Origin of the sequence: Aquirufa ecclesiirivi, from assembly GCF_011250515.1 — a bacterium.
In the GTDB taxonomy this organism is placed as follows: domain Bacteria; phylum Bacteroidota; class Bacteroidia; order Cytophagales; family Spirosomataceae; genus Aquirufa; species Aquirufa ecclesiirivi.
In genome coordinates, this window is record NZ_JAANOP010000004.1 from 115344 (window position 1) to 173014 (window position 57671).

General features: G+C 38.1%; 51 protein-coding genes (2 of these 51 cut by a window edge). 27 read left to right on the forward strand and 24 right to left on the reverse strand.

The window, feature by feature from the left end; genetic code table 11:
- The 6 genes in view from nuoF to G9H65_RS07235 are tightly spaced (at most 40 nt apart) and all read left to right on the forward strand, a layout consistent with a single transcriptional unit that may run on beyond the window.
- Positions 1–82 carry the end of an NADH-quinone oxidoreductase subunit NuoF gene (gene nuoF, locus G9H65_RS07210; protein ID WP_109322268.1) on the forward strand. Its footprint begins 1259 nt before the window's first position, so 82 of the gene's 1341 nt are visible here — the last part of the coding sequence; its start codon lies off the left edge, out of view; the stop codon is at positions 80–82.
- 2 nt (positions 83–84) lie between these two features.
- Positions 85–1245 (forward strand): glycosyltransferase, encoded by a 1161-nt coding sequence (locus G9H65_RS07215; protein WP_166374671.1) that lies wholly within the window; start codon positions 85–87, stop codon positions 1243–1245.
- 40 nt (positions 1246–1285) lie between these two features.
- Positions 1286–2317, forward strand: a complete 1032-nt coding sequence (locus G9H65_RS07220; RefSeq protein WP_166374672.1) for a 2Fe-2S iron-sulfur cluster-binding protein — start codon at positions 1286–1288, stop codon at positions 2315–2317.
- Between the two features lie 5 nt (positions 2318–2322).
- Positions 2323–3447 carry an NADH-quinone oxidoreductase subunit NuoH gene (nuoH, locus tag G9H65_RS07225; protein WP_205753270.1) on the forward strand — a complete coding sequence of 375 codons (1125 nt, stop codon included), beginning with the start codon at positions 2323–2325 and terminating at the stop codon, positions 3445–3447.
- 4 nt (positions 3448–3451) lie between these two features.
- Positions 3452–3970, forward strand: coding sequence for a NuoI/complex I 23 kDa subunit family protein (locus G9H65_RS07230; protein ID WP_166374673.1), 519 nt, complete (start codon positions 3452–3454; stop codon positions 3968–3970).
- Between the two features lie 8 nt (positions 3971–3978).
- Positions 3979–4494 (forward strand): NADH-quinone oxidoreductase subunit J family protein, encoded by a 516-nt coding sequence (locus tag G9H65_RS07235; protein WP_166232608.1) that lies wholly within the window; start codon positions 3979–3981, stop codon positions 4492–4494.
- Positions 4495–4562: 68 nt separating this feature from the next.
- Here the strand turns inward: G9H65_RS07235 and G9H65_RS07240 are convergent, their stop codons facing one another.
- Positions 4563–5237, reverse strand: a complete 675-nt coding sequence (locus G9H65_RS07240; protein ID WP_166374674.1) for a hypothetical protein — start codon at positions 5235–5237, stop codon at positions 4563–4565.
- A 231-nt stretch (positions 5238–5468) separates the two neighbouring features.
- Between G9H65_RS07240 and G9H65_RS07245 the strand changes: the two genes are divergently transcribed.
- The gene (locus tag G9H65_RS07245; RefSeq protein WP_166374675.1) at positions 5469–6530 is read left to right on the forward strand and encodes a sensor histidine kinase; all 1062 of its coding nucleotides are present in this window, start codon (positions 5469–5471) and stop codon (positions 6528–6530) included.
- 4 nt (positions 6531–6534) lie between these two features.
- Positions 6535–7278, forward strand: coding sequence for a LytR/AlgR family response regulator transcription factor (locus G9H65_RS07250; RefSeq protein ID WP_166374676.1), 744 nt, complete (start codon positions 6535–6537; stop codon positions 7276–7278).
- Here G9H65_RS07250 and G9H65_RS07255 read toward each other — a convergent pair whose 3' ends face one another.
- From G9H65_RS07255 to G9H65_RS07290, 8 genes are all read right to left on the reverse strand, one after another.
- Positions 7279–9288, reverse strand: coding sequence for a TonB-dependent receptor (locus G9H65_RS07255; RefSeq protein WP_166374677.1), 2010 nt, complete (start codon positions 9286–9288; stop codon positions 7279–7281).
- A complete protein-coding gene (locus tag G9H65_RS07260) occupies positions 9288–10052 on the reverse strand; it encodes a hypothetical protein (protein WP_166374678.1) in 765 nt (254 codons plus the stop codon). The genes G9H65_RS07255 and G9H65_RS07260 overlap by 1 nt, the downstream gene beginning before the upstream one ends.
- Positions 10053–10074: 22 nt before the next feature.
- The gene (locus tag G9H65_RS07265; RefSeq protein ID WP_166374679.1) at positions 10075–10839 is read right to left on the reverse strand and encodes a glycosyltransferase family 2 protein; all 765 of its coding nucleotides are present in this window, start codon (positions 10837–10839) and stop codon (positions 10075–10077) included.
- A gap of 2 nt (positions 10840–10841) precedes the next feature.
- Complete coding sequence (locus G9H65_RS07270; RefSeq protein ID WP_166374680.1) at positions 10842–12113, reverse strand: glycosyltransferase; 1272 nt, start codon at positions 12111–12113, stop codon at positions 10842–10844.
- A complete protein-coding gene (gene wecB / locus G9H65_RS07275; protein ID WP_166374681.1) occupies positions 12110–13213 on the reverse strand; it encodes a non-hydrolyzing UDP-N-acetylglucosamine 2-epimerase in 1104 nt (367 codons plus the stop codon). Before wecB ends, G9H65_RS07270 begins: the two co-directional genes overlap by 4 nt.
- A gap of 32 nt (positions 13214–13245) precedes the next feature.
- On the reverse strand, positions 13246–14469 hold the full coding sequence (locus tag G9H65_RS07280; RefSeq protein ID WP_166374682.1) for a glycosyltransferase family 4 protein: 1224 nt from the start codon (positions 14467–14469) through the stop codon (positions 13246–13248).
- Positions 14466–15962, reverse strand: coding sequence for a polysaccharide biosynthesis C-terminal domain-containing protein (locus G9H65_RS07285; protein ID WP_166374683.1), 1497 nt, complete (start codon positions 15960–15962; stop codon positions 14466–14468). The genes G9H65_RS07280 and G9H65_RS07285 overlap by 4 nt, the downstream gene beginning before the upstream one ends.
- A 61-nt stretch (positions 15963–16023) precedes the next feature.
- The gene (locus tag G9H65_RS07290; RefSeq protein ID WP_166374684.1) at positions 16024–17127 is read right to left on the reverse strand and encodes a glycosyltransferase; all 1104 of its coding nucleotides are present in this window, start codon (positions 17125–17127) and stop codon (positions 16024–16026) included.
- A 108-nt stretch (positions 17128–17235) separates the two neighbouring features.
- Here G9H65_RS07290 and G9H65_RS07295 point away from each other — a divergent pair, with 108 nt between their 5' ends.
- A complete protein-coding gene (locus G9H65_RS07295; RefSeq protein ID WP_166374685.1) occupies positions 17236–18165 on the forward strand; it encodes an NAD-dependent epimerase/dehydratase family protein in 930 nt (309 codons plus the stop codon).
- A 1184-nt stretch (positions 18166–19349) separates the two neighbouring features.
- On the opposite strand, the gene G9H65_RS07300 is transcribed toward G9H65_RS07295, so the two are convergent.
- Complete coding sequence (locus G9H65_RS07300; RefSeq protein WP_166374686.1) at positions 19350–20057, reverse strand: class I SAM-dependent methyltransferase; 708 nt, start codon at positions 20055–20057, stop codon at positions 19350–19352.
- Between the two features lie 2 nt (positions 20058–20059).
- Entirely contained in the window at positions 20060–21172 is a 1113-nt protein-coding gene (locus G9H65_RS07305; RefSeq protein ID WP_166374687.1) for a hypothetical protein, read from the reverse strand.
- 93 nt (positions 21173–21265) lie between these two features.
- Between G9H65_RS07305 and G9H65_RS07310 the strand changes: the two genes are divergently transcribed.
- The 6 genes from G9H65_RS07310 to G9H65_RS07335 are packed head-to-tail and all read left to right on the forward strand — an operon-like array spanning position 21266 to position 27742.
- Positions 21266–22507, forward strand: a complete 1242-nt coding sequence (locus G9H65_RS07310; protein WP_166374688.1) for a M16 family metallopeptidase — start codon at positions 21266–21268, stop codon at positions 22505–22507.
- Positions 22508–22509: 2 nt separating this feature from the next.
- Positions 22510–22989, forward strand: a complete 480-nt coding sequence (gene ispF, locus G9H65_RS07315; protein ID WP_166374689.1) for a 2-C-methyl-D-erythritol 2,4-cyclodiphosphate synthase — start codon at positions 22510–22512, stop codon at positions 22987–22989.
- 3 nt (positions 22990–22992) lie between these two features.
- Positions 22993–25242: a RelA/SpoT family protein gene (locus tag G9H65_RS07320; RefSeq protein ID WP_166374690.1), complete on the forward strand. Its 2250-nt coding sequence runs from the start codon at positions 22993–22995 to the stop codon at positions 25240–25242.
- 49 nt (positions 25243–25291) lie between these two features.
- Entirely contained in the window at positions 25292–25777 is a 486-nt protein-coding gene (locus tag G9H65_RS07325) for a Fur family transcriptional regulator (RefSeq protein WP_109322291.1), read from the forward strand.
- A 21-nt stretch (positions 25778–25798) separates the two neighbouring features.
- Positions 25799–27079: an adenylosuccinate synthase gene (locus G9H65_RS07330; protein ID WP_166374691.1), complete on the forward strand. Its 1281-nt coding sequence runs from the start codon at positions 25799–25801 to the stop codon at positions 27077–27079.
- A gap of 6 nt (positions 27080–27085) precedes the next feature.
- Positions 27086–27742, forward strand: coding sequence for a hypothetical protein (locus tag G9H65_RS07335; protein WP_166374692.1), 657 nt, complete (start codon positions 27086–27088; stop codon positions 27740–27742).
- A gap of 298 nt (positions 27743–28040) precedes the next feature.
- Here the strand turns inward: G9H65_RS07335 and G9H65_RS07340 are convergent, their stop codons facing one another.
- A complete protein-coding gene (locus G9H65_RS07340) occupies positions 28041–29261 on the reverse strand; it encodes an ATP-binding protein (RefSeq protein WP_166374693.1) in 1221 nt (406 codons plus the stop codon).
- A 281-nt stretch (positions 29262–29542) separates the two neighbouring features.
- Positions 29543–30544 carry a tRNA (adenosine(37)-N6)-threonylcarbamoyltransferase complex transferase subunit TsaD gene (gene tsaD / locus G9H65_RS07345; protein ID WP_166374694.1) on the reverse strand — a complete coding sequence of 334 codons (1002 nt, stop codon included), beginning with the start codon at positions 30542–30544 and terminating at the stop codon, positions 29543–29545.
- Between the two features lie 69 nt (positions 30545–30613).
- Here tsaD and G9H65_RS07350 point away from each other — a divergent pair, with 69 nt between their 5' ends.
- The gene (locus G9H65_RS07350) at positions 30614–35077 is read left to right on the forward strand and encodes a translocation/assembly module TamB domain-containing protein (protein ID WP_166374695.1); all 4464 of its coding nucleotides are present in this window, start codon (positions 30614–30616) and stop codon (positions 35075–35077) included.
- 416 nt (positions 35078–35493) lie between these two features.
- Here G9H65_RS07350 and G9H65_RS07355 read toward each other — a convergent pair whose 3' ends face one another.
- The gene (locus G9H65_RS07355) at positions 35494–36081 is read right to left on the reverse strand and encodes a hypothetical protein (protein ID WP_235927476.1); all 588 of its coding nucleotides are present in this window, start codon (positions 36079–36081) and stop codon (positions 35494–35496) included.
- Positions 36082–37006: 925 nt separating this feature from the next.
- Between G9H65_RS07355 and G9H65_RS07360 the strand changes: the two genes are divergently transcribed.
- Entirely contained in the window at positions 37007–37534 is a 528-nt protein-coding gene (locus G9H65_RS07360) for a CPBP family intramembrane glutamic endopeptidase (RefSeq protein ID WP_166374696.1), read from the forward strand.
- Positions 37535–37851: 317 nt separating this feature from the next.
- Here G9H65_RS07360 and G9H65_RS07365 read toward each other — a convergent pair whose 3' ends face one another.
- Positions 37852–38793, reverse strand: coding sequence for a PhzF family phenazine biosynthesis protein (locus G9H65_RS07365; protein ID WP_166374697.1), 942 nt, complete (start codon positions 38791–38793; stop codon positions 37852–37854).
- A 111-nt stretch (positions 38794–38904) separates the two neighbouring features.
- On the opposite strand from G9H65_RS07365, the gene nadB reads away from it, so the two are divergent.
- The gene (gene nadB / locus G9H65_RS07370) at positions 38905–40488 is read left to right on the forward strand and encodes an L-aspartate oxidase (protein WP_166374807.1); all 1584 of its coding nucleotides are present in this window, start codon (positions 38905–38907) and stop codon (positions 40486–40488) included.
- Here nadB and udk read toward each other — a convergent pair.
- Together udk and G9H65_RS07380 are read right to left on the reverse strand one after the other, a co-directional pair.
- Complete coding sequence (udk, locus tag G9H65_RS07375; protein WP_166374698.1) at positions 40474–41103, reverse strand: uridine kinase; 630 nt, start codon at positions 41101–41103, stop codon at positions 40474–40476. The genes nadB and udk overlap by 15 nt on opposite strands.
- 67 nt (positions 41104–41170) lie before the next feature.
- Positions 41171–41707, reverse strand: coding sequence for a class I SAM-dependent methyltransferase (locus tag G9H65_RS07380; RefSeq protein WP_166374699.1), 537 nt, complete (start codon positions 41705–41707; stop codon positions 41171–41173).
- A 720-nt stretch (positions 41708–42427) separates the two neighbouring features.
- On the opposite strand from G9H65_RS07380, the gene G9H65_RS07385 reads away from it, so the two are divergent.
- From G9H65_RS07385 to G9H65_RS07420, 9 genes are all read left to right on the forward strand, one after another.
- Complete coding sequence (locus tag G9H65_RS07385) at positions 42428–42931, forward strand: gamma carbonic anhydrase family protein (protein WP_166374700.1); 504 nt, start codon at positions 42428–42430, stop codon at positions 42929–42931.
- The gene (locus G9H65_RS07390) at positions 42928–43404 is read left to right on the forward strand and encodes a SixA phosphatase family protein (protein WP_166374701.1); all 477 of its coding nucleotides are present in this window, start codon (positions 42928–42930) and stop codon (positions 43402–43404) included. The genes G9H65_RS07385 and G9H65_RS07390 overlap by 4 nt, the downstream gene beginning before the upstream one ends.
- Positions 43404–43535 carry a hypothetical protein gene (locus G9H65_RS13460; RefSeq protein ID WP_262887529.1) on the forward strand — a complete coding sequence of 44 codons (132 nt, stop codon included), beginning with the start codon at positions 43404–43406 and terminating at the stop codon, positions 43533–43535. The genes G9H65_RS07390 and G9H65_RS13460 overlap by 1 nt, the downstream gene beginning before the upstream one ends.
- A 586-nt stretch (positions 43536–44121) precedes the next feature.
- Entirely contained in the window at positions 44122–44262 is a 141-nt protein-coding gene (locus G9H65_RS07395) for a hypothetical protein (protein WP_166374702.1), read from the forward strand.
- A 65-nt stretch (positions 44263–44327) separates the two neighbouring features.
- Positions 44328–45539 (forward strand): hypothetical protein, encoded by a 1212-nt coding sequence (locus G9H65_RS07400; RefSeq protein WP_166374703.1) that lies wholly within the window; start codon positions 44328–44330, stop codon positions 45537–45539.
- 34 nt (positions 45540–45573) lie between these two features.
- Entirely contained in the window at positions 45574–46203 is a 630-nt protein-coding gene (locus tag G9H65_RS07405; protein WP_166374704.1) for a hypothetical protein, read from the forward strand.
- Positions 46204–46231: 28 nt separating this feature from the next.
- A complete protein-coding gene (locus G9H65_RS07410; RefSeq protein ID WP_166374705.1) occupies positions 46232–46702 on the forward strand; it encodes a TlpA family protein disulfide reductase in 471 nt (156 codons plus the stop codon).
- Between the two features lie 51 nt (positions 46703–46753).
- The gene (locus G9H65_RS07415) at positions 46754–48868 is read left to right on the forward strand and encodes a peptidase domain-containing ABC transporter (protein WP_166374706.1); all 2115 of its coding nucleotides are present in this window, start codon (positions 46754–46756) and stop codon (positions 48866–48868) included.
- 180 nt (positions 48869–49048) lie between these two features.
- Complete coding sequence (locus G9H65_RS07420) at positions 49049–49990, forward strand: SPFH domain-containing protein (RefSeq protein ID WP_166374707.1); 942 nt, start codon at positions 49049–49051, stop codon at positions 49988–49990.
- 17 nt (positions 49991–50007) lie between these two features.
- Here G9H65_RS07420 and G9H65_RS07425 read toward each other — a convergent pair whose 3' ends face one another.
- The 7 genes from G9H65_RS07425 to G9H65_RS07455 all read right to left on the reverse strand — a co-directional run.
- Positions 50008–50526 (reverse strand): YfiT family bacillithiol transferase, encoded by a 519-nt coding sequence (locus G9H65_RS07425; RefSeq protein WP_166374708.1) that lies wholly within the window; start codon positions 50524–50526, stop codon positions 50008–50010.
- A gap of 4 nt (positions 50527–50530) precedes the next feature.
- Positions 50531–52249, reverse strand: a complete 1719-nt coding sequence (locus G9H65_RS07430; protein WP_166374709.1) for a D-alanine--D-alanine ligase family protein — start codon at positions 52247–52249, stop codon at positions 50531–50533.
- Positions 52250–52254: 5 nt separating this feature from the next.
- Entirely contained in the window at positions 52255–52509 is a 255-nt protein-coding gene (locus G9H65_RS07435; protein WP_166374710.1) for a NifU family protein, read from the reverse strand.
- A 3-nt stretch (positions 52510–52512) separates the two neighbouring features.
- Positions 52513–53595, reverse strand: a complete 1083-nt coding sequence (locus tag G9H65_RS07440; protein WP_166374711.1) for an Mrp/NBP35 family ATP-binding protein — start codon at positions 53593–53595, stop codon at positions 52513–52515.
- Positions 53596–53658: 63 nt separating this feature from the next.
- Positions 53659–54630 carry a GSCFA domain-containing protein gene (locus G9H65_RS07445; protein WP_166374712.1) on the reverse strand — a complete coding sequence of 324 codons (972 nt, stop codon included), beginning with the start codon at positions 54628–54630 and terminating at the stop codon, positions 53659–53661.
- Positions 54631–54636: 6 nt separating this feature from the next.
- Complete coding sequence (locus G9H65_RS07450; protein WP_166374713.1) at positions 54637–56409, reverse strand: DUF885 domain-containing protein; 1773 nt, start codon at positions 56407–56409, stop codon at positions 54637–54639.
- A 30-nt stretch (positions 56410–56439) separates the two neighbouring features.
- Positions 56440–57671 carry the 3' portion of a DUF885 domain-containing protein gene (locus G9H65_RS07455; RefSeq protein ID WP_166374714.1) on the reverse strand. It continues 526 nt past the right edge of the window, so 1232 of the gene's 1758 nt are visible here — the last part of the coding sequence; its start codon lies off the right edge, out of view — the gene reads right to left on this strand; its stop codon occupies positions 56440–56442.

Consider the following 57671-nt stretch of genomic DNA (forward strand, 5'->3'; position numbering starts at 1 on the left):
TGAATGGCATATTGAACATCCTGAATTAGCGACTCAACCTGGTGCTGTTTATATGCGTCCTGGTGCTAGCTGGTCTAATTAAGGATGGGAGCCAAAATTCTTTTTGTTGGGCATGATGCCAACCGTGCTGGAGCACAATTGGTTTTATTGCATTGGCTTAAGGAAAACGCGGCGAACGGGAATAAAGGCTATTTGTTATTAGAAAAAGGAGGGGATTTACTCGCTAGCTACCGTAAATATGCGGAAGTTTGGATTTGGAGAAGAGAATATAGCAAGGCTAGAAATATATTGAAGAAAATACCTTTTCTCAAAAGAGAGGAAAGTTCACCAGATCGAGAACCCAATAAAGCCGAAGTTAAAAAAATGCTGAGCGAGTTTCGCCAGCAAAAGTTTGATTTAATTTTAGGAAATACGGTGGCATCTTTATCCTTGATGCAACAGCTGACTTCCCTAAAAATAGCTTTTGGCGCTTATGTGCATGAATTGAAATTTTCTTGTGAGACCTATGCCTCGGAAAAAGATATGCAATTTTTGGCTCAGAAAGTGAAGCATGTATATGCTGTTTCAGAGCAAGTGAGGCTATTATTGAAGGAGAAATACGAAATTTCTAACGAAAAATTGGCCCTCTTGCCACCGGTTGCTGAATTGGCCAAAGCTAAATCGAGCACTTCCGAGCAAGTTCGGGAACAATTGAATATTCCAGCCTCGAGCCCTATGGTTTTAGGTTGTGGATTGGCCGAATGGAGAAAAGGAACCGATGTGTTTATTCGAGTTGCCAGGCAAGTAATTCGATTGAAGCCTGAAGTTCATTTCGTCTGGTTAGGGATGGGAGATAACCTGTATTCAGCAGAGCTGATAGAAGAAAAAGAAAAATGGGATGTGGGTGCACAAGTGCATTTGATTCCAGCTAAAGCAGATACTAGAGCTTATTTTGAAGCCATGGATTTGTTTTTTCTATCTTCTCGCGAAGATCCTTTTCCATTGGTGATGTTAGAAGCTGGCCACCAAGCGAAACCTGTGCTAGGTTTTCAAGAGAGTGGGGGCATAGCCGATTTCACACAGGGTTTAGAAGGCTTGTTAGTGGATTATATGGATGAAGGCCAAATGGCGGATTTAATCATACATTGGCTGAATGCTTCTGAAACCGATCGCTTAGCGACTGGTGAAAAATTGAAAATTAGATCGACTCAATATACTGTAAAGGCGTTTATGGAACGTTGGGCTGAACTAGAAAAAGATCTTTAATTGAACATGGATCAAGGGCCTAAACCCTTAAAAATAGAAAATGAAAGTAACAATTGATAACATCACTTTAGAGGTAGAACCAGGTACTACCATCATGCAGGCAGCAAGGATGATTGGTCCGGAAATTGCTCCGCCTGCTATGTGTTACTATGAGCCATTGAAAGGAACTGGTGGTAAATGCCGCGGTTGCTTGGTTAAAGTGACGGCTGGTTCTGAAAAAGACCCTCGTCCTATGCCTAAATTAGTTCCTTCATGCATTACTACGGTTCAAGAGGGCATGATTGTGGAGAATACCATCAATGAGCAGGTATTGGAGACTAGAAAGGGGATTGTGGAGTTTTTATTGTTAAATCACCCATTGGATTGTCCTGTTTGTGATCAAGCAGGAGAATGCCATTTACAAGATTTCTCTTTTGAACATGGCGTTTCTTCTACCCGAACTGTCGAAGATAGAAATACCTTTGAACCCGTTGATTTAGGTCCTTACATCAAACTAAACATGAATCGTTGCATTCTATGTTACCGTTGTGTGTATGCTGCAGACCAATTAACCGAAGGCCGTGTTCATGGTGTGATGAATCGTGGAGACCATGCAGAGATTAGTACTTACATTGAAAAGGCCATTGATAATGATTTCTCAGGTAATGTGATTGATGTTTGTCCAGTTGGAGCTTTAACGGATAGAACCTACCGTTTTAAGAGTCGTGTATGGTTTTCTAAACCGGAAGATGCGCATTGCGATTGCGATAAATGTTCTGGAAATGTGACTTTGTGGTATCGTGGAGATGAAGTAATCCGAGTTACAGGACGTAAAAATGAGTGGGGTGAAGTGAAGGAATTCATTTGCAATACTTGTCGTTTTGAGCGTAAAAAAACCTCGGATTGGGTGATTGAAGGTCCTACTAAAATAGCCCGTCATTCGGTTATTTCTGCCAATAAATATGGAGCTAATTTGATTAATCCATCCTTCCCGATCAAGCAAGCGGCTTTGGCGTACAAGCCCATTGATGATGATCGTGATCGTAGTTTTTTACCTGCTAGAAAGAGTCTTCCCAGTTCAGAAAAGAAATAATAATTATGGAATTAATTAATACCGTTTTTATAGCAAAAGCCATCATCGTTGGAGTCGTATTTGCGATTACCTTGGGCGTGGCTGCTTATTCAACCTATTTTGAACGAAAGATTGCCGCGTTCATGCAGGATCGTATTGGTCCAGACCGTGCAGGTCCTTTTGGTATTTTACAGCCTTTGGCAGATGCCGTAAAGATGTTCATGAAAGAGGATTTTATTCCGGCAAATTCCAACAAATGGTTGTTCATTGCTGGACCTTGTTTGTCTATGTTAACGGCTTTGATGACCTCTGCAGTTGTGCCTTTTGGTGATACGGTCACCATAGGAGGTGCAACATTTGATCTACAAGGAATTGATGTGAACATCGGTATTTTGTGGGTATTCGGAATTGTTTCTTTAGGTGTTTATGGTATCATGATTGGAGGCTGGGCTTCTAACAATAAATTTGCGCTCTTAGGAGCAATTCGTGCAGCTTCCCAAAACATCTCTTATGAATTGGCGATGGGTATGGCCATCATCACCATTTTGATGATTACAGGATCTTTATCTACCAAAGAGATTGTAGAAGTTCAACAAAATGGTCATTGGAATATATTCTATCAGCCTTTAGGATTCCTAATATTTATTATTTGTGCCTTTGCCGAGTGTAATCGTACGCCATTTGATTTACCAGAATGTGAGACAGAATTAATTGGGGGCTATCATACGGAGTATTCATCTATGAAATTAGGTTTTTACCTGTTTGCGGAATACATCAATATGTTTATTTCAGGAGCAGTGATGGCAACTTTGTACTTCGGAGGATATGATTATCCTGGGGTGGATTTTGTTACTCAGCAGTTTGGAAGTAATGTAGCTAGCTTTGTAGGTGTAGGAGCCTTGATAGGAAAGTCTTTAGGCTTTGTATTTGTCTTTATGTGGGTTCGTTGGACCATTCCAAGATTCCGTTATGATCAATTGATGAATTTAGGTTGGACAGGCTTAATACCATTGGCCATGTACAATGTGGTTGTCACAGGTTTTGGAATTTTGGTAGGTAAACCCTTCATGGTGTCCATAGCTGGATTAGTACTATTAATCGCAGCATTGTTCGTGTATGATCAATTATTAGTTAAGAAAAAAATAGCTTAGGTATATGAAATTAAGCAATAAAACCAAGGTGTTGGAGCAAGGGGAAATGACCCTAGCAGAGCGCATGTACTTACCTGCCATTGTAGGTGGTATGGCCACTACCTTAAAACACTTCTTTTCGAAGCCTGTAACCATTCGCTATCCGGAACAAAAACGCTATTTAGGTCCAGTGTATCGTGGTCAGCATATCTTAAAGCGTGATGAAGCAGGAGCGGAGCGTTGTACTGCTTGCGGTCTTTGTGCCGTGGCTTGTCCAGCCGAAGCTATTTCAATGGTTGCTGAAGAAAGAAAAGCAGGAGAGGAGACGTTATACCGTGAAGAGAAATACGCTAAGGTATATGAGATCAATATGCTGCGTTGTATTTTTTGTGGATTATGCGAAGAGGCTTGCCCTAAAGAGGCTATTTTCTTGCGTCATGACACCATGGTACCTGTATTCCACCAACGTGATGAAGTGATTTGGGGTAAAGATAAATTAGTTGAAAAAATGGATCATCGCTATTTGCGCGATGGTTGGAAATAAATTGATGTATGGAGATTTCTAATATTTGGTACTTTTTATCGGCCTTGACTTTATTAAGTGCGCTGATGGTGATTATTTCTAAAAATCCCATTCACAGTGTCTTGTATTTAGTATTTACGTTTTTCTGTATTTCAGCACATTATGTTTTGCTGAACGCTCAATTTTTGATGGCAGTTAACATCATCGTTTATGCGGGAGCCATCATGGTATTGTTCTTGTTTGTGATCATGATGTTTGATTTAAAGAAAAACATTCCTGAATCCAAGAGTTCATTGACCAAATTGGCAGGTTCTGTTGTGGCAGGTACTTTATTGGTGATTCTAATTGCGATTATTCGTAAAAATACAATTCCTGGACCTGCTTTGGAGAAGTTTAACTCACAAACAGGTATGGTTGAAAACCTAGGCCAAGTTCTTTATGGAGAGTTTTTACTTCCCTTTGAATTGGTTTCGATCTTGTTCTTTGTTGCGATGGTAGGTGCAGTGCTATTAGGAAAAAGAGAAGCAGGAGAAAGGAATTTCTAAGGTCACTAGATCACAAAGAAAAAGGCGAACTGCAAGGTTCGCCTTTTTTAGTAAATAGAGAGCAGATATTATTTTTTATGGTTAATCTTATGATTAAAGAATCCTACTTTTAAACCTACTTGGCCTGAAAGTCCTGATAGTTCAGGTAACTCATCTTTTCCAATGGCTAATCGATAATTGGCGCCAGCAAACAAGCGAATGTATTTATGCACATTTAGCTCAGCATTGATACCCGGTTGTAAGCCAAAAGCATTACGTCCATTTCTCCAATAAAAATTGTCATATCTTCCACCTGGGCCTGGCATACTGGCCAACATCATTTCATCTTGATAACGAATAACTCCAATCATCAAAGGAAAACTTAGGTGGACTAATTTGTTGGCATTAGGGGTGTATGCCAAAGATAAAGCAGAGAATTGTTGTCTTAAATCATTGGAATAAATTTCATTTCTGTGTCGCATACTTCCTAAAAAACCTGCGCCAATTTCCCATTTATTATTGAGATGCAAGGCTAAAATACCTCCTTGCTGAGGGCCCAATTGTCCAAATTGAACTAGGGGTGAAAAGGATAAACCAAAACTTTTGATTTTGGGAGAGACTCCTCCTTTAAGTAAAGTTTTGGTTTCGGAAGCATCTTTGCTCTCTTTTCTATCTTGGGAAGATAGCGTTGTTTGAGCTAAAGCAGCATTTGATAGGAACACGGATAAACAGAAGATGATGAGGCGGATTGAATAAAGTTTCATATAATGGTGGTTTGACTTGATGTTTCGAAGGTAAACAGCTTTTCTTAAGTTAATTTGTTTATTCGATTAGCCTAGTTGAAAGGAGGATGTATACCCTTATTTTGTCGATAAGCCTTCGTAATTTCTCTTGAAGTCGAATTTTGGCTATTCGTCGATGCATTTTGCTAACTAGAAGAGTGGATTTCTAATTTGGTGCAGATTGGCTAGCTTTGTGTACAATATATTACATATATGTGGAAGGCTTTATTACAACCTAAATCTCAACGAACTTTTAAAATACTCTTCAACCTTATTTTATGGGGATTGTGGATAGGTTTACCCTTATTAAGTCCTGTGCATCAGTCGCACTCCAACGAGCATCCTCATCCACATCAAAACCCTGAGTTTACTGAGCATATATGGGTGGAAATTTGCACCGTAGTTCCTTTATTTTATACCATCACCTTAGTTTTGATACCCATTGTCTTTAGACAAGGGGGCGTGATCTCCTACATTGTTTCTGTCATTTTATTGGTGATTTCCTTTTGGTTTATCCAGTATTTCGTGATGGCCTATGTATTGCCTTTTGATGACAGTGCCTTGGAATGGCCTACCATCAAAGGCTTTTTTCCCTTGATCATGATTACGGGAATAGCCTCTACTTATGGATTATTGTTGGAGTTTATTACCATTGAAGCGCGCAATGAGGAATCGAAAAACGAGCAAATGAAGTCGGAATTATCCTTCCTTCGTTCTCAGATTTCTCCCCATTTTATCTTCAATGTCTTAAATAGTATCGTGTATTTAATACGTACCAAAGCCGATAAACAAGCAGAGGATGTAACCATTCGCTTATCGAATTTAATGCGCTATATGTTGTATGATTCAGATCAATCCATGATTCCATTAAACAAGGAATTGGAATACTTAAAGAATTACATTGACTTACAAAAAATGCGTTTTGATGACGATGTGAAAATAGAATTTGAAGTCAAGGGTAAAGTGAATAATTGCATCATTGAACCCATGTTATTGATTCCTTTTGTGGAAAATGCTTTTAAACATGGCGTTGGATTTGTCATTAACCCTGTTATAAAAATAAGCTTTGGGATTGAAGATGGTATATTGGAATTTAAAGTCGAAAATAAGAAAGGTGACCATGATCCCAGGGTAAAAGATGAAAGCTCAGGTATTGGATTAAAAAATGTTCGTCGACGATTGGAGCTACTCTATAAAGGTAGACACGTATTGGTTATCGAAGATGTAGAAAAAGATTTTAAAGTAGGATTACGCATGAAACTGCATAAATTTTAGGCATATGGAAAAGCTACAGTGTATTGTTGTTGATGATGAAAACATGGGAAGAAAGTTATTGGAAGAGAATGTTAGACAATTGCCTTTTTTGGAATTGGTGGCATCTTGCAAGAATGCTTTTGAAGCCATGGAAGTGTTACAAACACAAACGGTTGATTTAATCTTTCTGGATATTCAAATGCCGGGTATGTTGGGTACCCAATTTTTGCAGACCTTGAAAGAAAAACCATTGACCATATTGGTTACGGCCTATGATCATTATGCTGTGGAAAGCTATGAATTGGATGTGGTGGATTATTTGATGAAACCGGTTAGTATTGAGCGATTTAGCTTAGCGGCACATAAAGCTTTGGACTTATTTCAAAACAAGAAAAATAAATTGGAGGCTAGCCCAAAAGCGGCTAATTCTGAACTACCTCAGGAAGATTTCTTTTTTGTGAATGTGGAGTATGCTTTGGTTCGAATATCCATTCCCCAAATCACTCATATCGAGGGTTTAAAGGATTATGTCAAAATTTATTTGGAAGGAGAGAGAAGACCAATCTTGACGAAACTGACCATGAAATCCATGGAAGCCAAAGTAATGAATCATTCTTTCATGCGCGTTCATAAGTCTTTTATTGTGAACATGCGGAAAATTGAATCCATCAAGCAACAAAGAATCAAAATTGGTACATTTGAAATACCTGTCAGTGATTCACATGCGAGTGATTTAATGGAAAAATTGAATTTTACTCGCCCGTCTTAATTAAAAGAAGTTCAAAGTAAGCCCACCTGAAAAATTTCTTCCTGGTGAAGCATTATAATATCGGGCACCCACCGCATTGAGGTCGGGACCCGCACTGTATTTTTCGTTTCCGATATTATCCGCGGCAAGCCATAATTCCCAGGAGTATTTAGTCTTATTTTTGCGGTAGGAGATCTTGCTATTCCAAACCCGACTCGAAGGAAGGATGTCCGTATTGGCATCGTTCAGGTACAAGTAATCGGTCATTAGGAACTGTTGGTTCCAGTTTAAACCGGGTAATATTTTCCAAACTAAGAGCAAGGATTGCTGGAAAGGGCTGGTGCCAGTCAAGAAATTACCATTAAAGCTCCTTCCTGCATTGCTATAATCCGTAAATCTAAAATTTTGCCAGGTAGTTGCGGATAGTACTTGAAGGAAAGGAGTAGCTGTCCATTGTAGGCTTAATTCCATTCCTTGTTGGGTCGTTTTTCCTACATTGTCATAAAAATCTGCCCCATCAGCTGCTCTTCTCAAGACGATAGTTTCATCTAAATTGAATTGGTATAGGCTAAGATCCCAAGTCAAATTTGCGGCAGGACTCCATCCTCGATAACTAAGTTCATAATTCCAACCTTTTTCTGCTCTCAATGAACGATTGATGACATTGGTTGATGGTCTAATTTCAGCGATGCTTGGAGGTGAAAATCCATGGGCCACTTTGGCTACTAGATTTTGATTTGCTCCTATTCTTCTTACGATAGCCAGTCTGGGAGAAAAAATACCTTCACTGGATTGAAACTCGGTCCACAGTTTATTGTAACTGCCTGCCAAAGTAAAGGCCCAATTTTTCAGGCCGTCATATTCCAATTGAGTAAAAATACCACCTTGTTGCACACGCGTATTTTGTTCAAATTGTAAGGTGTCTTTTACCCCTTTTCGGTTGCCATACGTGCGGCTATCAAATTGTCCCACTTGAAATTCATATCCTAAATCCCAGGTAAACTGCCCTTTTCCTGCAGCTTGTTTGTAATGGATAACACCTCGGTTATTTAGGTTAGGTTCTTCACGGAATTCATAGTTTCGAATGGTCGGATTTTCTATGCTGTTCACTTGTACCGCATGTATGGCATCCCAGGCCCAGTTGGCATTCCAAGCATTGGAAACATGTGCTCCAACAAAATAACTTTTCAACTTAAATGTGGCCATTTGTTCGATAGCCCCTCGGTTGATTCCTGCGGCAGGTCTGGCCTGAATGGGATTTTCTTGGTATTGTTTTAAGGTCAAACCACCAGGAGTTTGATAGGCCAAATCCCCATAATAGGCGATTAAATTAATGGCTCCGGTTGTCCCAAAACTTTTGTTCCATTCATAGGAGAACCATTGCTTTTTCATGGCCGACTGATCACGGTATCCTTGTTGTTGCCAAAATGAGGTATAAAAACGGTGAGAGCTGCTAGGTTTTCCCAGTCGGATGTCCCACGATTGCTTGTATCCACCTAAGGAATGGAAAAGTTCTTGATGCTGAACAGATGGGGCACGGTATGCCTGGCTTGAAAGTAGCAACACACCACCTGTTCCAGCTCCATACAGGCCACCACTTGGACCTTTGGAGACCACTAATTGTTGAAATTGCTCAGGATCCAATAAGGAAAAATAGGAATTGTTTCCCGCATCGGTAAATGACATTTGGTTCCAATATATTTTCACGTTTCTTACACCAAATGGAGCACGAAGTGAGCTACCGCGGATGGCTAAACGATAACTACCCGGGGAGCGTTCTTCCATCCGAATACCTGCCTGCGAATTTAATGCAGGCAAGAAGCTTAGGGCATTTCCTACCTGTAGTTTACTAGAATCTAGTAAAACTATGGCATCTGGAGAACGTAGAGGATTACGTTTCTTTTCAAATGCTTGTACTTCTACATTCGCTAATGTTTTATTCGAAAATTCGTCCTTAGTTTGTGCCCAAGCTAAAGTAGGGATAAGTAGAAAAATACAAATCCTGATGATAGAAGTAAAGCGTATTTTCATTAAAAATAGTAGGTAAGGTAGGCAGATAGAAAATGTACACTCGAAGCAGGAATCGATTTAGAATTTGGATTCGAGGATGAGCCTAAATTAAGTAATTCATACATGAATGTTGCCCCGATTTGTTGGCGTTTATATTCAATTTTCCCTTTAAAAGATAAATCATTGGCTGTACTTAGTGTTTGAAAAGGAACACCCACATAGCGTCCAAATAGAGTTACTTCCCGAATGATGGGTTCAAAAACCTGAGTAGAAACAGTAAAATCGTTTTTTCCGGGAATTTTTAATCCGAAACCTGCTGTGATACCATGCAAGCTGTATTTTTCTTCTTCTATGTATTTATAAGTGGGCGTTGAAATTCTTCTAGCTAAAGATTTACTGTAAATGCTGAGCAAAGGAAAAAGAAATGGTTCTGATTTTTTGGCCTTATGTTGCCATTTAATACCCAATTCAGCCTCTCCACCACGGTAAGCCGATTCCAAATTATTTAAATTGGTAGGCGCATTTTGAGGTTCAATGAAAATGTAATTGGCTAAGTTAACAGGAGAATGATGGATATTGCCATAAGTTTTTAGCCTCACAAAAAACAGTTTTTTGGAATTGGGCTTTTGAAACGTAATCTGTGTGGAGAAATCGATGGTTTGTTGATTTTCATACCACATAACGTGGCTACTACCTACACTGGTTTCTAATTTGAACTTTTGTCCCCAGCTGATGGGCCCAGATAAAAGCAAACATAGTATAAGTAAGTAGTTTAGTTTTTTCATATTCTTATAAAATTATAAAAGATTACCAGTATTTACCTTTTTTTTGCCAAGTAAAAAGTAGGCCTCGTATGATGATAATCAGATGGTTGATACAAGTGGTGAAAAATCCAAAGTGCTTGCTTAATATTTGAAAACGTTCTTTCCAGGTTGTTTTCAGATTTTTTACGGAGGCGCCACCCATTAAATACCGACAAATGGGATATTGTGTCTTTTGGATGCTTTGAGCCAATTTCAAACAATTAATCTCCCAATCAATATCGGAACTCATCCGATAATCTAAAGAAAATGGTGGAGCTATTTCCCTTTTGGCAATGAAAGATTGATGGCAAACCAACATGCCTTTGTCAAAGTCTTTCCAAGTCAAATGCTGAGGAAGTGGATGGGGGCTAACTTCTGAACGTAAACCAATGGCCTTTCCAGCGGGATTGATAAATATGGCATCTCCGTACAATACATCAGGGTCTTTTTGTAAGTCGATCAAGATTTGTCGGAGTGTATCTGGATCCGCAAAAGTATCACCAGCATTTAAAAAATAGAGGTACTTACCACTAGCCAGTTGCATTCCCTTGTTCATGGCATCGTAAATACCTTTATCTGGTTCAGATACAACATGTGCTATCTGCGAGGCGTAATGATGGACCAACTCCAACGTGCGGTCACGCGAGCCACCATCCAAGATGATAACTTCAAAGTCCAATTCCCCTTGAGAAAAAATACTGCGTAAGGTATTTTCAATGTAATCTTCAGCTTGATAAGTGACGGTGATGATACTTAGAAGTTTCGACATACTTAAAGGCTGGTTTGATAGAAATGAAGGTGTTTTTGGGCAATGATGGAGGCCTCATATTGAGAGATCACTTTTTTTCTTGCCTCTAAACCTAGATCAAAGGAATGAGGAAGTATGTAAGTAATTCCTTGGCAAAGGTCTGCTGCATCAAGTTTCTGAGCCACGTATCCATTTGTCTGATGGTCAATCATTTCGGGGATTCCACCGACTTGGAAACCTAAGCAGGGTGTTCCGCAAGCCATAGCTTCCATGATGGTATTGGGTAGGTTTTCTTCTAAAGAAGGGGTAATAAACATGGCTGCAGATTGGTAGGCTAATATCATCTTTGAGACATCCTGTACTTTTCCCAATGTATGTATGTTCAATGCCAATGATTGCATAATATCTGGATCTGAAATTTCTCCCACAACCAATAGTTCCGTTTGTTTAGCCATGTCTGGATGTTGTTCGGACCACTGTTGTATGGCGGTTTTTAAATAACTAAAGCCTTTTTCTGGGGCAGAGACACGCATGGCAACAAACAATAAATACTGTTTATTTGGATTAAGTCCCAAAGAGATCTTGGCTTGAGTTGCATCCCCTGGTTGGAAGATGTTGACATCTATGGGGTTCGCGATGGTTTTTATTGGGGCTCTTTGTAAAATACTACTTGATTTGGCTCGATTTCCAAGCCAGTCGGAACAGGTGATAATGTGCAAATTAGGATAATGAAACTGCTTATTTTTTTTAGTCCACAACTGTTGTGACAAATCCTGTGACTTCGGTTTAGCTAAAAACTTACAGTGACCACATACCTGCTCAAAACTTTGGCATGAGCCACTATGGTGGCATCCCCCCGTGAAAGCCCACATATCATGTAGGGTCCAGAAAATGGGTTTATTTAATTGCAAGAGTTTTTCTATCGAATCAATGGAGAGAAAGCCAAAGTTGACCCAATGTAAATGAATGATATCAGCTTCTTGGACAGCAGGATGTTGGGAGATATCTTGGCCGAAAATACCAGGATTAAATAGGAAGCGGATGGATTTATCTCGTTCAAATCGAGCAAAATAAAGTCTTTCAGCCACGAACCTAAGGAAAGCCATCCATTTTTTCCAAGGAGAGGAAGCGAGAGAAATACTAGGATCTTCACCCGTCTTCTCTTGAACTAATAGTTTAACGTGGTGCCCAGCTTTCTCCAAAGCATCATGTAGTCGACCGCATGCAATTGCCGCTCCACCATTGTGATTATGGTAGGAGAGTAAAACGATTTTCAAGGGTCTGTTTGGGCTCATGAATGAGGGAACAATTCGTGAATAATGGCGGCAATTCTGTCGGCTGTATGTCCATCCCAAAGCGGAGGGACTTCCCCTTTTTTGACTTCACCATTCAAAATGGCTAGCAAGGCGGCATAGGTTTTCTTAGGATCTAAATCTGCCAATAATTGGTTGGTTCCCAAAGTAACAGTGATCGGCCTTTCTGTACTATCTCGGAATGTTAAGCAAGGAATACCTAGGTAAGTAGTTTCTTCTTGGATTCCCCCCGAATCCGTTAAGATAGCGGAGGCATTGGACATCAATTGAATGAATTCCAAATAACCCAAAGGCTCCGTTAATATTAAATTCGGAATTTGATTCAGTCGATTCGTTAACTGAAATTTATCGATATGGGCCCTCGTTCTTGGGTGGATAGGAAATACTACCTTGGTTTGAGAAGTACTTAATTCCAATAATTCCAAGATGGAATGAAGCCCTTGTTCGGTATCTACATTGGCTGGACGGTGCATGGTCACCACGATAAATTGCTTGGCTTGAACCTGCAAATCCGCCATGATGGTGCTCATTTTGGCCTTTTCACGGTAGCGTTCAAGGGAATCTATCATGACATTTCCCACAAAGAATACTTTTTCGGGAGACACACCTTCATGTTTAAGGTGTTGCATGCCGCTTTCCTCTGTGACAAAAAGGTAATTAGCTACAGAGTCCGTTAAAATTCGATTAATCTCTTCAGGCATTTTGCGATCGCCACTGCGTAAACCAGCTTCGACATGGGCTACAGGGATATCCATTTTGATGGCCACCAAAGTGCATGCGAGTGTAGAGGTTACGTCACCCACTACAATAATCAAATCCGGTTTTTCGGCTTGAACGATAGGTTCAAAAGCCAACATGATTTTGGCAGTAACTTCAGATTGTGTACCACCCCCAATACCTAGGAAAAAGTCGGGTTTTGGAAGTTCTAATTGAGTGAAAAATACATCACTCATTTTGGCATCAAAATGCTGACCAGTATGTACAATTTTGGATTCCCAACCTTCCATTTGTTGGATGGCTCGGTGTAGAGGTGCTACTTTCATGAAATTAGGTCGGGCACCTACTATTTGTAATACTTTCATTTTAATGCTATTGTGTGATGAAAAATCATTTTTTACCGTTTTTTTTGATGATTAATGGCAAATTTAAATGCCTCCATGTAATTAGTTAAAACCGTATGGATATTGATTTCTTGTTCAATAATCTTTTTGGAAGCTAAACCCATGCCGGTGATTTTTTCGGGATGTTGGAATAAGTCAGCGATCACTTCCACTAGGCTTTTCAATGAACCGGATTCAAAATATCGACCATTGATGCCTTCCTTGACCAATCTTTTTTCTGTGCCATCAGCTACCGAACAAACCACGGGCTTGCCAAAACACATGGCTTCATTGATGGATAAACCTCCCATGCCAGCTAATACATAAATACCCGATGCTAGGGTGATTTTTCCTAACTCTTGCATGTCGTAGATTCCGCCCCAAAAATGAATGTACTCATTTGCCCCAAGGCTTTCAGCTTGTTGTTTGAGCGCAGCCATTTCTGGGCCATCGCCGACTATGTGCAATTCTGTTTGTGGAAATTGAGCTTTAAGCTGTACCGTTGCTTGAATGAGTAAGTCGACCTGTTTCCATTTGACCAATCTTCCCACATGCAGCAATCGATAAGTGTGCATTTCGGGTAATCCTTCTTTTTCAATTGCTGCATATTGTTGAGCGATGAAATCAGTATCCGGGGAGTTAGCCGTTACAAAGACTTTTTCCTCAGATACCCCATAGCTAGCGTGGATTTGTTTGGCTTCATCTAAATAGTTGATGTGTGCATCCACTAAGTTAACAAAACGTTTCCTGCTTTCCCTGACCATCCAATATTTCAGGTAGGCAAGTAGCGATGTGTTTTTCTGATGTTGTTGGTTATTTTCCGTAATTCCCCCTCCTCGTAAATAGTAATTAATGGCATCAGGATAGCTTGGTACTTGAAATGGAATCTCTTTGGAAATTAGCGCTACGTTTTGTTGGCGCAAAAAGCGATACCATGAGGGATAAAAAACATAAGCCAATTGGTAGGGCCAATTGACCATCAAAACATCTGGTTTTTCTTGAAGTATCAAATCTTTTAAGCCCTTAAAAAACTTTTTACCATAGTAGGTTGTGTACTCTTCGGCATAAATAACGTTGAATTCAATGCCGCTTTTGCTCTCAAAAACGCCAGCACCTAAGGTTGCTCCATTGCCTGATGGTACTACGACGACTACCTCCACACCAAATTCATGCTGTAATTTATTCAGCACCAAATTGTAATAGTGAGGAAGGCCGCCGGCCAGTGACATTAATTTCATTTGTTCAAATAATTTTTAATCAATTGGTTCATGTCTGGAGATAAATTAAATTTCCAGGCGGCCAATAAAAACAAGGTGCTGACGCTTATGGTCTTTACACTAAGATTTAAAAACCAGCTAATCCATTTTTCTCCCTCAATTTCAGGGAGTTGATTAACTAATAAGTAAATAATTCCACTTACAACCAAGATGCCCAAGCTGCGAATTTCAAAAGGTTGGAGACCCATTTTGATCCAAATAAATACGTATTTGATGGCATTATAAATGAATAATGCTAAAAGGCTAGCAAATGCTGCACCATTAAACGAGTAAAGCGGAATAAATATGAGGTTTCCCACTACTACTATACTGGCCAATACGATATAAAAAAGTAGGTCATAGCGGTAAAATTTTGAGTTAATTAAAATTTCAGAATTTAAACCTGTACCCATATCAATGATTTTACTGATGCCCACCATCAAGACTACCCAGCGGCCAGTTTCATAGACCTCGCTCCTAGGGATGATTTGGTAAATTTGATCTAGATTGACCCAGACCAAAAGAAACAAAAAGCAGCCCACCAAGAGTAAGTTTAAAGACGATTTCTTGTAAATCTCTTCTATTTGGCTGGTATCATTTCTTTTCCAAGCTTGGGCTAATAGGGGTGTAGAAATTGCCGCAATCACGTTTCTGGGTATGGCAATCATCAAAGCCATGCGGGAGTTGATGTCAAAAATGGCTGTTGTTCCTAAACCTCCAGCATAAGCGGGTAACATAATTTTTTCCACATGTTGAATCAGCGTAAAACTGGCTCCTGCCAGTATCACCCAAGCTCCATAGCCCATCATTTCTTTGAAAATAGGCTTTCTCAAAAAGGAGAAATCCATTTTGGTATAAAAGCGTTTTAACTGTTTAATGTAGAGTAAAAGTGCCACAACGGCAAGGATATATGATACTGTGATTCCTTGAACCAATTGATGAAAATTCAAAAAACCCCATCCATAAGCCACAATTAATAAAGCATTGGCAATTCGTAAATATAGTTCCCGAATGATCGCAGGAACCACAATGCGTAAATGTACTCTTGCGTAGGATTCCAACACACTCATGTATAGAAAACTGGCCGTTAGGGGGATGATGTAATAAAAATAAGTCGGGAGTAAGGGTGAGTTTTCAGCATAAAATTGATTGAAAACTCCTCTAAGTGCGATATAGCCCAAACTAAATAAGCCCAATCCTACCAAAGGAGAAAGCAGCAAAAAAGTAAAAAAACCGCCATGATGATTTTCCGGATTATCGAAATGAGGGAAAAAGCGAACGGCAATATGGGGTATACCAAAATGTGTAAAGGAAGAAAAAATCAAGGGAATACTGACCAAAGCACCGGCTATCAAACCAACCTCGGCTTGGCTAAGAAATTTATTGTAAAGAAAAATGACATTGAACGTCCCGATGGCCGTACCTAAATAGGTAACTATTGAGCCTTTTAAACTTTGTCGGATGACGATCCCCATGCGAATTTTTTAGAATAATCAACAAATTTACACAATTGCCTTCATTGAACGAATTCAATTTTTAGGACAATAATTGTTTAATGCTTTGACTCAATTTTCCCACCTCATAATGTTCTTGCATATGTTTTCTTGCAGCTATTCCCATTTGCTGACATAATTCAGCATCCGAAGCCAAGCGAATCAAAGCATTTCCCATGACTTCTACATCATGTTCATCCACTAATATACCCGTAACGTCTTCTATCACGGCCTCGGGTATTCCGGCATGACGAGTAGATACAATGGCCAAACCTGTGGCTGATGCTTCTAAAATTGCAACGGGTGTGCCCTCAGAATCTCCTGATGGAGTAACTATGGAATGTTGGATAAAGGCGTCTGCTGCTTGTAATAAAGGCAAATATTCTGCGGGCGATTTAGCTCCTAAAAAATGAATGTTTTTTTCTAAATGCTGGGATGCGACATAGTCTTTGGCTTCTTGCCAAAGTGGACCATCGCCAACCATATTGAATTGAGCGTCCGGAAATTGTTTCAACAGGATTTCAAAGGATTTGATGCTTAATAAAGATCCTTTTTTGGCAGCAAAACGGGCAACTGAAATAAGCTGAAAAGTGGTCGATTTTTGCTTTTGTTTAAGCGGATAAAACTGATTTAGATCCACACCGCAGGGAATGACATGTAGATTGGGCAAAGGTCCGCAGATCTTTTCTAAGGTAGGTTTCATGGCGGAGGCTACCACAATGACTGCCTTGGCTTTGGGCAAGACTTGGGCATATTTTGCGCCATAATCTTCCAAAGTTTTGGTTTCATTGGCATCAAAACCTAAAAAAACGATTGCAAATGAGACATTCTCGGCTTGACAAGCTTCAAAAATATGCGTTCCTAGTGGGCCATAATTGGCTAAAAAGGCATCTATTTGATTTTTTCGAAGGTATTTTCTTAAGAAATACGTGTAAATCTTTTGGTATAAATCAGGGAAAAGCCGACGAAGGCTACCTCGAACCACCAGTTGATTCAAGGGGAAGGGGTAAATGGAGCCTCCTTCGTACAATCGACTCGGCTGCCATCCTTCGTACAGTACAGCATGCGGTTGAAGCTGTTTGATTTGCTCATCGATGAAAGTTTCAGAATAAGAAAAGTAATTGGATCGAGCAATGAGTAGCTTCATCGAATGGGGTTCGAGGTGAATGAATTAACGAAAATACGAAATTATTTTAAAGCCTTCCCGACTAGGTTAATCAAATCTTAGCTCTATTTTTGCAAGGCATTTACAGGTATGGAAAAAATATTACTCATTGGTGGAGCAGGCTTTTTAGGATTGAATTGGATTCAATTTCTAGAAAATCAATTGGCTAGCCGAGAAGTAGCAGTGACCGTTTTATCGCGACATCATCATGCCGATTTAGCACTATTTCCTCAGGTGAAATTTGTACAAGGTGATTACGGGGATCTTGATGTATTGAATCGTTTATTTCTGGAAGAGCATTTTACTCAAGTTTTTCACTTTGCGAGTACCATTGTTCCTGCCACTTCTACCCAAAATGTTTCTGAAGATCTGGAAGCTAATTTAACTCCTACCATTCAATTGTTGGAAGTAATGAAGCAGCATGATTGTCGCTTTTTAGTTTATTTTTCTTCCGGTGGTGCCGTGTATGGGCATGCTGGATTTGAGGCATTGAATGAAAACCAAGCTTGTAAGCCTATTTCATCTTATGGCATCATCAAGTTAGCCGTGGAGCATTACATTCAGTTGTATTCTAACATCCATCAGATTGATTATTTGATTTTGCGCTTGTCGAATCCTTTTGGGTATTTCCATCATTCAGATCAACAAGGTGTGATCAACATTGCTTTGCGAAAGGCATTGCGTGGAGAGACTTTTACTGTCTGGGGAGATGGCAGCCAAACCAAGGATTATATTTTTGCCGAAGATATTGCTAAGGCCATATTTCAACTCTGGCAGTCGGGCCATAAAAACGATACCATCAATATTGGATACGGTTCAGCCATCTCATTGTCGACTATTTTAGAAAAGATCAAAGGCCTAATACCTAGTTTTCAGGTAGTTTACAAAGAAGCGAAACCTACTGACGTTCCGCATGTTTGCTTGGATATTTCCAAATTAGAATCACTCATTCCATTTGAAAAAACACCATTTGATGAGGCCTTGGAGAGAACTTGGAAGTGGGAGGAAGGAAATTTATAATTATAAGTTATAATTTATAAATTATAATTTGTGAATGCCTGAATGACGTTGACCGTTTTATCAATTTTTGAATTCTACATTGAACGGTTAATCCCAACGAAAGATTGGAACGTAGCATGAGCGAAGCAAAAGGAAATTATAAATGATGAATTATAAAGTATAAATGGTGGTGGCTAATTCTACATTCTACATTTTTCATTCTACATTCTAAACAGTCCTATGCGGAGTGACAATCGGTTCCGCGCAGCGGAATTCGTCTTAGGATTGACCGTATTTCTTCTGTTTTTTTGTTTCTTTTTTTATGAAAAAAAAAGAAATGCCAAAGAAAGTTAAGCTCCAGAAAATTGATGAATTCAAAGAGCTTAAAATACTTTTCGTTTCATTAATTCACATGGATTTTCTTTTTTTGAAAAAAAAGAAACAAAAAAACTTCTTTTTTTGTCGTTCCGCTCAGGCGAATTCTGCTTCGCAGAACCGTGATTCACTCCGCTATCGCCTATATTTTTGACGCCGACGCACATCGCCTATGCTGAGGTCAAAACCTCGTCTACCGCGTCGTTCATTCCCTTTCGCTAGCAGAACGACGGGACAGAATACCTGAATGTAAATGTCTGAATGACGTTGACCGTTTTATCAATTTTTGAATTCTACATTGAACGGTTAATCCCAACGAAAGATTGGAACGTAGCATGAGCGAAGCAAAAGGAAATTATAAATGATGAATTATAAAGTATAAATGGTGGTGGCTAATTCTACATTCTACATTTTTCATTCTACATTCTAAACAGTCCTATGCGGAGTGACAATCGGTTCCGCGCAGCGGAATTCGTCTTAGGATTAACCGTATTTCTTCTGTTTTTTTTGTTTCTTTTTTTATGAAAAAAAAGAAATGCCAAAGAAAGTTAAGCTTCTGAAAATTGATGAATTCAAAGAGCTTAAAATACATTTCGTTTCATTAATTCACATGGATTTTCTTTTTTCGAAAAAAAAGAAACAAAAAACTTCTTTTTTTGTCGTTCCGCTAAGGCGAATTCCGCTTTGCGGAACCGTGATTCACTTCGCTATCGCCTATATTTTTGACGCCAACGCACATCGCCTATGCTGAGGTCAAAATCTCGTCTACCGCTTCGTTCATTCCCTTTCGCTAGCAGAACGACGGGATTAAATATGCAAAATACTCCATTCTACATGCTACATTTCTTCGCTACTAAAATAAACGTACAAGCATCCTCTCGTCTGGATTTATTACCAGCGATTTTATCGAAGAAAATGATGAAAGGTTGTAAGAGCATGGACCAAAGAGGACGAAGGACTTTCGGGAATTTGAATAAAAGTCCATCTTGAAATAATTGGAGTCCCATGGAAGAGCGAGCAAGAATTCCTTCAAAATAAACTATCTCAAAGCCAGCTTCTTTCACAATCTTTTGCAAACCCGTAGAAGTCCATCGCCAGAAGTCGGTCGGGTCAGGATGAAACATCCAATAGCCATGAGTAGAAAGAATCAATTTGCCATCTTTTTGTAAAATCCGACAAGCCTCCTTTAAATAGGAGCTTGGATCTTCCACATGTTCTAATACCTGCGTAGATAATACAAAGCCTACACTTTCATCGGGCATGTCGATGATGCCTTTAGGATCTACCACCACATCTGCTTTGCTGTTGATGGCTAAGTCTAAACCAATGTATTGTTCTACAAATGGGCCAAACAGTGGTTCATATGGCTTATTACCACAGCCATAATCTGCTAGCAATTGATGCGGAGAGTTTTTAACAAATAGTTCAATCACTCGTTCCAATTGCTTTCTTAATTGGATGAGGTAATAATAACGGGCCGACATCCTTCCCCAAATTTTGGGATACAGACGTTCCACTCCAGCTTCTCTACTTTCCATAATTACAATAGTTTGGATAAGCGATGGTACTCATCCTGCGAATTTTTATATTCAATATACTCCTTAGAAAGGTGCAAATATTTTTTTGCTTTGGCTCTTTGGCCCGACTTATAAGCAATTCGGCATAATCCTAAATAGGATAAGCCTCGAATATCTTTGGTAAACCTTTCTTCAAAAGGATATTGCAAGGATTTCAAATAATGAGCCTCTGCTTGAGCCAATTTCTTTTTACCCAATTCATCAGCCATGCCTCTAAACACACATACGGCTCCCAAATAATAAGGAATTTTCAATTTATCTAATTTCTCATGGTAGATTTCCCCCTCCTCAAAATTATTGGTCAATGCCAATAATTCGGCTCTTTGAAGTAAAAATAGATGATTACCCGGAAAATCCTCCAATAAGGATTGATTGAGACCTAGGGCTTTTGCAGGCGTACCTTCGTATTTATTGTAGACATATCCCAGATAAAAACGACTTTCATTTTTTACGAAAATGGTTTTGCGGGTGCTCTGCTCTAGGTAATTTAATCCAGCCCGTTTATTTCCATCTTCAAAAAAGACCATCAAAGGTTTTATCACAGGATGAAGTTCTGGGTATACTATACGGTAATAATTATAAATACCTGCGGAGTATAAAAATTCGGGCTGTTTATCGGTATTTTTAAGCGCAATCTTCAGAAAGGAATAGGACTTGCGCGTATACGAAACAGCCTTCATGAAGTTCTGGTTATCCGCTTCAAATGCCGCTAAAAATCCTGTGGAAGAGATGCAAAAAAAGACAGCTTCTAAATCATTTTCATTTTTTTCGTAGGCGGTTTCTGCCAAATCGAAACTTCGTTCCAAATAAGCCAAATAGGCCTTGCTTTGATTGGGATGGTCTTTTAAAGGAAAGTATTGCTTTTCCCATTGCATGGCCAACAATAAATAACTACTGGGATGCTTCGGGTACTTTGTTTTTAGCGCATTGAAATCATCCGTAGCCTCTTTGAACTCATGGTTGTACATGTGGTTCAAGCCGCTTGAAATCCATTCCTTAGCTTGATTGTCCGCTAATATTTGTCCTGAAATATTCCAAGACCAAAGACAAAAAAGCACTAAAAAAAATCGCCGCATAAACACTCAATTGAATTGCAAAAATACGTAAGTACTGTGGTTTTTAGGCCTAATTTTTTACTTTTGTTTCTATTTTAACATTAAACTTCCCGAATGATTTCATTTCAAGAATTTAGCTTAGACAATGGTTTACGTGTGATCGTACATGAAGATCCCAGCACGACACTAGCTGTGATGGATGTAATTTACGATGTTGGTTCTCGAGATGAAGACCCTAGCCGAACAGGATTCGCTCATTTATTTGAGCACTTGATGTTTGGAGGCTCTGAAAATATTCCCAATTATGACACTCCTTTGCAACGAGTTGGGGGTGAAAATAATGCATTTACCACGCCCGATTTAACGAATTATTACATCAGTTTGCCCTACCAAAATCTAGAAACAGCTTTTTGGTTGGAGTCTGATCGGATGAAGCAGTTGGCTTTTAATCCGAATTCGCTGGAAGTTCAAAGAAAAGTGGTGATTGAAGAATTCAAACAACGCTATTTAAACCAGCCTTATGGTGATTTGTGGCTCAAGTTTAGACCATTGATTTATCAACAGCATCCTTACCGATGGGCCACGATAGGGGCGGATATTAAACATATTGAGGATGCAACTTTGGAAGACGTGAAGGCCTTCTTTTACCAGCATTATGTCCCAGCCAATGCGGTATTAGTAGTGGCTGGTCGAGTAAAATTTGACGAGGTAAAAGCATTGGCTGAAAAATGGTTTGGACCCATACCAGGAGGAGTGAAGCCCCTTCGTCAATTGGTACAAGAAGCAGTTCAGCAAGAAAACCGTATGATGGAAATTTCCGCGAATGTGCCATCCAATAGAATATATAAAGCCTATCCCATGGTGGGGCGTTATCAGCCAGGTTTTCATGCCATTGATATGCTCGCAGATTTGATGGGTAGGGGAGAGTCTTCCTATTTATATGAGCATTTAGTTCAGAATAAACGCATTTTTGATTCTTTGAATGCTTACCAAATGGGTTCCAATGATCCAGGTATTTTGGTGATTCAAGGACAAGTATGTGAAGGGGTGGACATTGAAGTTGCGGATCAGGCTTTGGAAGAACTTATCAAGGAGTTTGTACAATCTGGAATCCTAGAAAAAGCTTTGCAGAAAGTGAAAAATCAAGCAGAGGCAAGTTTAGTATTTATGGAAGTGGAGGTCTTGAACCGCGCGATGAACCTCGCCATGGCTGCTAATGCAGGAGATCCGAATTGGGTGAATACGGAAGCCGAAAAAATCCAAGCTGTTTCCTTGGCAGAAGTACAATCTTGGGCAAAACGCTTGTTTATTGATGGGAAATCGAATACCTTATGGTATAGGAAAGAAAAGAAATAGTCATGAAGATACGCGTAGGACAAGGGTATGATGTGCATCGCTGGGTAGAAGGTAGGCCCTGTATTTTGGGAGGTATCGAAATAGAATCAGCTAAGGGCCCTATGGGTCATTCAGATGCAGACTTGGTTTGTCATGTGATTTGTGATGCCCTATTAGGAGCGGCTAATTTACGTAATATCGGATTCCATTTTTCGGATAATGATCCTCAATGGAAAGGCGTTTCCTCCATTGCCTTATTGACACGCGTATTAGAAATGATTCGAGAAAAGGGTTGGGAGGTTGGAAATGTGGACGTGACCATCATTTTAGATCAACCTAAATTAAACCCTCATATTCCAGCCATGCAGGCGAATTTAGCTCAAGTGATGGCGGTAGATTTGGATCAAATAACCTTGAAAGCAACCACCTCAGAAGGGATGGGTTTTGTAGGAAGAGGAGAAGGAATATCGGCCATGGCAGTGGCTCTAATTACTGCTGAGTAAGCTATGCCTATCAATTTAGAAAAAGAGCGATTAGAGATTTTAAAAAGGTACCGTAAGTTGCTGCGGACGGCTAAACCCTTTTTAAAAGATGATGATGCCAAGCAAATCAAGAAAGCATTTTTGATTTCTGCGGAGGCACATAAAGATATGCGTAGAAAATCTGGGGAACCTTATATCTACCATCCTTTGGCAGTGGCTCAAATCTGCGTTGAAGAAATTGGGCTTGGAACAACGTCCATTATATCAGCTTTGTTGCACGATGTGGTTGAGGATACGGATACTACGTTAGCAGATATCGAGAAAGATTTTGGTCCTAAAATAGCTTCCATCATTGATGGACTGACTAAGATTTCGGGAACATTTGAATATGGAACATCCCAGCAAGCGGAAAACTTCCGTAAAATGCTCTTGACCTTATCCGATGACATTCGCGTGATTTTGATTAAGCTAGCAGACCGTTTGCACAACATGAGAACGCTGTCTAGTATGGCCAAGGAAAAGCAATTGAAAATAGCTTCCGAGACCATTTATTTATACGCTCCTTTGGCACACCGTTTAGGATTAAATGCCATCAAAACGGAATTGGAAGATTTGGGTTTGAAATATACCGAACCAGAAGCATTCAAAGAGATCGCCAATAAATTATCCGTAAATAAGCGTAACCGCGAAAGCTTTGTCGATCATTTCATCCGTCCTATCAAAAAATCCTTGGATGAATTACATTTGAATTATACCATCAAAGGCAGGCCAAAGTCGATTTATTCGATTTATAACAAGATCAAAAGTAGCAATACACCATTTGATAAAATTTACGATTTGTTTGCGGTTAGGGTAGTGATTGATGTGCCTTTGGAAAGAGAGAAAGCTGATTGCTGGGAAGTTTATTCTATTGTCACCGACCATTATCGTCCTAATCCAAGTCGATTAAAGGATTGGGTCTCTACGCCTAAATCCAATGGCTACGAGTCTTTGCACACCACAGTGATGAGTTTGCCCTACGGCAACGATAAAGAGGGCCGATGGGTGGAAGTGCAGATCCGTACCAAAAGAATGGATGAGATAGCCGAGAAAGGGGTAGCAGCTCACTTTAAATATAAAGGAACGGATACTCGCACTAGTCAGGCATTTGAATCTTGGTTAAGTCAAGTTCGTGAAGCCCTAGAAACCAATGACAAGAGCCAGTCGGCCGTAGAATTGGTGGATGATATCAAAAATTCCTTGTACCATGAGGAGGTATTTGTTTTTACTCCAAAAGGGAAATTGGTGGTTTTACAAGTGGGTTCTACGGCTCTAGATTTTGCTTTTGAAATTCACTCCGAAGTAGGGGCTAAGTGTATTGGTGCCAAAGTTGGAGGGAAATTGGTGCCTTTGTCGCACAAGTTGAGCAATGGCGATCAAATTGAAATATTGACCTCTTCCAAGCAAAAACCTTCGGAAGATTGGTTGCGCATTGTAACCACCACCAAGGCCAAGGCACGGATTAAAGATTTTATTAAAGAAGAGAATAAATCACACGTTATCAAAGGACGTGATATGATTGAGCATCGATTGAAGATTTTGGGATATCCGAGTTTGACTTTGGAGATTACCAATCAGCTTCGAGCCTATTATAATGCCAAGGATGCCAATGACCTTTTCTATCGTTTCGGAAAAGGCTATGTCGCTATCGAGCAATTGAAGCATTGGAAGTCCGACAAAGAAATGCACGAGCGGAAGCAGGCAGAAAAGGCAATTCAGGTTCCGATTGTCGACAATAAGAGTTTCACCAAAGAAATGAAACGTGTACAGCATGACCGTAAGGATGCTGATATTTTGTTGATTGGAGAAGATATGGACAAGGTAGATTATACCTTGGCAAAATGCTGTAATCCCATCTCTGGAGATGATGTGTTTGGTTTTGTTACCATCAATGAAGGGATTAAAATTCATCGAACTAATTGCCCTAATTCTCCCGAATTATTATCTCGTCATGGTGACCGAGTGATAAAAGCACAGTGGGCGAGTCAAATTGCCATGTCATTTGTAGTTGATTTAGTGATTCGTGGGATTGACCGGGTCGGATTGGTGAATGATGTGACGCGAGTGATTTCGGATGAACTTAAAGTCAATATTACGGCTTTGAATATTGGGGTGAAAGATGGACTTTTTGAAGGTCGGATTTCTCTCATGATTCAAGATACGGATCACCTAGTAGCCCTTGTGGGTGAATTAGAAAGAGTTGCAGGAGTAATTGAGGTTGCCAGAGAAGAATAATAGCTTTTTTCAGTTTTTATAGCTTATTTTACGTCGTTTTTTTCGCTAAATGTCCACAGAAATAGATAAGTTCGATTCGGTTAAGAAAATTTTCACAGCCTACTTGGAAAACAAGGGTCTGCGCAAGACACCCGAGCGATTTGCAATCCTGGAGGAGATCTATTTACGTGACGACCATTTTGATGTGGAGGAGTTATATATCTCCATGAAAAACAAGAAATACCAAGTTTCTCGTGCCACCGTATACAATACATTGGATGTATTGGTAGAATGTGATTTGGTGGTAAAACACCAATTTGGACGTAATCAGGCGCAGTTTGAGAAGTCTTATGGACGTAGACAGCATGATCATTTAATTTGTACAGACTGTCACAAAGTGACCGAATTCTGTGATCCCCGCGTTCAAACCATCCAAAGTTTAGTGGGAGAAATGCTGCATTTTAATGTGATGCACCATTCTTTGATTTTCTATGGATCGTGTACCAACAAGAATTGTGAACACCGAGCTAATTTCCAAGCGAGGTCTCAAGAATAAAAGATTTTAACAATAGTTTTTATGGCAGTTGATGTATTATTAGGCTTACAGTGGGGAGATGAGGGAAAAGGTAAAATTGTTGACGTTTTAGCCCCCCGTTATCAGGTTGTGGCAAGATTTCAAGGAGGACCCAATGCAGGTCATACTTTGGAATTTGATGGTTTTAAGCATGTATTGCATCAGATTCCATCGGGTATTTTCCGTCAGGAAGTACAGAATATCATTGGTAATGGTGTGGTGTTAGACCCCATCATTTTCAAGAATGAAATTGAGGGATTGGCTCATTTTAACTTGGATTTGAAGAAAAACTTGGAAATCTCCAAGAAAGCGTCCATTATTTTACCAACACACCGTTTATTGGATGCCGCTTACGAGCTGGCTAAAGGAAAAGAAAAAATTGGTTCCACCTTAAAAGGTATTGGACCAACTTATACAGATAAAATTTCTCGTCAAGGATTACGTGTAGGGGATATGATTTCGCCTAATTTTCCTGAGAAATACAAAGCATTAGTCGATCGCCATAAAGCGATTTTGGATGTATACAAATACGAATACGATTTGACGGAAGCTGAAGCTGCCTTTTTTGAGGCGGTAGAATTCATGAAGCAATTTGCCTTAGTGGATTCCGAATATTCCGTGAATAATGCCATTAATTTAGGTAAGACTATTTTAGCCGAAGGCGCACAAGGTTCTTTATTGGATGTGGATTTTGGTTCTTATCCATTTGTGACCTCATCGAATACCATTTCAGCAGGTGCTTGTACCGGTTTAGGGGTTGCGCCTAAAAACATTGGTGAAGTATTTGGTATTTTTAAGGCCTATGCTACTCGCGTAGGATCGGGTCCTTTCCCGACGGAATTGGAAGATGAAGTGGGAGAATCCATGCGTCAAGAAGGTCGTGAATTTGGATCAACCACGGGTCGTCCTCGTCGTTGTGGTTGGATTGATTTACCTGCTTTAAAATATGCCATGATGATCAATGGGGTGACTCAATTGATCATGATGAAGGCCGACGTGTTAAATATCTTTGAAGAGATTTTGGTATGTACAGCTTACGAAATGCCAGATGGCACGGTGACAGATCATATCCCTTTTGAGATTACGGATATTAAAGTAAAACCCATTTATGCCAATCTTCCAGGATGGCATTGCAGTTTAGAAGGAATGCGTGATTTTAATGAATTACCTGCTGAACTGACCAATTACATTGCCTTTTTAGAAAAGCATTTGAACTTACCGATCAACTTCATTTCGACAGGCCCAGATCGCGAGGCTTGTGTTTTGAGAGGATCGTTGGCATAACAAAATATGAAGGCTTCGGATCGAATGGATTTGGCTGAATTGTATAAGTTCGACGAGATTTACTGGATTCCAGTAGATCGCCCAAACATTCCATCCGAAGCCTCTTTTACGCCAACAGAAAGCCCAGCAACCACCTTAGAATTGGAACCTTCTACGCCTGTTGCAGCTATCGTTGAGGAAAAAGTCAGCATACCCGTTCAAGAAAAACCCATTACTCCTTCAGGACCGGGTTTGCAAGCTAGCCTAGTGGAAGATCTAAAGGCAACAGCACCTTCCAATTCTCAAGATTCACAAATCCTACCTCAAGTTACTTGTCGATTGGTCGTAGTTGGGAAGATTAATCCTACAGAAAAAGAGCGATTACAACTGGTATTATCGGCTGCTCCCGTTTCTCTTCAGCCGAGTGATTGGCAGGTCTTAGAGCCAATGGATTCTTTTACTGTATCTGAATTTGTAGAAGGTACTCAAGCGCAAATCTATGTATTCCTAGGAGACCAAATCCCAGCCTGGAAAGTACAACTGCCAGAAGGTAAAATCAGCCAAATCGGGAATAAGGCCATCTATTATTTCCCTCGTTATATCTCTAGTCTAAAAGATTCCGAAAAACCCTTGAAATTGGCGTTTTGGAATAGCGTGAAGGAAATTGTTTCTAATGGTAGATGATTTTTTTGTAATTATTTCAAAAAATAAAAGGGAGAATGATAATTCTCCCCTTTAATTTTAAGCAAAATTATTTTATTTTGCCTTTACCCAAAAGTGAAAAAAAGAACCATTTTTTGGATATATTTTTTTACCTTTGCGAACTATGTAACGACAAAATATTTCGATTTTACCTTCGTTACTAGATTCATTACTCATGTTAAACACCTCCTTTCTTTGTTTTTAATTATTATTTAAAATTCACTTAAGGTGTGAAACAACCTATTATGCCTGACTATGTAGGAGTAGTCAGGCTAATTTTTTATATATCTGACATGTTTTCAACCGACGAATTTTGCCTATTAATATAATCAGCCAATAATGGAACAGCAAAGGAGTATTTACCTCTACTGTTTTTATAAATTAGTCCAAAATCAATCAATTTGACCAAAGTGTTACTAACATAAGCTTGACTAAAAGGGTTTGTGATTTCATTAGATTTAGTGACAATATCTTTTACGGTAAATTCTTCATTGGCAGTTGAAAGTTTTGCAATTATAAAAAGCAAATCTTTTTGTCTTTCTGTGACTCTTCCCCATCTTCCTGCATAAAAATCAGAATCTAATTTTTGGACAAAATTGGATATTTTGATATCAGGATTAGTTATGCCCATATTTTTTTGCTGGAGAAATAAATCGAAAGCTTCTCTGCAAAAAAATTGAATAAAATACGGATAGCCACTTGAATATTTAATAATTTCTGAAACACCAAGTTCGGTAAATCTTACTGGGGTTTGTTTTTCATCGATAGGTTTTGAAATAGCTTCTTTTGTATCTGCTTCGTTTAGTTTTGTTAAATTCATTACATGGAACATTCTTTCAGCATATGTTCTAGCTTCAATTAAATTAGGATAAAGTGTAGGAAGACCTGTAAGAATTAATAAATATGGAATTTCTTTTCTTTGGATAAATTGAATTACTTCTAGTAATAAGGATAATGGGTATTGTTTTTCCGATGCCTTATCTTTTAAAATTTGAGCTTCGTCATATGCAAGAATTATACCTTTTACTTTATCTTTTACAATATCCCAGACAAACTCCATAACTCGTTTGAGTTTATCAGCCTCTAGTCCAGGAGTTTTTGAATAAATATCATGTAAAAAAGAATATGAATATTTAGTCTCAATCAAATTTGACTGTGAATTAAATCCAATTGCTCGAATTTCTTCTTCCTTAATTGTAAAAGGGGAAATTAAAACGGACAAATCAGCTAAAAGTCTGATTGAGAATGATTGTTCGGTATTTCCAGCGGATTCACTTAAGTCAGTTCCAGTCCAGTACCATTTATCTTGTTGTGCAATTGGTTTGAAAGTTTCAAGCAATACCGTTTTTCCAACACCACGAAGACCTGTTAATATCAAGTTTTTGAGTATTGGTTTTTGATTTAAAAGTTCTTTAAATTTTTCCGTTTCATTTTTTCTTCCAGCCAAATATGGCGGTTGTTGACCAGCTCCAGGTCTAAATGGGTTTATAAATGATTCCATAATATGAACGAATTTGATTTATCACAAATATAAATAAAAAAAAGTAAAATAACAACTTTTTATAATAATACTTTTTTTTATTTTATTCCATATATATGAAATATAATTTAGTTTGTGTTTTAGGACTCCGAAAAACCCTTGAAATTGGCGTTTTGGAATAGCGTGAATGAAATTGTTTCTAATGGTAGATGATGAATGGTAAATTGTTAATGGAAAAATTTAAATATTCCCTATTTTTCTAAACATTAAGAAATTACCATTTACCATTAACAATTCACCATTTATTTCATGTCCATCCTCGGCAACGGACTCACGTCTTGACCACAGAAAATACCGGCTTCTGCTTTGAAGTGACCAGCCATGGCAATCATCCCAGCATTGTCTGTGCAATAAGAAAAAGCAGGAATAAATACATCCCAGTTTTGCTGAGCACCCAGCTCCTGAATCCCATTTCTTAGTCCAGAATTTGCTGCCACACCACCAGCAATAGCAATCTGTTGACAGTTCTTTTCCTTCATCGCTTTTTTTACTTTGCGAAGCAACATATCAATCAAGGTCTTTTGTACCGAAGCACAAATGTCCGCCTTATTTTCATCGATGAATTGAGGGTTATTCTTTTGCTCTTTTTGTAAAAAATAAAGAATGGCCGTTTTGATTCCCGAGAATGAAAAGTCTAAACCGGGCATTTCACCTAATGGAAAAGGGAAACGATGGGGGTTTCCTTCTTTGGCTAATTTGTCAATCATGGGGCCACCCGGATAGGGTAAACCAATGAGTTTGGCCGTCTTATCAAAAGCCTCTCCCACGGCATCATCTTGCGTTTCTCCAATGACCTCCATCTCCAATGGACTCTTCACCCAAACGAGTTGAGTATGTCCGCCACTGACTGTCAAACAAAGGAATGGAAAGCGTGGTTTGGGGTCTTCTATAAAGTGAGCCAAAACGTGAGCTTCCATGTGGTTGACCTCAATGAGTGGAATATCTAAACTCAATGCCAAAGCCTTGGCAAAGGAGGTGCCAATTAATAGTGCTCCTAATAAACCTGGGCCACGCGTAAAGGCAATGGCATTCAGTTCATTTTTGTTTATATTTGCTTTTTGCAGTGCTTCGTGAACGACAGGTATGATGGATTTTTGATGCGCTCTGCTGGCTAATTCAGGAACTACTCCGCCCCATTGGGTATGGATCAGTTGTGTGGATACAATGTTCGACCGAAGTTCTCCGTTTACCATAACAGCAGCGGAGGTTTCGTCACAAGAAGATTCAATAGCCAGTAGATTCATATCGGATAAAAACTCTGCAAAAATAAGGCAAAATATGCCGTAATCGTTGGCTTTTCTGAAAAAGAAAATATGATTAAAGCAACCAAAATCTTCGCTAAATCCATTCTTTACGGTTTGGTGGGGATTTTTTTGTTGTTTTTTGTCACAGTCTTATTACTTCGAGTACCCTCCAATCAAACCTTATTAGCGCAGTATTTTGCTCCCAAAATAGAGAAAGCCATTGGCTATCCACTCACCGTTCGGGCTATCCAACTGAAGTTTTTCGATGAAATAAGTTTTTGGGGATTACGCGTCAAAGACCCTTGGGGAAAGGAAATGGTCTACATTGAACGATTGGATGTCAATTTTAATTTATCCGATTTACTGTTCAAAGGAAACAATCCTCACTTAGATTATGCTCGTTTGTATCAACCCAAAGTTCATTTGATTTTTGAAAAAAAATCAGGAAAAATGAATTTGGATGAGTTTATCGTTCGGATAGACCATTGGCTGAATCCAGGTCCTAGCGTGGCTGGTCCTAGCTCCAAATTTGAAATATTGGATGCTGAAGTAGTGGATGGCTCTTTTATGTTGGATGATCAACAAATCAAGAGCGAAGCTACATCTCGGCATTTTGACCTGAATCACTTGATTTTTACACACATCAATGCCAAGGTCAAGGACTTTTATGTGCAAGGCGATACCTTGGGTCTACAGACCATTGGGCTGAAAGCATTGGATCCTGTCAGTGGGCTGAATATCAAGGCATTGGATACGAAATTCATGTATGCCGATAAGCAGATGCGCTTCGATCAATTGAATCTATTTTTCAATGATTCTCAGATAAAAAATCAAATTGTTTTTGATTATTCCAGTACCCAAGACTTCAAGCTTTGGAATAAAAAGGTCAGTATGAAGGCCTATTTTGACAATAGCCTGATACGCGGAGAAGACTTGGGTAGGTTTGTGGAGGATATGTATCAATACAAAGGTTTGTATAAACTGAAGGGTAATTTGGAAGGGCCTGTGGCGCGTTTGAATCTAAAGAATTTTGAAATGGCCTTTGGTAGTAAAAGTGTACTCCGAGGTGATTTTAGTTTCAAAGGTTTACCCGAAATAGATAAAACGGTGATGAATTTTGACATGGTGAATTCCCAATTTCACCCCCAAGATTTACAAGTCTTTTTGTCGAAATCAGCGGTAGAAAAAATGAATATCTTAGGTCCGGTCTCCTTTGGTGGGAAATTCTCTGGAACCAATAAAGACTTTAGTACTTCGGGTAAATTAAACACGGGCTTAGGGTATATGGAAGGGGATGTGATGATGAATTTGAGTGATTCTATGGCCTTTTCTAAGTACCAAGGGAAGTTGAAATTGAAGAAATTTAAACTGGGTAAATTGTTCAGTCTAGAGGAGTATTTGGGTACAGTTGATTTGGAAGCTCAGGTGAAGGGATCAGGCTTTTCGAGTAATTCGGCCAAAGTGGATTTTGATGGCCAAGTTTCGGAAATCAATATTAAACGATATGCTTATCGACGAGTTAGTTTGAAAGGGAATTTGCAACGTCAATTATTCAAAGGATTAGTTTCAGTTAAGGATAGTAATTTGTTGGCTCAAATGTCCGGTGAAATCAATTTAAGGCAGGAAAAACCGGTCTATAATTTGGAAGGACGTATTGACCATGTTGATTTGGGAAGGTTACGGATTACTGACACACCGATGCAGCTAGTCAGTGATTTCCAAGTCAATATCGCCATGAATGATTTGGACGATTTAGAGGGGAAAGCCACCTTTTCTGAAGCCATTTTGGGAACCCCCAAGAAGTTGGATTTGCCCATACATTTATTGACTTTTAGTTCGGATTTAAAAGGGGCCAAACGTCACTATCGATTAAATTCTGATTTGATTTCCGTGGAGGCAGAGGGAGATTTTGTTCCTTCCCAATTGCAAAAAGATTTAGGTCAATTGTGGGAGGAATACACCTTGTATTTCACTAAAAACGAGAGTGAAAGAGCGGCTTACTATGCTGCCAAAACCCATGAGACGAGTCGGAAATATGTCTCCGATTTTACCGTCATTTGCCATGATGCCAAACCCATTTTAACACGTTGGTTTCCTACTATCGACTTAGCCAAGAATACCGTTTTTTCTGGAAGTGTCAATAAAGGGAGATCCGTTTCTTTGAGTTTGGAGTCCTATCCTGACACCTTGGTATTGGGAGGTTATAAGTTTTATCAGTCCATTTTCTCCTTCCAAAGTTCTAAGTTTTTAGGTGGTCCCGAAGTTTCTAGTAGCTTGGTTTTTCAATCCAGAAGGCAGCATTTGAATTTTCTAACTCCAACCGAAAACCTCAAATTGGATGGGCTTTGGGATCAAGATCGAATCAATTTTGAACTGGATTTCAAGCAACAGGGAGATGATAATTCAGCCCATTTGGGAGGAATTTGGCGCTTTGAAAAAGACGGATTGTCGCTTCGTTTCAAGGATACTTATTTACGTATTTTGGGACAAGATTGGGCGGTAGATCCCGAGAATAAAATCTCCATTCAAGGCAAGGAACTGCTTGCTGAGCACTTTTTGATTTCGAATCAAAAACAGTCGATAGCCCTACAAGGAAGCTTATCCATGGACTCTACGGAGACCTTACGACTGCGAGCCAATAAGTTTCAGTTAGGGACCTTAGCTCCTTTATTTTCTTTGAAAGTACAAGGGGAATTGAATGCTGAAATCAACATTCAAGATTGGTATCAGCATACCCGTTTAGACACTTGGCTTCTGGTGGATTCCCTTCATTTGAATACCTTCTACATCGGTAATTTACAAGGTGTGGGAACCTATAATGCGGATTTAAAAACGATGGATTTAAACTACCATTTAAACCGATTAGGGGAATCTGTGGTAGAAGTGGATGGTACCTATAAACCCTTTGAAACTAGGAATAAGCTGGATATTACAGCGGAGTTAAATAAGACCAATCTGAGTATCTTGGAACCATTTACTCAAGGCGTATTTTCTGGATTAGCCGGAGATGCATCGGGTAAATTGAAAGTAAGAGGAACCCTAAACGATCCAGATATCGAAGGAAAAATAGTGCTTCAAAAGGCCAAATTATTCTTTGATTACTTGAAAACTAGCTTGGCTTTTTCGGATACCGTCGAGTTTAAATCTCGACAAATCATTGGTCGAAATTGGAAGATTTCAGACCCGGAAGGTAATACAGCGAAGCTGAATGCCAACTTTATTTTCCCGCTTGGAAGTCCCTTTGAGATGAACATTGAGGCGAACTTAAATCGGTTTAAATTGCTAAATACCCAACGTGATCCTACATCCTTTTATTATGGGACAGGTTATACCTCAGGGCCTATTTCCATCCGTGGGGCATTGCATGATTTACTGATTACGGCGGACTTGAAAAGTGAAAAAGGAACCCGATTGTATATTCCTTTAGATCGTGAAAGTAGTACCGAAAATGAAGAGGATTATGAGTTTTTTAGTAAGTCCTTGCAAGTAGATATCAATGCCGTGAACCAACAATTGACATCCAAATTAAAGGAAGGTGGAATCAGTTTAGACTTGGATTTGGCATTTACTCCTGAAGCCTATGGCGAGGTGCAAATTGATAAAAAGAAAGGGGATTTGATGCGGATATATGGTACGGGAAATATCAATATGACTTTGGATAAAAAGGGGCAGTTTAGAATGATTGGCGACTATGCCATTGACCAAGGAGATTATACATTTACCCTGCAAAATTTAATCAATAAACGATTTGCGATTCAGCGAGGTTCTAAGATTTCTTGGACAGGAGATCCTTTGGAGGCGAATGTGAATATCAAGGCTATCTATACGCAGTATGCTTCCTTGTTCCCTATTTTGTTGGATACGACTAATAAATCCAACTTGCCCGAGTTCAAAAGACGCTATCCCGTGGACGTGACCATCAACCTGCAAAATCGCTTGTTGTCACCTAATATTTCCTTTGATATAGGTATACGAGATTATCCCAAAGATGTTCACTTGAATGGAGCCGTTACGGCCTTTACCAATCGTATTAAGACGGATGAGCAGGAGCTAACTCGACAAGTTTCCAATGTCCTATTGTTTGGTCAATTGGTTTCTCCCTTTGGTGGAAGTGGAATTGCTTTGGGTAGTTTAGTGGGTAATTTTACCGAAATGCTTTCCAATCAATTGAGTAATTTGGCTTCTCAAATTAACAAGGATTTGAACATTGATGTGTATTTAGGAGGCGGGAATTTGAATCAAGATATCTTATCCAATTTACAATTGCGGGCGTCTTATAATGTGAATGACCGCTTACGGATTACCCGAAGTGGGGGCTTTACTGATGCTCGAAATCAGACGAGTCCTTTGATCTTACTGGGCGATTGGGCCTTGGAATATTTTGTGAAACGAGATGGATCTCTTCGTTTGAAAACGTACAATCGTAACGTTCAAACCACCCTTCTTGGTTCTTTAAACTCCTACCAAATTAATCAAACCATAGGAGCTAGTTTGTTGTACAACCGAAGCTTTAATAAGCTATTTGGGAAGTGAAATTAATGTAGAATGTAGAATGTAGAATGAAAAGGCCTGTTAATTTATATTTCCAATAAATTATCAAAGAATCCAATTCAACCTACATAAGGACAAGACATTCTTAATTCTTAATTCTACATTTTACATTAAATATGCTATGTCGAACTACTAATCAACGGGTTCTACAATCCCACCAATTGTAACATAAAACATCCTATATACTCTGAAGAAAGCGAATCGAAGATTCTTTTTATCAACAATTCGACATGCCTTTTAGAACATGTCGAATAGCTTCATATTAATTCGTGGTTTCTAGTTGGAACACTTACTATACTATTTTGGAGCTTGGTGAAAGCTAGGATTTTCTGTTCATATGTTAATTCGGAGCACTGGAATGTCAAATTGCTAAACCAATGTTAGCGGTTCGTTACTATTTATTCTCCTCCAGTTTTGCTATGTACAAAGTCTTCATATTTTGTAAAATATTCCAATGCTAGAACTAGTAGAATTGAACTTAAAGAGTATACTTTCTGCATGATAAAAGCTAATCCCAAATAACTAAATCCATAAAGGAAGAAGAAACAATAATAAGTCAATAAGCATATGATACAGCAATATTTAAGTAAACGTAGTTTTGACTTTAGTATAAAGAACGTAATTATAAATAGTCCAAATAAGGTTAATATAATTGAAATTGTTCCTAGGTCGTGAAAGGGTGTTGCAATTAAGAAAATCAATAAAATGTTGGCAAATCCTATATATTTTAAAACACTTCCCCATGCTTTTAACGAAAATTTTTTCGACATATTTATAAAAAAAACACCATAACCAACCGATTGAAATGCCATTCCAAGAATTGCCCAAATCCTACCTGGATTTTCTAAACCATTGATTGCTTTTTCCGAAAACAAATTGCTAATAAAATTTTTTGACCAGGCAAAACCTACAGAATTTTTGTCGAGCAAGGATCCACCTGGATAGACTAATGCAGCTTTTACTAGTAGTATCACTGAAATAATCATGCATATGAAAACCAAATACTTCTTTATCATCTGTTTACCAGTTTAGTCTATTATTTGTATTGTTGTAGCATGGTCGTTTGTAATGACCTCTAACGGTTTTCGGCTAGGTGAAGCTTTGAAAATAGCAGCACAAATGTACAGTTTTGATCAAGAAATCAAACGATGTACTGAGCTATAACTTGGCAATAAATCCGCCATTTTGCCAAACCGTTGTTGGGCGAACGTAATATGAGCTCCCTTTTCTGTTATATCTTTACCCATGGTTCAGTATTACTCTCAAGTTAACTTATTATAAGTTTTCCAAATAAGCTGTAACGAAGTGTTATTTTGAAACAACAAGAAAGAGTCCTACAAAATAGCTTTACCGAAGATTTAATTCATATGTTATTTCTTTTTTTTCATAAAAAAAGAAACAAAAAAACAGAGGAAATATGGTTAATCCTAAGACGAATTCTGCTTCTCAGAACCGATTGTCTCTTCGCTTACGGCTGTTAGAATGTAGAATGAAAAATGTAGAATGAGCCACTACCATTTATACTTTATAATTCATCATTTATAATTTCCTTGCCGCTTCGTTCCAATCTTTCGTTAGGATTAACCTTTCAATGTAGCATGTAGAAAATATGATGTATCGTTTTTTGAACCGCTGTTCGACATATGTTATGTCGAACTACTAATCAACGGGTTCTACAATCCCACCAATTGTAACATAAAACATCCTATATACTCTGTGGAAATCGAATCGAAGATTCTTTTTATCAACATTACGACATGCCTTTTAGAACATGTCGAATAGCTTAATGAAGTTTCTTCATGTGGATGATTGATTATTTTCTATCCAATGTCTTTTTTATTACAAATTTCTTGAGTTTTCGCAAGTTTTTTTAAGAATAATTAGTCAATATTTAAGCCAGATTTAGCTTATATGTTGAAGAATAAATTGTATCAATGGCTGGAGGTATATCAAGGTAAGCCATTGTATGGGCCTAGGCTTTGGTTCATCAATAAGTATTATTTTCTGCCTCATTTATTACTTACTGGAACTATAACATTATATGTTGAACGTACATTACAACATCGAATTGTTGGTGTTTTCGATGAGTATAAACTGGACTCTTTTTTGTTTTTGCATAGTGTATTAATCGCGCCTTTTTTTGAAACCTGGCTATCTCAATGGTTGATTATTAACGTTTGTCAACGTTTATTTTCCACATTCTCTGAACCTATATCTGGAATATTATCCATTGGTATTTCCAGCATCATGTTTGCTGCAGCTCATTATTTCAATGACCCTTATTATCCCTTTTTAGTATTTGATTCAGGTATCATATTAGCTCTGGTATACTATTTCACCAAAAAGGAATTTGATGCTAACAAGGCTTTTATTTTGACTTTTTTAATCCATGCTTGTTGGAATTTAATTCCCACGACCATACATTTTATATTCTTATGAGCTTTTCTTTTCCCCGTTTTTTAGGACCTTTCGAAGGACTATTAATATTCTTTATTGTTATTTATTTGATTGCACTAGTCATCTCCATCATAATCACATTAAAATCGAGGTATTATTCCCCCATTGATAAATTGATTCGAATAGTGCTTGTGCTAAACGCACCTTTTTTAGGAATCATCTTGGTGTTTTACGAGAAGTATTTTGGAAAGTTATAAACCCCCATTCTCTATTCTCCATTCTACATTCCCCATTTTTCATTAAAAAAAGGAACCACTTGCGCAGTTCCTTCTAATCAATAATGCCTAATGCCTATTTTCTTATTTTACTTCAAATCCGCCCGTTCCAATCGCGAAGCCTTCAGCGTATAATTCAATGGTATATTTACCTGGTTTGTAAGCCACACCCCCACGAGAATAGAATACATCTACCGCTTGGTTATTGTTGGAATAGGTCACTACTTGCTTAGCCGTATAGACCATTTCTTTGCCATCTTGGGTAAACTTACCTGAACCTGCAGCTTCGTCTGAAACGATAGCTCCATCAGCATCTAGCATACGTACAAAGATGGTTTTGTTTTCTAATTTAGTAATCGGGTTGCTAGCTAAGTTGAATGTGATTTTCAACTTCTCAATTTTCTTACCATTAAAACGAGATTTCTCTGCTTCTTTTCCTTTGCTGCTAACAGATAAAACACGTAAACTTTGCGCTTTCAAAGCTGCTGCAATACTCACCTTTCTGGCTAATTCCTTGTTTTTAGCTGTAACTTCAGATAAAGTATCTGCCAACGTTTTGTTCTCCGTTTTTAAACCTGTATTCTCCGTATTCAAGGTTTGGTTTTGTGTTGTCAATACTTGGTTGTTTTCTGTCAAAATGCCATTTTGCTTTTTCAATTCTACAATGTCCGCATCTTTCTGAGTCAACACTAAATCATATTCTTTGATTTTTGCCTCATATGAAGCAATAGTCGCATGATTAGCTTTTTTCAAGGAGCTTTTATCTTGTTCCAATTGCACTTTCAATGCCTCTAAATCACTTACTTGTCCGCCCAAGGCTTTAATTTCCTCAATTTTAGCATCCAATTGCGTAGAAATGGAATCCAATTTCATGCGTGTATTCGCTAATTCAGTGGCTTTTTCTTCAATATTGACGGCTTGTTCTTTGGTCAATTGGTTCGAACGAAAATACAAGACGCCTAATACTGCTGTTAATACAGCCAATACAATCAAGGCAATCTTTGAGGTGTTGTTGGATGTTTCCATTGAGTTCAAATGTTTATTTAAGGGTTTAATTCCTCGCAAATTTAACATTAATATTCAATATTTTCTTTTAAATAGGCTTTTGGTTAATTTGCGCCTCTGAAAGACATGAATATGCCTACGTATGACTTTATTGTGGTGGGTTCTGGAATCGCTGGTTTATCCTACACCGTTAAGGTAGCCCAATACTTCCAGGATAGACAGATCCCCATCAAAATAGCTTTAATTACCAAAACGGTTGCGGAAGAAACCAATACCAAATATGCTCAAGGCGGAATTGCTGCCGTTTGGGATAATCAAGATTCCTTTGAGAAACACATGCAAGATACCTTGGTAGCTGGCGACTTTGAAAGCGATGCTAAGGTGGTGGAATTAGTGGTAAAAGAAGCTCCTGAGCGGTTAAAGGAATTGATTTCATACGGGACCGACTTTGACCGTAAATCAGACGGGAGTTTTGATTTAGTCAAAGAAGGAGGGCATTCAGATAAACGCATTTTACACTATAAAGACTCCACGGGAAATGAAATCGAGCGGGCATTACTAGAAAAAGTCAAGTCCTTTGATTCAGTGGATTTTTTCACGCATTATTTTGCAGTTGACCTAATAACACAACATCATTTAGGGGAGAAGGTGACTAAAGATACCCCCCATAAAAAATGTTTTGGAGTATATGTCTTAAACAAGAAAACTAAAAAAGTAGAGACTTTTATTGGGAAAACAACCTTATTAGCTACTGGTGGAATTGGTCAAGTGTATCAATCTACGACCAATCCAACCATTGCTACGGGAGATGGAATTGCCATGGCGTATCGTGCCAAAGGTTTTGTGAAAGGGATGCAATTCATACAGTTCCATCCTACAGCTCTCTATCAACCCGGCAAAAAACCTAATTTCTTGATTTCAGAAGCGGTGCGTGGACATGGAGGAATTCTGAAGAATTTGGATGGGTCGACCTTCATGGAAAAGTACGACGAGCGCCTTTCATTGGCTCCTCGCGATATTGTAGCCAGAGCCATCGATTCAGAAATGAAGAAAAATGGTACGGATCATGTCTACTTAGATACGCTACATATTCCCAAGGAAGAAATCATGGCTCATTTCCCTATGATCTACCAGTATTGTTTGGATCAGCTGGGAATAGATATGTCGCAAGAAATGATTCCTGTGGTTCCATGCCAACATTATTTGTGTGGGGGAATCATTGTCAATGAATACAGCCAAACCAATATCGAGCATTTATATGCGGCGGGCGAATGTTCACATACAGGTTTACATGGGGCCAATCGTTTGGCCTCCAATTCATTGTTGGAAGCCATCGTATATGCCCACCGTGCTTTTGAAAAATCCATTGGAGAATTTGGAACGCAAACCATCCCAGCCGGTATTCCTCATTGGAATGATGAGGGTACTCGAAATCCTGAAGAAATGGTATTGGTGACGGAAATGACGCGTGAATTGGAGTCAATCATGAGTAATTATGTGGGAATCGTACGTACGGATCGACGATTAAAACGGGCCTATGATCGTTTGGAGTTGATTTATTTGGAGCACGAAGAATTGTACAAACAATCTAAAATCACGGTGCCTTTGTGTGAATTAAGAAACATGATTAATGTGGCTTATTTGATCATTAAGCATGCGCGTGCTCAGAGAGAAAATAAGGGATTGCACTATAACTTGGATTTACTTAATGCGTGATTTGAGGTAGTGAACAATCACTTCCAGTCCCTTTTCAAAATGGATGTTGTTCGGAATAACAATGTCACAGCTTTTTTTGTGTGGACGAATGAATTCCTCGTAGGTAGGTTTTACGTGGTATTTCCAACGGTACATCACATCCTGTAAATCATAACCTCTTTCCTCGTTATCCCGCTTGATGCGACGCTTCAATTTGATTTTGTTTTGTGCGTCAATGAATATTTTCAAATCCAGCAATTTGGCTACTTCGGGAAAATGGAAGACAAAAATACCTTCTACCACTAAAATTTTTCGAGGGTAGAAATGCAGAATATCGGGCACTTTATTGGAGTTATTGAAGGTGTATTCTTCTCGAGTTACAATTTCTCCTGAACGTAATTTTTCTACGTCTTTGGCAAAAGCTTCATCATCAATAGCACCGGGTAAATCAAAATTCTCAATCCCATTTTCATCTTTGGTTTGATGCTGCTTGGGACGATAGTAATTATCTTGAGATAAAAGACAAATTTCTTCGGAAGGGAACTGGGCCATGAGTCTTTGCAAAAACAGTGTTTTTCCAGAGGCACTTCCACCGGTGATTCCGATGATGTAGGGTCTTTCGTTGGTTGGGGTCATTGATGTCGCGTATTCGAATACAAATTTGCGAAAAGCATTTAATTATACCTCAAAAAAACACATGTTTTCAGCAATTCACGTATTTTAAGTAAAAGGTCTGCTTTTCCTTAACTAGTTTTTGGCTGAACTGAAAATCAATACTTGCCATTTGACGGTCTATTTCTTCTTGAAAATACAGCTCTTGGGCACAGCCTTCATGGATACGACGATGATCTACGGACAATTCTTCTTCTAATAAAATCCAACCTCCTGGTTTTATGATACGTTTCAAAGCGGGAAGAATTTCATCTATGGGAGCTAACTCATGCCAGGCATTGAAAACGAAAAGTCCATCTACGCTTTGGTCGGCAATGGGGACTTGTGCCAAGGGTGAATGATAGATTTGTACCTGAGTGGAAAAAGTTAAGCTTAGTTTCTTTTCAAAGTATTCAATGCTTTCTTGGACATCTTCCAAGCTCAATTGTTGGGTATTGGGGTCAACAAGAATGATTTCCCGACATGGCTGATGCAGTAGGAGATTCACTTCCCACCAGGCTGAACCACAACCTAAGGAGAGTAAGGTATCAGATGGCTTCCAAGAAAAATGATCTAGCAATTGTTTCATGCGTCAAAGAAAGGAAAAATTGTTGTTAGTGTTGTTGGGAAATGTAGAATGAAGAATGTAAAATGTAGAATGTCTTGTCCTGAATTAAGTTGACTTTAAGTTTGTTATTAATACATCTTAAATAAAAATTTAGCAGTTTCAAAACCTCCAAAGTCTTTCTTTTTATAATAATTAAAGGCCATGGTAAATGGTGTGATTATTGTAATTTGAATCAGCCCATAAATAACATCACTTTATATCCAGTTTTACAGTATTTCTTTTTTTTCAAAAAAAGAAATGCCTTAATAATTGATAAAATGGTTAATGTGTTTATTTCCTTATTTCAATAACATCAGCGGATTAATACTTTTCTTGGTGTTTCTTTTTTTTTGAAAAAAAAGAAACAAAAAAACAGAAGAAATACGGTTAATCCTAAGACGAATTCCGCTCTGCGGAACCGATTGTCTCTCCACTCACGGCTTTAATCTTTGACGCAATCGCTCGTGGCCTATGCGCAGGGTCAAAGATCCGCCTGCCGCTTCGCTCAAGCTGCGTTCCAATCTTTCGTTGGGATTAACCTTGTTTTGTAAAATGTAGAATTAAGAATGCAGAATCTCAATCCTTAGATAACCTAAAGGGTTTTTCCTGTTTTCCTTTACAGAAAATAGTCAAGGAAATGGAAAGACAGAAATTAATCAGTAATTTTCGGTTATAGCTTCATGTAAACCTAGATGTCATCTTATGGCGATTTTCATTGCACCAACTGCCTCCGTGATGGGCCGTGTTTTTATTTCACCTGATGTGTCCATTTGGTACGGAGCCGTTATCCGAGCAGATGTGGAAGAAATTCATTTGGGCGAAGGCTGTAATGTGCAAGATAATGCTGTATTGCATGCTGATGAAGGAGATAAAACCATCATTGGGAAATTTGTAACCGTTGGGCATTCAGCCATTGTACATGGTGCAGAGGTGGGAGAAGGAAGTTTGATCGGCATGCATGCCACCGTGTTAAATCGGGCTAAAATAGGTCAGTATTGTTTGATTGGGGCACATGCCTTGGTGACGGAAGGGATGGAAATACCTGATTATTCTTTGGTACTGGGTACCCCCGCCAAAGTGGTTAAAACACTGAATGAATCGCAGATAGAGCGATTAAAATATGGTCCACCTCATTACATTAAGATGGGTGAAAAGCATGCTCAAGGAGAATACCCATTGATTACTCAAGCCGATTTTGAATCATGATTGATCTCATATTAATACGCCATGCTCATTCTGGGCCTTATGATCAGCCCGACAAAGAGCGGCAGCTATCTTTGCAAGGGATGGAAGAGATGATCCTATTGGCTCAAAAGCTAAAATCGGTTCATTTGCCTTCTGGTTTATGGCTATGTTCGGATGCCAATAGAACTACGGAAACAGCCACTGCTTTGCGGAGTGAGTTAGGAATTGTGGGACCCATAAACTTAGATGCTTGCTGGTACCAGGCCTCAGGTCCAGATTATGTTAAGATGATTGAAAAGCAGAGTAGGCCTGTGATATATTTGGTAGCGCATAATCCATCGATATCTTATGTGGCATCCTATTATTCTGGGACTTTGATTCAGATGGAAACTGGGGGCTGTTGTTATTTGCGTTTTCAGTATGCCGACTCGCCCTCGGAATTAAGTAAGGGTGCTGGAGATTTAGTTATTAATTTTAATCCACAGGTAGTATAATGAATAAAAATCAAAAAATATTTCGTTGGATACTCATCTTGTTCACCTTATTGATGGTGGCTTTAGCGATCGACATGGCTAAAAATACCACAGCACCTTGGAATAAGAAGAAGGTGGAGAAGGGGAGGTGATTAGGGATTAGGGAAGGGTGTTGCTTAGATTTGTCAACTTTTTAAAAGTTGACAAATCATCAGTTGACAAATCATCAGTTGACCAATCATCAAGTTTTCCAACCCTAAGACCACTCATCATTTATTTCGAGACTGTAATTTGCAAAAGTTTACTTTCGTAAAATATTGTAAACTAACCATTAATAAGAGTTATGCTTTGGAAAATCTACCAAAGGTTGGAATACCTAGATCATTTAATACAGACCCGGTCAACGGGAAGTCCGAAAGAATTAGCAAAGAAATTGGGTATTACAGAAAGAGCTTGGTATCTTTTTCGTGATGAGTTAGTAAACGATTTAAAGGTCCCCATTAAGTATTGTAAGCATTCCAATAGCTATATATATACGGAAGAAGGAAGGATGGAAATGGGATTCAAGAAACTATCCGAAGCTTCTCAATTACAAATTTTAGGGAGGGGGAATTGTATAATTTATCCAGTTTATTTATAAAAATGATGTTTGTCAAAAACTGAAATATTAGTTCATTAAAGGTTGGTAATATTGCATCAACTTACGATTTTGTAAGGCAACCTAACTACTATTATAAAATGAAAAAGTTAAATGACAATCAAATTGTTTCTATTCAAGGTGGATCAATTTGGGTATTATTTGCCGCTGTAATTATATCAGCCTGTGTGGCTGATGCAATCTTTGACATTGACTGGTTAAATACCCCATGTCATAAATAGGTTGTGTTAAAGGGCCGAAATTAAACTTTCGACCCTTTTTTGTTTTTTCAAAGTAAGCAAGTAATATGATTAGGAAATTATTGATATGTACAATATGTTGTTTTATTAAATTAACAACAAGCTTTTCTCAGGGGGATTCCACAACAGTTAAGGCTTATCCATTTTTATTTTTTGATACGTATAATAAGGCTTACAATATGCGATTGGTTAATCAAAACTATATATCAATTCATAATTATTTGTGGGATCACAAGCCAGAAGGTACATTACCTAGATTGTTTTTTGTTTTTGGGCATCTATTTGGCATGGTTTATACACATGAAGCTGGACATCAAAATGTTTTAATATCTGAGGGAATAGGTAGTTATATTACTCCAACATGGAATACATCAGGATTAGCCATAGTCGGAGGGGTAATGGATAATACTCTTATTAATCTTCGAGATAGAAATTTGCCAGCATATATCAGGTTACATACTGGCGGATTAGAAGCAGATTATGGTATAATTCGCAAAATTAAGACAGATATAGCTTTCAATGGCGCCAATGTTAAGGATATAGGACCAGAATATTCCACAAGAATCTGGGCTTCTATTTTTTATCTTTCTTCAAGCACTATTAAACTATATTCAATTCAAGAAAGCCAAGATCAACTTAATAATGATATTGTTGGTCATGATATATGGGGTTATATTAAACACATTAATCGTCCCGATGCTCCATTTCATCGATATATTCAATTTGATGAATTAACAACTAATGAACGAGCCCAATTAAATAGAATAGCAGTTAGTTCATTGTTGAATTTGTTAGGGCCTGGCAAAGTAAAGTTTTCAGTTAGAGGCTCAAAAGTATCTTTAGGCGGAAGTTATTTGCTAACCCCATTTGGGGATATGTTTGAACAAAATATATACATCAAAAAAAATACGCTAAAACTACAAACTGACTTGAAAATGTATCAGAATAAATATTATCAGTCGTTTGGTTTTGGAATTTCATTATTTGACAAGAAAATTTCGAATAATTTGAATATAAATCTAGCAGCCAATTATTGGAGCCAACCTTCTGGATTTAGTTTTTTAACTAACCAGTTTAAAGCAGGTGGGAGTTTTGATGTTCTATGTAAATGGATGCCAAAATTTACGGAGGGTAAATTTTCTATTGATGCCGCGTTACATGCCAAAACTGAAGGATTTGAACCTGAAGAGCCTTTCATGAGTAAAGGGATATTTTTTAGAACTGGAATAACTTTTTATCAGAAATTTAGAAAACAGTAGAATTTGTAATACCCTAAAATGGAATTATACTACAATGATAAAAACTCGATTTGCCCTATTAATATTGCTTTTTCTGGATTATTATCTGTATTTCTTAACCAATAAGTATATTTTGACAGATGAGATTTATAAAGGTTATCTCTTAAATCAATATTCAGAAAATACAGTTTTACAGATTTTAGAAAAGATAAATTGGATTAAATCATACATTGATTTTTTAGTACCTTTTTTGCTTTTGTTAAAAATATTTTGCGTGCTTATGATTATTCAAATAGGCTTATTCTTATATGATATTAAAGTAGGTATCAAACAAGTTCTTAGAGCAATAATTTGGTCTGAATATGTTTTTTTAATTTCACCAATTATAACCTTATTCTGGTTTCTCATATTTAATAGAAATTATGGAATAAATGATGTTAAATACTTCCCACCATTTTCATTATTAGAAGTTTTCCAACCCGAAATGTTAGAAGAAGGTATTATTTATATACTACAATCAATTAACCTATTTGAAATAGCCTATGTTATTATTTTAAGCAAGAAAATAAGTCAAGCTTGTAAATTAGATTTTGATGAAGGGTTGAAAATTATATCATCTAGTTATATTCCTTTTTTCCTTTTGTGGCTCGTAATTGTTGCTTTTATGCTATTAATTATCGCTTAAAATGATCGAAAAACGAAGTTTTGTTTTTATGGGATCAATTGGATTCTTAATTACATTTATTTTACTACTAGTTTATTTTAAGTATGTTGAATTAAGGGGTCAAAGAAGCCTACCTAAGTCTAAAAATATTACTTGGATTCAAAATAAACCTTTAAGAGAAAATTATAAAATTTTTTTGATTGTGCTCATATTTCATCCTGATTGTGATTATTGTAAGTATGAAGCAACCGAAATATTTAAAAACAGAGAGAAGTTTTCTAGAGTTAATTTTTGGTGGATTTCTTATGCTAAGAAAACCGAAATACTTGCTTTTAAGAACAAATACTTACCAGGAAATATCGATGAAATGAGTATTGGATTTATCCCAATTGATAAATTGTCAAATATTTTTGGTAACGTAACGATACCTCATATTTACATTTATAATAATGATAAATTATTGATAAAAGAATTTAAAGGTGAAACTAAGATGGACGCTTTAATTCAATTTATTAAGTAATTTTTTTTTTGATTTTATCTAGTTGATTTTTTAAAAGTACCTAACCCATTAATGAAAAAACCTATTATCGTTCAACAACAGGGGACCTCCGACTGTGGTGTAGCATGTTTACTTTCTATTCTCAGATATTTTGGAGGAAATAATAAAATAGAGAATTTAAGGCAGTTGAGTGGAACTACTTTACATGGAACAAGTGTGCTGGGCTTAAAGCAAGCTTCAGAGAAACTTGGAATGGATGCTGAAGCTTTTAAAGTTGAAGATGTTGACTTATTCAAAATTAAGGCAGATTTACCGTGTATTTTACATGTGATGGTAGAAGGTAACTTGGAGCATTATGTACTTTGTTATAAAATTCCGACTTCTAAATCTGGTTTTTATCTTATTGGAGATCCTGCTTTTGGAATTAGGGAATGGACTGAAGAAAAATTACTGTCCTATTGGAAGTCACGTGTTGTTTTATTCCTAAGGCCAAACAAATATTTTGTTTATTCTCCTCAATCTCGTTTCAGGAAGGTGACTTTAATGAGGAATTTGATTAAAAATGATATTCATTTATTGATAATAGCTTCTGTGATGGGAATTATTATAGCAGCTTTAGGAATGTCAACAGCAATATTTAGTCAAAATTTATTAGATCATATACTACCTGAACTTCACTACAAAAAATTATACTTGGGATTATTTCTATTTGTGTTGATTGGAATTTCTAAATCTGGAATTGGATATTTGAGAGGTGTATTTCTTATTCGTCAAGCTCGTGAATTTAATATAAGAATCATGGATGATTTTTATGGGAAATTATTTCAATTGCCAAGTGATTTTTTTATATCCAGAAAAACTGGTGAAATTATTACTCGTATCAATGATACAAGACGTATTCAAGAATTAATAAGCTATTTATTTGGAAGCTTGATTATTGATTTTTTAGTTGTATTCACATCAGTTATTTTCATATTTTATTATTCTAATTTTATTGGGTTTATATCATTAATTACAGTTCCATTATTTATATGTTTAATGTCGATTTTTCATAAGCAAATTATTAATTCTCAAAAAGAAGTAATGAGTTCTTCTGCTATGGCTGAAAGTCACTTTGTCGATGTTATTTCTGGAATACATTCCATTAAAGCTGTAAACAAAGAGAATTTCTTTATTGTAAGAGGTAAACAATTTTATCAAAATTTTCAAAATAAAGTATTCAATTTAGGTTTTATAGCCAATACCTTTGGGTTATGGAGTGAATTTGCTTCAAATATTATAATATCAATAATTCTTGGTTTTTGCTCAATTGCAGTTTTGAATAATCAAATTAAACTTGGAGAAATGATGGCAATTGTTGCAATTGGTTCCAATTTAATAAATGCAGTTTCTCGTTTAACTAATAGTAATATAAGATTACAAGAAGCTACAATTGCATTAGAGCGAATGCATGAATTTAGTTCTAATGATTTAATGAATACTGATGGGGGAAAAAGTAATGGATTAATAAGCTCAGAATTTAAGTTTGATTCATTGAAAATTAATAATTTATCTTTTAGGTTCTCTGGGAGATTAGAGCTCTTTTCTCATATTAACTTAGAGCTAAAGAATGGAGAATTACTAATAGTTTTGGGAGAAATAGGGTCTGGTAAAAGTATCTTACTTCAAATTTTACAAAAAATCTATAATTATGATTCTGGTTCAATTTTAATTGGTAATAAAGAGTTAAGGCAAATAGATAGTATTTCTTGGCGAAATCAAGTAGGAATCGTAGCACAAGAAATTAAAATTTTTAATGCAACATTAATTGAAAATATTATTTTAGATGATGTGTTGAATGAACAAGAAAAGGTAATTGAGTTTTGTAAAAAATGGGGGTTTGATTTGTATTTCGATAAACTTCCAAATTCTTATATGACAATTGTAGGAGAAAATAGTGTTCAGCTTTCGGGTGGTCAAAAACAACTAGTGGGATTGGTGAGGGCTCTTTACCGTAAACCAAAAATTTTATTATTGGACGAACCTACCTCTTCACTGGATGAAAAAACAGAGAAATTTGTATTTGATGTTTTGGGGAAATTGAAAAGTGAAATGGCAATTTTAATGGTGACACATAGGGGATCTGTGATTTCAAATGCTGACAAAATATTCGAATTCAAATCTAAGACTTTGGTTCAAATTAAATAGCAATTAAAAATTATTAGATATTGAGCATTAATTTGAAATATATAATTGTATTCAGTTAAGTTAGTTTCACTTTCAACCCATTTCCCCAACCCTAAAACCACTCATCATTTATTGCCCAGTATCATCGGGGAAAATCCCTAGTTTAAGCTGTTTTTGTAAATTATAATCCCCCTAATAACCATGACTACTTTACTCGTTTTTGGAATCATTGGAATCTTGCTAATATTCTTTAGTTTGGTGACAGTCCAGCAAGGCAATATTGCCGTTATTTCCATGTTTGGTAAGTACCAGCGTATCCTGCACCCAGGTTTGAACTTTAAAATTCCGCTGATAGAAAGTGTCTACAAAGTCATTTCTATCCAAAATCGCTCCATCGAATTGGAATTTCAGGCAATCACCATTGACCAAGCCAATGTGTACTTTAAATCCATGTTGCTGTATTCGGTCATCAACCAAGAAGAAGAAACCATCAAAAATGTAGCCTATAAATTCATTGATGCCCAAAGTCTCATGCAAACTTTGGTCAGAACGGTAGAGGGATCCATTCGTTCCTTTGTAGCCACCAAACGTCAAAGTGAAATCTTAAGTTTACGCAAGGAAATTGTTTCTTATGTGAAAGATCAAATCGATCAAGTGATGGAAGAATGGGGCTATCACCTACAAGATTTACAATTAAATGACATCACTTTTGACGAGGTCATTCTGAAATCCATGAGTCAAGTTGTAGCGTCCAATAACTTAAAAGCCGCTGCTGAAAATGAAGGTCAGGCCTTATTGATTACCAAAACTAAAGCGGCCGAAGCAGAAGGTAATGCCATCAAAATTTCTGCCAATGCAGAACGTGAAGCAGCTCAATTGCGTGGTCAAGGTGTTGCCCTTTTCCGTCAAGAAGTAGCCAAAGGTATGTCGGATGCCGCCCGAGAAATGCAACAGGCAAATTTAGATACTTCGGTGATTTTGTTTTCCATGTGGACGGAAGCCATCAAGCAATTTGGAGAGCAGTCGAACGGAAACGTGATTTTCTTAGATGGTTCTGCCGATAATATGCAAAGAACCATGCAGCAAATGATGAGTGTCAACCAGCTGCAAACCATCAAACAAAACAAAAAGAAAGAGAGTTAAAACTCTCTTTCTTTTTATTATTTCACCGATAAAACATGCGCCAAATGATGGTCGCAATGCCAAGCGTAGATACCCAAGGCTCGGTCTAATGGATATGTGATTCCTCTTTCTGGATTGATATATGCCTTTTTCCAATCAGCTTCTTGTAAGGTATTTAATAAATACACCCAACGTAAGTGAACATATTGAATGCCTTCCAATGACCATTCAATGGGAGCTTCGTTGCCATCGGGCAAATTCGCCCAATCTGCTTCTGAGTATGGTTTGATGATTGGATTTTCTTCCGTCAAGGCCATTTTGAAACGAATGAATGAATTCATGTGGCTGTCGTTAACGTGGTGAATGACCTGACGGGCAGTCCAACCACCTGGACGGTAATGTTTCGCTAAGGTTTCATCCGACATGCCTGCAACAGCTTGTTTTAGTTTTTCTGGAAAGTCAGCTAATGTCTGAATCCAAGCTTTTCTATGTTCTAGCGTGATGTTTTCAGGTGCTGAAAACTTGCCAACGGGATATTGCAATGGGTTGATTTCCATAAGATTAAGCCGTTTTAATGGTGGTATAAAACTCCGTAATTTCCTGTGCTAATTGATGGGTTTGGGCAATCAATGGATGAACTCCTTTGGAAATAGATTCCAGCATTTCTACTGCCGAATCTTTATTCCATTGTGCTGTATTCACCGTGATTAATATTTCTCCTTCTTCTAATAGCATGGGCGTTTGAACAATATAAGCTTGCTTACCTGTCGCCGATAATGCGTTGGCTTGTTTTTTTACTGCTTCAAAGCACGCTTCTAATTCATCTGAATTAGCACCTCTTATCTCTAGGATAATTTTTTCTTGTTGTCTTTGAGCGTCTAGTTCAAATTTGATGGCCGAATCCAATGCTTCCAATTGCTTACGAATGGCATGGTAGTTTTTACCCGTGCGCATTCTCTCCCGTAAGGATTGACGAATGAAATAGGTAATAGAATCGGTTATCGTTAAGCCTATTTCGGCCATTTGCTTGAAAATCAAGGAGCTTGGCGACATGCCTGGGATGGTATTAGGGTCATGTAAAACCACGACACCACCTTCAGCTAAGAATCCATCAATTCGGGTACAAACACCAAAGCCCAAATCATCAAAGGCTTGACAAACCATCTTTTGAATGAGCTGTAAGTTGGCTAGACTAGCATCCATAGGAATGCGCTTACGAGTTGCTTTTGATTTGTATTTGGCATTGAAATCAAACACTTCTACAGACTCATCAATGACAATTTCAGTAGGAGGTAGGGCAACGGTCTTGCCTTTTGGGCTTTGAATCACGCCACAACTAAACTCATTTCCGTTGACAAATGATTCCAATAAAATGGCATCTTCCGAATGGATGGAATGAATACTAGCTTTGGTGACACTGAGCTTGAAATATTCTTGCAAAGTATCCAGTAAGTCGGCTGGGTGTAGATAATTTTGATGATTAAATCGAACTGGAAAACCAATTCCTTCGTCGAGATTCACCATTTTTTGTAATAAAACTAATTTATCTTCTTCCGTCAAATTCAACCAGTCTTCCCGGTAAATTTCTTGGATAAATAAGCATTTCTTGATGGCATTGTCGAAGTCCTCCAAGGAGTCTTTTTTCACAAAGGCTAAACCAATGGACGATCCTTGGTGGGGTGCTTTTGCCACGAATGGAATACCAATTTCTTTTTTTACTTGTTCAAAAAGCGTTTCTCTTCCGTATTTCTCGTAGTCTTGTCGTTGAAGAACAAAGAATTTTTTGTCCAAACCTATACTCTTTTTTAACCATTCATTTTGCTTTGCTTTATCTATGCCAATGGAGGAACCCAATAAACCCGGTCCAGAATAGGGCATATTAAACCATTCCAATAAGCCTTGAATGCTGCCATCTTCTGCCGCTGGCCCATGCATGGCTAGGAATACAAATTCGAAGTATTGGGAGAATTCATGGGGCTGAATAATCTGTCCAATCTCTGAAATGATTTGTTGGTAATCTTGCTCCGTTAAATCTTTTAATGATTCAATGTATACCGAAAAAATGTCGTCTTGAAAACGTTTGGGAGGAAAAAAATCACGAATAGAACTGGCATGAATCAGCTCTTCTTTGATTAAGATAAAATTACCTAAACTATCAACAAAAACGGGCACAGGTTGAAAAAGGGCCTTATTAATGTGTGCCATGGCAGTCTTGCCACCAGCAAAACTAATTTCACGTTCACGAGCTGGCCCCCCAAAAAATATTCCAATACGCATCATGCCACTTAAGATTGTACGGTTTGACTTAACTCTTCTACGGAAATAATTTCGGGAACTTCTCTACGAATGGCCTCTTCGACACCGGCTTTAAAAGTCATGGCAGACATGTTGCATGACTTGCAGGCGCCTAATAGATTCAGCTTCAGTCGATTGTCTTCTGTTATTTCAATGATTTCCACATTCCCACCGTCAGCTATGAGGTAAGGCCTTATAGAATCAAGCGCTGCTTGTACTTTCGAGTATAGAGGATGGTTTTCCATGGATTATTGACGTGGAGTAGATGCGTTTCTAATAGCAATTTGTTGGGCTAAATTAGCGGCAATGGTCGCAAATGCCGCGGCACTTGGTCCTTCTGTAGCAGCAATAGGTTTTCCTTCATCACCCGCTTCCCGTATGGCTTGAATTAATGGAACTTCACCTAAAAAGGGTACTTTATATTTTTCTGCCAATTTTTTGCCGCCATCTTTACCAAACAAATAATACTTATTATCAGGTAATTCCGCAGGTGTAAAATAGGCCATATTTTCTACTAAACCTAAAATGGGCACATTGATACCCGCTTGGTTGAAGAACTGCAAGCCTTTGGTAGCATCTGATAAAGCTACTTTTTGTGGTGTGGTAACAATGACCGCACCAGTCAATTTAATCAATTGCACCAAGGTTAGGTGGATATCTGAGGTTCCAGGAGGGAGGTCAATGAGTAAATAATCCAATTCATCCCAATTGGTATCACCAAAAAACTGGCGCAAGGCTTGTGTCATCATAGGACCTCTCCAAGGTACAGGACTATCACTTGGTGCTAAAAAGCCCATGGAAATCATCTTAATACCATATTGCATGATGGGTTGAATGCGGTTTTTGCCATTGACTTCTTGAACCAAAGGCTGTAATTCCTCCGCACCAAACATCACAGGGATGGAAGGGCCTGAAATATCCGCATCTAAAATCCCGACTTTAGCACCGCTTTGTTTTAAAGCCATGGCTAAGTTGGCTGTAACGGTTGATTTACCTACGCCCCCTTTACCGGAAGCCACAGCAATCACATTTTTTACCCCGGGGATTAATGGGTCGGAAGAAGCTAAACTAGTTACTTCTGCCGTCATATTGATGGATATTTTTAGGTCAGGATGCACCAAACGGTGGATTGCTTCCTCGCAATCTTGTCTGATTTTTTCTTTTAATGGGCAGGCTGGAGTCGTTAATACGACGGTGAAACGAACTTCACCAACGCCTAATTCCACATCTTTAATCATGCCTAAAGTGACCAAATCTTTTTTTAGATCAGGTTCTTGAACGGTACTTAAGGCACCTAAAATGATTTCTTTACTTACGCTTAATTCTCCCATGAATGCTTTGTCTCTTTCAAACCTCAAATATAAGGTATTTTCACCTTTGTTAGCCTTTCAAAATTAACTAATTGATAAAATCCGAGCTTCTATGGCTTGTTGCATTTTACTAGTATCATAGCCGAGCGTGGTACTTGAAAATTCAGCTTTGCATTGTTCTAAACTTTGTAAATAAAGTGCTTTTTTAGCTGGATGAAATTGATGTTGTAGCGTTTGGTAAGCCGCTTTCCATTTTTTCTCTATGTTTACTAAGTCTTTACTGAAATAGCATCCCATAAATTTTTGCCAAATATATTCTTCTGCTGTATCATTGGGATGAATCATATCAGAGGCATAAAATCGATAATCGCGCAACTCGTCCAGCATGATTTCATAAGCAGGAAAATAGTCTACATAAGGAAACTTGTTTTTCAAAGTTTCAGCGGCCAAACGAAGAATGGCTTTAGATACCGCATTTTCGGGAATTCCGTCTTTGGTATGGCGGACAGGTGAAACCGTCAAAATAATGCGAAGATTTGGGTTTTTCTTGTTTATTTTTTGAATAAATTCTTGATAAGGCAAGATGATTTCATCCAAAGTGGAAAGTCTTTTTTCAAAGGAATTGGCTGCTTGTTTGTGGCAATTGGCAATGGGCCGTTTCAGTTTTTTATCCCAATAATAATAGGCTGTTCCCCACGTGATGAGCAAAAACTGACTTTGTCCCAGGCTTTTTTTGACTTTTTGTTGGCGCTGCTGAATCAGTTCCATCAAATCAGAGGGGTCAGAGGCACATAGACTAGAATGGTAATCTGGGTGCAACCAAATACCCTGCTGATTTACTAATTCTATCGGAGAAAGCTTGTCTGTTTGTAGGGCTTTTAAGATCGCATTGGGATGAAATAAAGTTCCAAATGGCTGGTTGATGGTATTTAAGGGTAAATTTTCCATCCTCTTTCCCATGTTTTCAGCAAAGCATGAACCTATACTGAGAACATGAGAAGAAGGTTCTATTTTTTGAATAGATTCGGGAATGGAAAAGGTAGTTGTAAACTGCATGAATGCTTATTGCTTTTTTGCCCAACGATCCATTTTAGCCTCTAGTACCTCCAAGGGCATATTTCCATCTTTTAGTATTTCATCATGAAATTTCGCTAGGTTAAATTTGTCAGCCAATTGAGTTTTAACCTTTTCTCTAATTTCTCGAATTTTTAAGGCACCAATTTTATAGCTTAAAGCTTGAGCTGGAATGACCATATAACGCTCAATTTCAGCTGTTGCACCTTGCAAACTGATTTGTTCATTCGCCATCATGTAATCAATCGCCTCTTCTCGGGTCATTTTCTTCACATGAATACCAACATCTACCACGAGTCGGATAGCTCGGTGCATTTCATCGCCCAAAGCACCCATGTATTGATATGGGTCGGTATAAAGGCCTAATTCTTTCCCTAGACTTTCGGTATACAAGGCCCAGCCTTCTGCATAAGCTGAATTTCCACCAAATCTTCGGTATTTAGGGATTGATTTATTTTCTTGTTGTAAACTAATTTGATAGTGGTGACCGGGAATGGCTTCGTGCAAAAATAAGCTTTCCATGCCACTGGAGTAGTTAAAACTTTTGGCATCTAAAATGGGAACATAAAAGATACCTGGACGAGTCCCATCTTCTGAACCTGCGAAATATTCGGCACTAGCGCTAGCAGCTCTGAAAGCTTCCGTTTGTCTGATTTCAAAGGGTGTCTTAGGTTTGGTACCAAACATTTCCATCAGTTTGGGCTCCATTTTTTTATGAATAGCATGGAAGGCGGCCAATACTTCTTCTGGTTTTTGGTATGGATAAAATTTTGGGTCATTTTTCATGTACTCAAAAAATGCAGGTAAATCCCCTTTGAACCCAACGGAGTTTTTAGTTCGAATCATTTCAGATTGAATACGTTTCACTTCCTTCAAACCCATTTGGTAGATTTCTTCCGCAGGTTTTTTAGTTGTGGTCATTGTTTCAATCAAATAGTTATAATAAGCTTGCCCGTCTGGCACTTCACTGATGCCTGAGCTTGTTCGCGCAACAGGTAAATATTCCTTTTTTAAGAATACTCCCATTCTTTCGTAGGCTGGAATGACTTGATTTTGAATGACTAAGGTATATGCTGCCGTTAACCTTTTTTTATCTTCAGCTGAGAAGTTTTTGGGAAGATTGGCAATAGGTCCATAAAAGGTGCTTTTAGTGATGTCTTTGGTTGTAAAGGATTCCAATTGACCAATCATTCTTTCTACTAAAATTTTAGGCAATACAAATTTGTTGGCCATTCCCTTTTTAAAATAGGTTTGAGCGCTATCCAAATAAACAGCTCCCAATTCCATTCTTTTCAGCCAATTGTCATAATCCTTCACATTTTTGAAGGGTTGTATGACGGAGCCGCTACCCAATTGTGCGAAGGTTAAATGGAAGCCATAAAATTGATTTAGGGGTATGTAATTATCTTTAAAGCCCAATCCCTTCAAGTTTAGGTTTAATTCTCGTTTCAAAATATCAAAGGTGAGTTGATCATTGTCATTCAATGTTTCACGATCAATTCCCTCCAGTTGTACTAATGTTTTTTGATAAAGGTCTTTTAGTTTAGCACGGTGACTATCCGTGAAATCAAATGTTAAATGATCATTGTAACGATTGTCGCCGTTGACCGTGGCATTGACAGGGTTGAGTTTTAGTTGTTCTTCGTAGTAGGTATCAACTAATTTCCCAAGGGCATCATGGCTGGGCATCGTTGCCGTATTTTCTTTGTTTTGGCAGCCCCAAAATAGGAACAAGGCCAGCATAAGGATTAATTTTTTCATAGAATAATGGTTTATTTTCTTGTGTTGAATTTATTGTTTGTTGGCCCAGCGATCCATTTTTTCAGACAGAAGGTCTAAAGGTAAACGTCCATCTTTTAGAATTTCATCATGGAATTGGCTTAAGTTAAATTTTTGACCTAGTTTTTTCTCCAATCGTGCTCTAATTTCTTTGATTTTCAATTCACCAATTTTATAGGAAAGGGCTTGTCCTGTGTAGGTCATGTAGCGCTCAATCTCCGCAGTGGCCTTTTGAAGACTAATGGGTTCATTGGCCATCATGTATTCGATGGCTTCTTCTCGACTCATATTTTGGGAATGCAGACCTGTATCCACCACCAAACGAATAGCACGATGAATTTCGTGTCCTAATGCACCCATGTATTGATATGGATCTGTATATAAACCTAAATCTTTACCTAGACTTTCTGCATATAACCCCCATCCTTCACCGTAAGCAGCATTGAAGCCGAATCGACGAAATGCTGGAATGCTGGTATTTTCTCTTTGTAAACTCACTTGATAATGGTGGCCTGGAATAGCTTCATGAAGGAATAAGCTTTCCATCCCCGTGTTGTTGAATTTGGTCGCATTCAAAATAGGCACATAAAAAATACCTGGTCTTGATCCATCTGCTAAACCTGGGTTGTATTGAGCAGCGGCACTGGCAGCACGAAAAGCTTCCGTGGCTCTTACTTCAAACCTAGTTTTAGGGATTAGGCCAAACATTCCTTTTACCTTATTTTCCATTCTTCGATAAATGGCATAATAACCCTCAATCACCTCAGCCTCTGTTTTGAAAGGCATAAATTGTGGGTCATTTTCTATAAAATGAAAGAATGCTTTTAAGTCGCCAGAAAAACCCACCGACTTTTTGGTTTTTTCCATCTCTTCCTGAATGCGTTTTACTTCTTTCAGTCCGATGGCATGGATTTCTTTGGCCGACATATTAGTGGTGGTCATTTGTCGGATTTTGTATTGATAATACCGTGCAGCATCGGGTAGTCCTTGCGCGCCAGAGGTAGCGCGCGCTTTAGGTAAATATTCGTTTTTGATAAATACGGCTAAACGGCGGTAGGCAGGAATGATTTCTTTTTCTATTATGGATGAATAGGATGCGATAAATTGCTCTTTTTCGGCTTGGCTAAAACTAACTGGGAAGTTTTTTAAAGGGCCATAAAAGGTGCTTTGCGTGATATCAGATTTATCAAAAGATTCCAATTGACCAATTAATTTCAGGACCAAAGCTTTAGGTAAAACATAAT

Excerpts from the sequence above, each read along its gene's own strand:
- G9H65_RS07290 (WP_166374684.1), bottom strand. The coding sequence starts at position 17,127 with ATGAAGCTACTCATTGCTCGATCCAATTACTTTTCTTATTCTGAAACT.
- G9H65_RS13460 (WP_262887529.1), top strand. The coding sequence starts at position 43,404 with ATGAATAAAAATCAAAAAATATTTCGTTGGATACTCATCTTGTTCACC.
- G9H65_RS07415 (WP_166374706.1), top strand. The coding sequence starts at position 46,754 with ATGAAAAAACCTATTATCGTTCAACAACAGGGGACCTCCGACTGTGGT.
- G9H65_RS07215 (WP_166374671.1), top strand. The coding sequence starts at position 85 with ATGGGAGCCAAAATTCTTTTTGTTGGGCATGATGCCAACCGTGCTGGA.
- G9H65_RS07395 (WP_166374702.1), top strand. The coding sequence starts at position 44,122 with ATGAAAAAGTTAAATGACAATCAAATTGTTTCTATTCAAGGTGGATCA.
- nuoH (WP_205753270.1), top strand. The coding sequence starts at position 2,323 with ATGGAATTAATTAATACCGTTTTTATAGCAAAAGCCATCATCGTTGGA.
- G9H65_RS07230 (WP_166374673.1), top strand. The coding sequence starts at position 3,452 with ATGAAATTAAGCAATAAAACCAAGGTGTTGGAGCAAGGGGAAATGACC.
- G9H65_RS07400 (WP_166374703.1), top strand. The coding sequence starts at position 44,328 with ATGATTAGGAAATTATTGATATGTACAATATGTTGTTTTATTAAATTA.
- G9H65_RS07235 (WP_166232608.1), top strand. The coding sequence starts at position 3,979 with ATGGAGATTTCTAATATTTGGTACTTTTTATCGGCCTTGACTTTATTA.
- G9H65_RS07445 (WP_166374712.1), bottom strand. The coding sequence starts at position 54,630 with ATGCAGTTTACAACTACCTTTTCCATTCCCGAATCTATTCAAAAAATA.
- udk (WP_166374698.1), bottom strand. The coding sequence starts at position 41,103 with ATGACCCCAACCAACGAAAGACCCTACATCATCGGAATCACCGGTGGA.
- G9H65_RS07450 (WP_166374713.1), bottom strand. The coding sequence starts at position 56,409 with ATGAAAAAATTAATCCTTATGCTGGCCTTGTTCCTATTTTGGGGCTGC.
- G9H65_RS07320 (WP_166374690.1), top strand. The coding sequence starts at position 22,993 with ATGCCTATCAATTTAGAAAAAGAGCGATTAGAGATTTTAAAAAGGTAC.
- G9H65_RS07385 (WP_166374700.1), top strand. The coding sequence starts at position 42,428 with ATGGCGATTTTCATTGCACCAACTGCCTCCGTGATGGGCCGTGTTTTT.
- G9H65_RS07330 (WP_166374691.1), top strand. The coding sequence starts at position 25,799 with ATGGCAGTTGATGTATTATTAGGCTTACAGTGGGGAGATGAGGGAAAA.
- G9H65_RS07245 (WP_166374675.1), top strand. The coding sequence starts at position 5,469 with ATGTGGAAGGCTTTATTACAACCTAAATCTCAACGAACTTTTAAAATA.
- G9H65_RS07360 (WP_166374696.1), top strand. The coding sequence starts at position 37,007 with ATGTTGAAGAATAAATTGTATCAATGGCTGGAGGTATATCAAGGTAAG.
- G9H65_RS07270 (WP_166374680.1), bottom strand. The coding sequence starts at position 12,113 with ATGAGCCCAAACAGACCCTTGAAAATCGTTTTACTCTCCTACCATAAT.
- G9H65_RS07355 (WP_235927476.1), bottom strand. The coding sequence starts at position 36,081 with ATGATTATTTCAGTGATACTACTAGTAAAAGCTGCATTAGTCTATCCA.
- G9H65_RS07350 (WP_166374695.1), top strand. The coding sequence starts at position 30,614 with ATGATTAAAGCAACCAAAATCTTCGCTAAATCCATTCTTTACGGTTTG.
- G9H65_RS07365 (WP_166374697.1), bottom strand. The coding sequence starts at position 38,793 with ATGGAAACATCCAACAACACCTCAAAGATTGCCTTGATTGTATTGGCT.
- G9H65_RS07405 (WP_166374704.1), top strand. The coding sequence starts at position 45,574 with ATGATAAAAACTCGATTTGCCCTATTAATATTGCTTTTTCTGGATTAT.
- G9H65_RS07390 (WP_166374701.1), top strand. The coding sequence starts at position 42,928 with ATGATTGATCTCATATTAATACGCCATGCTCATTCTGGGCCTTATGAT.
- G9H65_RS07265 (WP_166374679.1), bottom strand. The coding sequence starts at position 10,839 with ATGTCGAAACTTCTAAGTATCATCACCGTCACTTATCAAGCTGAAGAT.
- nadB (WP_166374807.1), top strand. The coding sequence starts at position 38,905 with ATGCCTACGTATGACTTTATTGTGGTGGGTTCTGGAATCGCTGGTTTA.
- G9H65_RS07260 (WP_166374678.1), bottom strand. The coding sequence starts at position 10,052 with ATGAAAAAACTAAACTACTTACTTATACTATGTTTGCTTTTATCTGGG.
- G9H65_RS07295 (WP_166374685.1), top strand. The coding sequence starts at position 17,236 with ATGGAAAAAATATTACTCATTGGTGGAGCAGGCTTTTTAGGATTGAAT.
- wecB (WP_166374681.1), bottom strand. The coding sequence starts at position 13,213 with ATGAAAGTATTACAAATAGTAGGTGCCCGACCTAATTTCATGAAAGTA.
- ispF (WP_166374689.1), top strand. The coding sequence starts at position 22,510 with ATGAAGATACGCGTAGGACAAGGGTATGATGTGCATCGCTGGGTAGAA.
- G9H65_RS07335 (WP_166374692.1), top strand. The coding sequence starts at position 27,086 with ATGAAGGCTTCGGATCGAATGGATTTGGCTGAATTGTATAAGTTCGAC.
- G9H65_RS07325 (WP_109322291.1), top strand. The coding sequence starts at position 25,292 with ATGTCCACAGAAATAGATAAGTTCGATTCGGTTAAGAAAATTTTCACA.
- G9H65_RS07285 (WP_166374683.1), bottom strand. The coding sequence starts at position 15,962 with ATGGGGATCGTCATCCGACAAAGTTTAAAAGGCTCAATAGTTACCTAT.
- G9H65_RS07435 (WP_166374710.1), bottom strand. The coding sequence starts at position 52,509 with ATGGAAAACCATCCTCTATACTCGAAAGTACAAGCAGCGCTTGATTCT.
- G9H65_RS07300 (WP_166374686.1), bottom strand. The coding sequence starts at position 20,057 with ATGGAAAGTAGAGAAGCTGGAGTGGAACGTCTGTATCCCAAAATTTGG.
- G9H65_RS07425 (WP_166374708.1), bottom strand. The coding sequence starts at position 50,526 with ATGGAAATCAACCCATTGCAATATCCCGTTGGCAAGTTTTCAGCACCT.
- G9H65_RS07250 (WP_166374676.1), top strand. The coding sequence starts at position 6,535 with ATGGAAAAGCTACAGTGTATTGTTGTTGATGATGAAAACATGGGAAGA.
- G9H65_RS07340 (WP_166374693.1), bottom strand. The coding sequence starts at position 29,261 with ATGGAATCATTTATAAACCCATTTAGACCTGGAGCTGGTCAACAACCG.
- tsaD (WP_166374694.1), bottom strand. The coding sequence starts at position 30,544 with ATGAATCTACTGGCTATTGAATCTTCTTGTGACGAAACCTCCGCTGCT.
- G9H65_RS07255 (WP_166374677.1), bottom strand. The coding sequence starts at position 9,288 with ATGAAAATACGCTTTACTTCTATCATCAGGATTTGTATTTTTCTACTT.
- G9H65_RS07440 (WP_166374711.1), bottom strand. The coding sequence starts at position 53,595 with ATGGGAGAATTAAGCGTAAGTAAAGAAATCATTTTAGGTGCCTTAAGT.
- G9H65_RS07280 (WP_166374682.1), bottom strand. The coding sequence starts at position 14,469 with ATGAAATTAATGTCACTGGCCGGCGGCCTTCCTCACTATTACAATTTG.
- G9H65_RS07310 (WP_166374688.1), top strand. The coding sequence starts at position 21,266 with ATGATTTCATTTCAAGAATTTAGCTTAGACAATGGTTTACGTGTGATC.
- G9H65_RS07220 (WP_166374672.1), top strand. The coding sequence starts at position 1,286 with ATGAAAGTAACAATTGATAACATCACTTTAGAGGTAGAACCAGGTACT.
- G9H65_RS07305 (WP_166374687.1), bottom strand. The coding sequence starts at position 21,172 with ATGCGGCGATTTTTTTTAGTGCTTTTTTGTCTTTGGTCTTGGAATATT.
- G9H65_RS07430 (WP_166374709.1), bottom strand. The coding sequence starts at position 52,249 with ATGATGCGTATTGGAATATTTTTTGGGGGGCCAGCTCGTGAACGTGAA.
- G9H65_RS07420 (WP_166374707.1), top strand. The coding sequence starts at position 49,049 with ATGACTACTTTACTCGTTTTTGGAATCATTGGAATCTTGCTAATATTC.
- G9H65_RS07240 (WP_166374674.1), bottom strand. The coding sequence starts at position 5,237 with ATGAAACTTTATTCAATCCGCCTCATCATCTTCTGTTTATCCGTGTTC.
- G9H65_RS07380 (WP_166374699.1), bottom strand. The coding sequence starts at position 41,707 with ATGAAACAATTGCTAGATCATTTTTCTTGGAAGCCATCTGATACCTTA.
- G9H65_RS07410 (WP_166374705.1), top strand. The coding sequence starts at position 46,232 with ATGGGATCAATTGGATTCTTAATTACATTTATTTTACTACTAGTTTAT.